Source organism: Vagococcus fluvialis (genome assembly GCF_048815235.1).
GTDB lineage: Bacteria > Bacillota > Bacilli > Lactobacillales > Vagococcaceae > Vagococcus.
The window spans coordinates 1-57,671 of record NZ_JBMEAO010000012.1 but is presented as its reverse complement, the minus strand read 5'-3'; the positions used below and the strand labels follow the sequence as shown (position 1 = coordinate 57,671).

Sequence of the window (57,671 nt, the reverse complement as noted above, 5' to 3'; positions counted from 1 at the left end):
AATTTACGATCAGACCCTTAAAAAGATTCATAGTAGCGATAGTATGGAAGAGCTTAAAGACTGGTTACTTGAAATTTTAGATATGGTTTTTGGAAATCCTGATGTAGGTAAAAGATATTCAGAATTAGTGAAGGGAGCAATCGATGTCATTTCAGTTGACTATCAAAAAGATCTAACCTTAAAAAATGTTGCTGAAAAATTACATGTGAACCCTGTATATTTAGGGCAATTATTTAGAAAAGAGACAGAGAGAAGTTTTTCTCAATACCTCAATCAGTCACGGATAAAAAAAGCACAGTACGGTTTGTTAAATACAACTAAACCAATTAATGAAGTAGGGTATGAAGTAGGTTACAACAACCCGACTTACTTTTTCAAAATGTTTCGTAAGTTAAATGGTTTAACTCCAAAAGAATTTAGAGAAAAATACATGACTAATTATCATGAAATAGAAGAATAATAAAAACTCTCTATCTCGTTCAAATGAAATGAACGAGATAGAGAGTTTTTATTTTCTGTATGCAGAAGGTGTAATCCCAAATTGTTTTTTAAAAGCTTTGGAGAACGTAAAATAATCTCTGTAGCCTATCATAAGTGAGATTTTATTTAAGGAATGATTACTGTAGATGAGTAATTGTTTTGCTTTTTCCATTCTGATTAAAAAAATATACTCATTAGGACTGATTTTACCGTATTTTTTAAATAAAGCATACAAGTATCCACGGGAAATATTTAAGTAATCAGAAACATCTGTAACGTTGATACCTTCTTGATAATTCTCTTTAATGTATGATAAAGCTTCATTGAATAAATTTTTGGATAAAGAGTTATTTTCTTCTTTTGTTTTTGGAAATTCTTGAGAAAGATAGTAGAACATTTGATACATGATTGATTCAATTAATAAGTCTTGATTTTTTTCGATGCTATCTAATAAGTTAAAAAGAGTTTTTAGAGAATTAGTAAATGGACTTGCTTTTGTAAGAGATAAAAAACCAGCCTCTTCAAGGAGAGAACGTGAAAAAGCTTCACTAGAGTTAATACCAGAGAAACCTATCCAAAAGTAAGTCCATGGATTAAGAGAGTCTGCTTGATAAAAACAAGGTACACCTTTAGGAATTAAAAAAACATCACCTTTTTTCAGTTCTACACTTTCTTTACCTGCCAAATGAAAAGTGCCACATCCTTCTGTTATAAAATGAATAATATTATGTTCTCTAATATTGTTTCCTTTAAAAGAGTAGTTAGGTAGACATTTTTCTTTACCGTAGAAATGAATGTCAGTATTTATTTGTTGGTAAATCAATGAATTGGTCATTTTATCTCCTTTTTATGTCAATATGTATTGTAGACATATTAACATAAATTACAGTCATATATCTATGGTTTAGAGAATAGATTTCATATAAGATAGCGATATCTAGAAATTGGAGGGGCTAAAATGAAATCACTGATATATTTTGATGAAAAACAAAAGTATTTCCATCTATCTAACAGTCAATTATCCTATATTATGGAAATTGAAGAAGGAGCTATTTTATCCCATATTTATTTTGGTAAAAAAATAAATATGTATCATGGAAATAAAAAATATCCACGTTTACCAAGAGGTTTTTATGGGAGTCAACCAAATTCAATGGATAGAGGCTATTCCAAAGACTCTTTGTTACAGGAATTTAGTTCACTAGGGACAAATGATTATAGAGTGTTTGCAAGTGAATTCATATATGAGAATGGTTCGAATATTAGTGATTTTGTGTATAAATCACATCGAGTGATGGATGGTAAATTAAAATTAAAGGGATTGCCAAGTTCATATGTTCATCATAAATCAGAATCAGAAACATTGATTGTTACACTAGAGGATAAAATAAGTTTAGTAGAAGTGGATTTGATTTACACAATTTATAGGGATGAGGCTGTTATTACACGATCAACTTTAGTTAAAAATAAAAGTAGGTCTGTCATTAAGGTAAACAAAATATCTTCTATGCAGCTTGACTTTTTTAACGAAGAATTTGATGTACTTTCTTTACCTGGGGGACACGTAAGAGAGAGACAAGTTCAAAGAGAACAACTAAGGAAAGGGATAAAAATTTTTGAAAGTAGAAGAGGAACATCTAGTCATCAAATGAATCCGTTCATTGCATTAATGTCTAATACAACAACTGAATTCTCTGGTAATGTTTATGGCTTTCATTTTGTTTATTCAGGTAATCATAGTTTTGAAGTAGAAAAAGATCAATTGAATCAAACTAGATTAGTTGTAGGTATAAATCAGACCAATTTTTCTTGGGAACTTAATCCTGAAGAGGAATTTCAGACACCAGAAGTAATTATCACTTTTTCTGACCAAGGTTTGAATGGCTTAAGTCAAATAAACCATCAATTTTTACGAGAACGAGTAGCTAGAGGAAAGGATTATCTTAAGGAGAGACCGATTGTTATTAATAATTGGGAAGCCACTTATTTTGAATTTAATGAAAGTAGCTTAAAAACTATTGTCAATGAAGCAAAAGAATTAGGAATTGAAATGTTTGTTCTTGATGATGGTTGGTTTGGTAAAAGAAACAATGATTCTACCTCTTTAGGAGATTGGTATGTAAATCAAACTAAGCTACCAAATGGTTTAAGAAAATTTTCGGATTATGTTCATAGCCAAGGGATGCAGTTTGGCCTTTGGTTTGAACCAGAAATGATTTCAATGGAATCGGATTTATATGTTAACCATCCTGATTATTTATTAAGGGATCCAGATAAAGAACCGCATCCTTCTAGAGATCAATTTGTACTGGATATGGGAAGAAGTGAGGTAAGAGAAACCATTTACAATCAAATCAAACAACTTCTTGATCAAGTTGAAATTGACTATATTAAATGGGATATGAATCGCCACTTGTCAGATGTTTTCTCTAGATCTTTACCAGCAAATAGACAAGGAGAAGCCAGTCACAGATACATGTTAGGTGTGTATGAACTTTTAGAAAGATTAATCACTGAATAATATCCTAATGTGTTATGGGAAGGGTGTTCAGGTGGTGGTGGAAGGTTTGATGTTGGATTTCTACACTATATGCCGCAGTCTTGGACCAGTGATAATACAGATGCAATGGAGAGATTGAAAATTCAATATGGAACTTCTATTGCTTATCCTATATCGAGCATGACAGCTCATGTCTCTCAAATACCAAATCATCAGACAGGGAGAACTACTTCATTGAATACGAGAGGTAATGTTGCGATGAGTGGTGTTTTAGGGTACGAATTAAATTTAACTGAGCTATCTCAAGAAGAAAAAGAAAAAATAAAAGAGCAAATAGTAACCTATAAGGAAATTAGGCATATTATTCAATATGGAAAATTTTATCGCTTGAAAAGCCCTTTCGAAGGCAATCAAACAGCATGGATGTTCTTATCACGTAAGAAAGATGAAATAATCGTTTTTGCTTTTTCTAATCTAGCAGAAGGTCATCCTTTATTTCATGACTTAAAATTATGTGATTTAGAGGATAATTCCTTATATTCTAATCTGGAGACTAATCAAATTTTTGGAGCTGATGAATTAATGACTCTTGGGTTTCATCTAAAATTTGTAAATCGGGATTTTGAGTCTTTAATGTATCGTTTTAAGAAAATTAATTGAAAAAATACCATTTAGAAATGACTAGTATCCATTTCTAGATGGTATTTCTCCTTTCTTTTTTGTATTTTTCAATTCGTTGTTGTTTTTTTATAAACTGGTGTAAACGAATTTCGCTTTGTGGAGATTCTAGTATCATAACTTTTGAGTGTTGGTTGTACAAATTACCTTTTATTTTAGGTAATCTTTTTCTGAACATAGTATTCCACTTAAAGAGTTTAAACATTCGTTTAATTGTTTTTTGTTTTTGTTTAAAATTACGTTTTGGGTCTAAGACTTGTTTACAGGTTCTTTTAAAAACTCGATACTGAGTTACGTAGATAGGATAGTCTAAAACTACGATAAGGTCAGCGTCATGGAAACTTTTAGTAGTCCAAGGACTAACTTGAACACCTTCTACAATCCATGAATCTAATTGATTTAGCCGGTTATTTAATGAAGTCATGCGTTGGTTTTTATCCTTTAATTTAAGAAAATCATCAAGAGAAATCCCTTGAAGTTGATAGGTTTCTTGTAATTTAATAGTTAATGAAGTTTTACCACTTCCAGCATAACCAATGATTCTAATTTTCATTTGTTATCGATCTCCAGTCATTCGTGTACTTATAACATTACAATAAATAGACGATAAATTCAATAACCGAACGCATTTTTTGATAGTGCCTAATAGTATTTTAATATTGTTAAATATGATACTCTCGGTTGCTTTTGTTTTTATTTAAGACATGCGTCAAGAGAAGTGTGTGTAAGAAGTAAAAAGGCTGTTTTTTACTGAATTAGAGTTAATTAAATCCATATACTAACTAACGCTTTAATATAGGAAGAAAAAATATAATAAACTTAAAAATATTAATGTGAAATCTGATTTTAAGGGTGTTGACTTATTTGATTAGAACAGGTATCCTATTATTTGTTAAGCCGCCTTAGCTCAGTAGGTAGAGCGTTTGCATGGTAAGCAAAAGGTCACCAGTTCAATCCTGGTAGGTGGCTCTAAGAGTAATACAAAACAACAGAGGTAGACTAATTGTCAACCTCTGTTGTTTTGTATTACGGGTATTAAAGTTTTTTTACAAACTCTGATTTTAGTTTCATTGGGCCAAAACCATCAATTTTACAATCGATATTATGATCGCTATCAACTAATCGAATATTTTTAACTTTAGTACCTTGTTTAACAGGATTACTAGCGCCTTTTACTTTTAAGTCCTTAATGACAGTTACACTATCACCATCTTGTAAAATGTTCCCATTAGAATCTTTTACAATAAATGCGTCAGTTTCATTCGCATCACTGTTTTCTGACCATTCGTGAGCACATTCTGGGCAAACAAAAAGACCTCTATCTTCGTAAGTATAAACTGATTCACAGTTAGGGCAGCTTGGTAATGAAGTCATATACATTCTCCTTTTGAAATATTTTTCAATGTAAGTGTACCTTATTTGTTATAAAAAAGGAAGTTTATTCAAGAAGATTGTTATTAGTAGTGGTAGTAGAAGTTCTATAAACAATTTAATAAAGATTAAAAGAATAGCAAAACTTATTTGGAATTTCTAAAGAATCATGTATAATGATAGAAGCAAATTTAAAAAAAGATGTTAAGGAGGGCACCCTTTTTGAGTAATCACGATGACGAATTCAACCAAAAAGATGAAAGTCCCAAATCAGGTAAGGATTTTAAAGAATATGTTTTAAACTCACTTCATGAAGAACCACAGAATGAAGCCGAGCTAGATAACAATGTAGACGAGAGTGTTGACATTGAAGAGCCTATTTCTCGAAATAGAAGACGAGAGAACACACCAAAATATAATACTCGAAAAAAAGAGAATAACATGGTGAAAAAAATAGTTATTATTATTTCAGTCGCTTTAGTACTAACTATTACAATTGCAGGTTTTTCATTTTATAGTTTCTTTAAATCTAGTTTGAAACCTTTAAACCCTAAAGATGACAAGTTAGTTCAAGTTAACATCCCAATCGGTAGTTCAAGTAAACAAATTGGTCAAGTATTAGAGAAAGAAAAAATTATTAAAAGTGGTTTAGTATTCTCTTATTATGTCAAAATGAATAACTTAACAGATTTTCAAGCAGGTTATTACCAAATGGCACCTAATATGACACTAGACGAGATTAGTAAAAATCTTCAAGCAGGTGGAACAGCTGAACCAGAAGCCTTGGCAGATGGTAAGATAACGATTGTTGAAGGTTATTCAATTGATCAAGTTGCTGATTTATTTGAAAAAAATGCAGGGGTTAAGAAAGATGATTTTCTAGCATTGATGAATGATGAAGAATTCTTTAATCAAATGGTAGAAAAATATCCGAAACTGTTATCAAGTGCTAAAGAAGCAAAAGATGTTAGATATAAATTAGAAGGTTACTTGTATCCTGCAACTTATAATTATTATGAAGACAAAGGCTTAAAAGATGTTGTTGAGCAGATGATTAGTAAGATGGATGAAGTAATGACTCCTTATTATGATGCGATTGAAGAGAAAAAACTGACAGTTCAACAAGTATTAAGCTTAGCTTCATTGGTTGAAAAAGAAGGTGTATCTGAAGAAGATCGACGTCAGATTGCACAGGTGTTTTTCAATCGATTAGAGATTGATATGCCAATCCAATCAGATATTTCTATTCTTTATGCAATGGATGAGCATAAAGTTCATCTTTCTAATAAGGATACTCAAGTAGATTCTCCGTATAACTTGTATATCAATAAAGGAACAGGTCCTGGACCGTTTAATAACCCAAGTCAAGAAGCTATTGATGCGGTTATGAATCCAACACCGAATGATTATATTTATTTCTTAGCAGATGTTTCAACAGGTAAAGTGTACTATGCTGCAACTTACGAAGAGCATTTAGAGCTAAAAAGAATATACATTGATGAGAAAAACTAACATAAATTAAAAAAACGTTGATTAAAAATAAATAATTTGTATTTACTTTTAATCTCTAACGTGGTAATCTGTTTGTTATATTGAAAGTGAAAGCTTTTCCAATACGTTTTGGAAAAGCTATTCATTTGTCAAATAACTTAGTATTGTTTTAAGGAGACGTGCGTCAATTATGGAAAAAGTATATCCAATGACTTTAGAAGGTAAAGAAAAATTAGAGCAAGAATTAGAAGAGTTAAAAACAGTTAAGCGTAAAGAAATCGTTGAACGTATAAAGATAGCTCGTAGTTTTGGAGATTTATCAGAGAACTCTGAGTATGAATCTGCAAAAGATGAGCAAGCATTTGTCGAAGGACGAATTACAACGTTAGAAAACATGATTCGTTTTGCTCAAATCATTGATAATAACAATGTGTCAAAAGATGAAGTATCAATCGGTCGTACAGTGACTTTTATCGAATTGCCTGATGGTGAAGAAGAAGAGTACACTATTGTAGGGAGTGCAGAAGCGGATCCATTTTCTGGTAAAATTTCTAACGACTCACCAATTGCAAAAGCGTTAATTGGTAATAAATTAAATGATACAGTTACTATTAGTACTCCAGGTGGAGATATGGAAGTTCGTATTACTAAAATTTCATAAAACAGAAAAGTTATGCTTGAGATAGCATAACTTTTTCTTTTCAAACTAGGACTAAAGTCTGAGTTGATTTTCGTTCTTTTGTGCTTTTATTAATTCATTAGTTATAGGTATACTATAGTTAATATTGTAATAGAAAAGGAGCAATTTTTATGGAAAGCTCATGGAGATTTTTTATTGTTACAGAAACACTTTTATTAGTATGGGCAGCTTATCTGTTATTGGGTAATGTGCCTGTCTTGTTATTTATGGTATTTGCTATTATCAATTTTGTTTATTCAATGAAGAAAGTTCATAAAACATCATTTAATCACTTTCAAAAGTTTGCTAGTTTGTTTGTAATTGCCTTATGTTTACTTAGCACACCAGTTGTTTGGATCATGATTGTTTTAGCAGTCCTTTTTATTGGTTTAAAAGGAGTAGAGGTTTCGGGGATTGAATTGTTCGATAATGCTCCCTGGAGAAAAAAACAAATGAAAATGGTTAAAACTATTGCAAGTGAGCCTAAGTCTGGACGCCGTTTTAAACGTTCTTGGATTGGCAATCAACGTTTTGGAAATGATACATATGAATGGAACGATATTAATATGGCTATTATTTCAGGAGACACTATTATCGATTTAGGAAATACATTATTACCAAAAGAAGATAATGTTGTAATTGTTCGCAAAGGATTTGGCAAAACACGTATTATCGTACCAACAGGAATTGGCATTATGCTGGAACATTCAGCAATGATTGGTGAAGCGAGTTTTGAACAAGAACATTTTCAATTAAAAAATGAATCAATCAAATTATATAGTAAGGATTACGATGAAGCTGCTAGAAAGTTAAAAATTGTAACGAATACGCTATTGGGAGACCTTGAGGTGATTCGTGTATGATGTCTAAAATTGGTCGACCACTCACGTTTTTTTACACTTTCTTAATGACTTTTATGGTTTTAACCCTAACCTTATATACTTATTTTTATGCAAAAAATCAGCATAAATGGATGTTAGAATTAATTAATACTAGAATGTTTAGAGTCCCTTTTTTAGTTTACATCATAGTTATTTCTTTTGGTGTTAGTGGCATTGTGATGGGCTTACTTTATTTTTATAATAGAAGAACGTATTCTAAAATAGAAGAAAAGATGCAATTACTTGCCATAGGTAATTATGAGCACGAGGCATTAAAAAGAACTTTAGATGTCAATATGGATGAAAGTCTGTTAACGGATTTAGATGGTGATATTAATACGGTTCGTGATAAAATGATTAATATGTCTAAAGAATTACAGGCTTTAAATAGTGCGCCTAAAATGGTGGATGGTGAATCCAAGGAAGAGTTAATAAAAGAAGAAAGACAACGTTTAGCAAGAGAGCTACACGACTCTGTCAGCCAACAATTGTTTGCTGCAACGATGATGCTCTCAGCTTTAAATGAAGGCGTATCAGAGTTAGATGTTCCTGAGGTAGTTGAAAAGCAAGTTCAAATGATAACTAATATTATCAATACCTCTCAATCTGAAATGAGAGCCTTATTATTGCATTTACGTCCTATTAACTTAGAGTCTAAATCATTGAAACAAGGTATAGAGATGTTGTTGAATGAGTTACAAACCAAAATAAACATTGAGTTGATTTGGGATGTTGAAGATGTCAAACTCGCAAGTTCAATAGAGGATAATTTATTTAGAATTGTTCAAGAATTATTATCAAATACTTTGAGACATGCAAAAGCTAATTCACTAGAAGTTTATTTAAAACAAATTGACAAGTCTGTTTTACTTAGAGTTGTAGATGATGGTAAAGGCTTCGATATGAGTGAAAAAAAAGTTGGAAGTTATGGACTTAATAACATGAAGGAACGAGCAGCTAGTATGGGTGGTACGTGCCGAATTGTTAGTTTTATTGGTCAAGGAACTAGTATAGAGATAAAAGTACCTGTAATTGAGGAGAGTGAAGCGAATGATTAAAACGTTGTTAGTAGATGATCATGAAATGGTCAGAATGGGAGTTTCGTCATATTTAATGATTCAACCAGATATTGAAGTAGTTGGTGAAGCAGAAAATGGTTTAGAAGGATACGAAAAGGCATTAGATTTAAGACCAGATGTTATCTTAATGGATTTAGTAATGGATACAATGGATGGCATTGAATCTACGAAAAAAATCTTATCAGAGTGGCCAGAAGCACGTATCATCATTGTGACAAGTTTTATTGACGATGAAAAAGTTTATCCGGCTATTGAAGCTGGTGCAGCTGGGTATTTATTAAAGACGTCATCAGCAAAAGATATTGCAAATGCCATTCGCTCTGCTCATCAAGGTGAAAAGGTATTAGAACCTGAAGTGACTAGCAAAATGATGGAAAAATTATCCAAAGCTAAGGAACATGTGTTACATGAAGATTTAACAAATCGAGAAAAAGAAATTTTGTTACTTATTTCTGAAGGGAAAAGTAATCAAGAAATTGCTGATGAACTGTTTATTACTTTAAAAACAGTTAAAACCCACGTTTCAAATATTTTATCTAAATTAGACGTAGATGATCGAACACAAGCAGCGATTTATGCGTTTAAACATGGTATAGTTAAATAAGAAGTGAATCAAACTTTATTAAGAATAGATAAGAGGAGAATTTAACATGCGGAAATCATTCGCTATTATTGGGTTAGGTAGATTCGGTGGAAGTGTCTGCCAAGAACTAATTAAATCAGATCAAGAGGTTTTAGCTATAGATAATTGTGAGGACCGAGTTAACGAGTATATGAACATTGCGACTCATGCAGTTGTAGCGAATGCTCAAGATGAGGCCACATTAAGATCTTTAGGTCTTAGAAATTTTGATCATGTAATTGTTGCGATCGGAGAAGATATTCAAGCAAGTATCTTAGTAACGTTAATGGCGAAAGAAATGGGCGTTCCTAAAATAACAGCGAAGGCTCAAAATGAATATCATGCTCGTGTGTTAGATAAAGTAGGAGCCGACATAGTTGTCCACCCAGAGAGAGATATGGGAATTAGATTAGGTCATAAATTGACATCAAACAATATGTTAGATTTCATCGAACTATCTGAAAATTACTCTCTAGCTGAAGTAATGGTAACGAATAAAAAATTCTACAACAAAACAATTGAAGAAATTAATTTTAGAAAACATTTCAATTTAACTATCGTAGCTATTCGACGTGGGAAAAGTGAACTGATTGTTTCACCCCCTGCGAATCAACTCATTTTAGAAAATGATGTCCTACTTGTCGTTGGACAAAATGATGATGTTGATTACTTAGATGAAAAGCTAAATAAATAAAAAGCAATGAGCAAAATGCTCATTGCTTTTTTTTACATGTGTTAGAATAAAGTGTATTAAAGAGTGGGGGAGACATAATGGAATTAACTATCACACCCCAAGCAATTGCTTGGTATAAAGAAGAATTACATTTAAAAGAAGGAGATAGCCTAAAAATTTCTGGGAAATACGGCGGAGCAACAAACGTTCACGTTGGTTTTTCGACAGGGATTGAAAAGACTACGCCACATCAAGTGAATTATGAAACAGTCCTTGAAGGAATCACTTTTTTTACTGAACAAGGCGATGACTGGTTTTTTGCAGATTATAATTTAAGTATCACGCTAGATGATAAGTTAAATGAACCAGTTTATACATACAATTAAAAAAACGACTCCACAAAGGAGTCGTTTTTTATTTTTTAGTTGGCTTTTTTGGTTTTGGGAAAATATTGAAGTAAATGATTAAGGTTAAAGCTAAACTAATTGAGCCGATTGCTAACGTTGGCCAGACAAATTGTAATAATACAGTTAAAAGTGTTGGGAATGTTGAGCAATAAACTAATATTTTAAAGACTTCGCCAAAACGTAACTGAACCATTTTCATTTTAGTAAATAGATTAGCAAAGAATGTCATAATAATTAGGTCAAATAGGAAACTTGCAAAAATAATTATGACAGATGTTATTAAGACAATCAAAAATAAAATTGTTGTTTGGGTTCTCTGTGTTAATAAATCACTAACAAATGCTTTATTAATGTTACTTAACTGAGGTGTAGAGTATGGTAATGATAAGACGTTACTATCGATTACATCAGCTGTAGAACCCACAGTTGGTAAAACTAGAACTACTTCATCTTTTAATAATGCTAAGGTAAGAACACCTTTTGAAGCATCTGATTGCACATCTTGTTTGTTTCTCTTACCATCAGGATCAAAGGTAAAAATCATTGAATCTGTTTGATAAATAAATCCTGAATCCTTTTCAGTTGTTTTTAGTTTATTATCTTCAATGGAAAAATCAGGCATTTCTGCAACGATTTTTTCACCATCTTGTTGTAATGAACTTAGCAGCCCCATACTTTGAAAAGCAACTGGCAAACTTAATAATAAAGAAAGAAAAATCATATAAAAGAAAACATGAAAACCTTTCTTGTTTCTAGCTTCAATTAAAAGAGCTGGTTGTTTAAATGTTGATTTGATTAATTTATATGTACTCATAGGATCTCCTTTAAATCTTCAATATGCTTAATTGTAACGTTTTTAAAGACCTTAGACAAGTTTTTGTATTGAGGGTTCAATATTTTGTTTTTAATGTGGGATAATGGTATGATTAAGGTGTTAGAGATAACAATGATCATTAGGAGGATTTAATAATGACTTATACATTACCTGAATTACCATATGCAAAAAATGCATTAGAACCACATATTGATGAATTAACTATGACACTTCATCATGATAAACATCACAATACTTATGTGACAAACTTAAACGCAGCGATTGAAAAATATCCTGAATTAGGTTCAAAATCAATTGAAGAATTAGTTTCAAACTTAAATGATGTTCCTGAAGACATCCGTATGGCTGTGCGTAACAATGGTGGCGGACATGCTAACCATGCTTTCTTCTGGGAAATTATGGGACCAAATGGTGGCGGTGAGCCAACAGGTGCTATTAAAGAAGGAATTGAATCTACTTTTGGTAGTTATGACGCGTTTAAAGAGCAATTTACAGCAGCTGCTGTAGGTCGTTTCGGTTCAGGTTGGGCATGGTTAGTTGATAACAATGGTAAACTTGAAATTATGTCAACTCCTAACCAAGATTCACCTTTAACTGAAGGAAAAACTCCTTTATTAGGATTAGATGTTTGGGAACATGCTTATTACAAAAAATATAGCAACGTGCGTCCAGATTACATTAAAGCTTTCTTTAACGTAATTAACTGGGAAGAAGTTAACAAACGTTTGGCTGCAATTTAATAATAAAGTTTGGTAGGGTAAAAGAATTTTCTTTTACCCTATTTTTATTGTCTGTTTTCTTTACAAGCATAGTCAAAATAGACTATTATAGATAGAAGATATAAAATTATAATGGCTATTTTTGTGAGGAAAAAAAAGATCCTCATTTACTTATATAAAGAAGTCGTTAAGGAGGACTATCATGGTTTTGGAGATAGTGAAAAAAGAGGCAATAGAAGCGTTGAATCAAGAAGCCTCAAAAATCAGACAATTAATTACTAATCAAAGAAATTATCAATGCATTACGCAATGTAAAGCATTTGAAGAAGTTGTAGATACACAAATGTTTGGATTTTCTAAACAAGTTGAATATGCTCAAAAAATTGGCATTTTATCCAGAAAAGAAGGAAGCCAATTGGTAAATGAGTTAGAACAAGAATTGAATGAAGTTTATAGTTCAGTTTATGATGAGCAAAAAAAGAAAGATTCAGTTAAGGAGTAAAGCATATGCCAAAACATGTCAAAAAACGTTTGTACTTAGACTATGGCATATTAATTCCATATCTAATTTTATCTGTTCTAGGGATAATCATGGTCTACAGTGCCAGTTCTGCTAAATTAGCAGCTGCAGGGAAAAACCCTGGACAAGACGCTATTAAGCAAGCAGTCTTTTTTATTGCTTGTTTAATAGCCATTACTTTTATTTATCAAATGAAAACTAAGGTATTTCAAAATAAACGGTTTATTATGTTTGCAATAGTTGCAATTAGCTCCATGCTTGTATTGACTAAGTTTTCAAATTTAGGGCAATCTGGTGGTGGAGCTGATGGTTGGTTAAATATTTTTGGATTTACTATTCAACCAGCCGAATTTTTAAAAATAGTCATCATCTGGTATTTAGCGTACATTTTATCTCGTAGGCAAAATATGATAAATGCTAGTTTTAAGGAAGCTGCTCTCAAACCATTAGTTTTAATAGGCGGCTTAATCTTTCTAGTTGTTATCCAACCAGATAATGGTGGGGCTGTTATACTAGCTATGATTGCTTCTATTATGGTTTTTGCTAGTGGGATTAATTATTGGTATACAGTCTTAGCAATGGGCGGTGGTGTACTAGGATCTTACTTAGCTATTAATTTAATCACTTTAACAGGTGGAGCACTTTTCCCAGACCGATTTAAATATGTTTATAATCGTTTTAGAACTTTTGATAACCCGTTTGTTGATCCTTTAGGTGATGGTCATCAAATGGTTAACTCTTATTATGCAATGAGTAACGGAGGATGGTTTGGTTTAGGTATTGGAAACAGTATTCAAAAGAAAGGTTTCTTACCAGAAGCTCAAACTGACTTTATGTTTTCTATTGTTATTGAAGAGTTAGGTTTAATAGTAGCCTTACTTATTTTAGGTATTTTGTTATTCTTAATTTTAAGAATTTTAATGATAGGAATAAAATCTAAAAATACATTTAATTCTATGATGTGTATTGGTATTGGGAGTATGATTCTCATTCAAACCTTTATTAATATAGGTGGTATTACAGGGATTATTCCGTTAACGGGGGTAACCTTCCCATTCTTAAGTCAAGGTGGATCAAGTTTATTAACCTTATCTATAGGAATTGGATTTGCTTTAAATATTAGTGCAGATGAAAAGAAAAGAACATTTGATGAACATAATAAAAGAATCGCTTTAGAATACCATGATTCAAGTATGTTAGATTATCAAAGATAAGATGAGTATTGGGGGAATAGATATGAAAAAAGTATTAGTCGCAAATAGAGGAGAAATCGCCATTCGCGTATTTCGTGCCTGTACCGAAATAGGGATTCAAACAGTTGGAATTTATGCAGCTGAGGATGAAAAATCTATTCACCGTTTTAAAGCTGATGAAGCTTACTTAGTTGGAAAAGGAAAAAAACCAATTGATGCTTACTTAGATATTGAAGATATTATTCGTATCGCAAAAGAAAGTCATGTTGATGCGATTCATCCAGGATACGGTTTCTTATCAGAAAACTTAGAATTTGCTAAACGATGTGAAGAAGAAGGTATCACTTTTATTGGACCTACTGTTAAACATTTAGATATGTTTGGAGATAAAATCAAAGCGAAAGAAGCAGCGATTTCAGCGGGCGTTCAATCGATCCCAGGTACAGATGGACCCGTTGCTTCAGTTGAAGAAGCTTTAGCTTTTGGAGATGAGTTTGGTTATCCTGTGATGATTAAAGCTGCCCTTGGTGGTGGTGGTCGCGGAATGCGTGTAGCTCACAATGAATCAGAAGCAAGAGATGGTTTCTACCGTGCTAAAAGCGAAGCGAAAGCCTCATTTGGAAATGATGATGTTTATGTTGAAAAATACATTTCAAATCCTAAACATATTGAAGTTCAAATATTAGGAGACACTCATGGAAATGTGATTCATTTGTTTGAAAGAGATTGTTCTGTTCAACGACGTCATCAAAAGGTAGTTGAAGTTGCTCCATGTGTATCAATGTCAGAAAATCAGCGACAAGAAATTTGTCAAGCGGCTGTTAAATTAATGAAACATGTTGATTATGTTAATGCGGGAACTGTTGAATTTTTAGTGGAGGGAGATAACTATTACTTTATTGAAGTTAACCCTCGTGTCCAAGTAGAGCATACAATTACAGAGATGATTACAGACGTTGATATTGTCATGGCTCAGTTGGAAATTGCAATGGGAAAAGATTTGCATGAAGAAATTGGCATTCCGAAACAGGATGAGTTAAGAATTCATGGCTTTGCTATTCAATGTCGCATTACGACAGAAGATCCGTTGAATAATTTTATGCCAGATACAGGGAAAATAGATACTTATCGTTCTCCAGGTGGTTACGGCATTCGTCTTGATTTAGGTAATGCATTTGCTGGAGCAGTTGTGACTCCTTTCTTTGATTCACTATTGGTTAAAGCTTGTACTCATGGTATTACGTTTGAACAAACTATATCTAAAATGCAAAGAGCTTTAAAAGAATTTAGAGTTCGTGGTGTTAAAACGAATATTCCATTTTTAAGTAATGTTATTTCTCACCCTACTTTTAAGTCTGGTCTGGCTATTACAACTTTTATTGATGAATCGCCAGAATTATTTGAGTTTCCAAGAGTGAGAGACCGCGGGAACAAAACAATGAAATACATTAGTGAAGTAACAGTTAATGGTTTCCCAGGTATTGAAAAAAGCCCTAAAATCTATTATACAGAACCGCGTATACCTAAAATAATTGAGACTAAACCTAAAATAGTAACAGCAAAAAACATATTAACAGAATCAGGTGCTGAGGGTGTTGTTGAGTGGATTAAATCAACAGATGAACTACTCTTAACAGATACAACTTTTAGAGATGCTCATCAAAGCTTATTAGCAACTCGAGTGAGAACAACTGATTTAAACCATATTGCGAAAGAAACAGAACAAGCTATTCCGCAACTATTCTCTAGTGAAATGTGGGGAGGAGCTACATTTGATGTAGCTTACCGCTTCTTAAATGAGGACCCTTGGAAAAGGCTTAAAAAGTTACGTAAATTAATGCCAAATACGTTATTCCAAATGTTATTTAGAGGTTCAAATGCTGTTGGCTATCAAAATTATCCAGATAATGTCTTAAAAGAATTTATTGATGTCGCTGCAGCTGAAGGAATCGATGTGTTCCGTATTTTCGATAGTCTAAATTGGTTACCACAAATGGAAAAAAGTATTCAATATGTTCGTGATGCTGGCAAAATTGCAGAGGGAACAATTTGTTATACGGGTGACGTCATGGATAAGAGACGAGCTAAATACGATATTGCTTATTACGTTGAAATGGCTAAAGAGCTTGAAAAAATGGGAGCTCATATTATTGCGATTAAAGATATGGCTGGTTTACTAAAACCACAAGCAGCTTATCATTTAATTTCCGAATTAAAAGCAACAGTTGAAGTGCCAATTCATTTACATACACATGATACAGCTGGAAATGGAATTATTACTTATTCTGCAGCAACAAAAGCGGGCGTTGACATTGTTGATGTTGCTACAAGCGCTATGAGTAGTGCAACAAGCCAACCAAGTATGAGTAGTTTATATTATGCTCTAGTTGATGGTCCTAGAACGCCGAAATTAGACATAGATAATGTCCAACAAATTAACCATTATTGGGAAGATGTACGTAAATATTATAGTCCATTTGAAAATGGCATTAGTGCCCCACAAACTGAAGTTTACGCTCATGAAATGCCAGGAGGTCAGTATTCTAATTTACAACAACAAGCAAAAGCTGTGGGATTAGAAGAAAATTGGGAAGAAATTAAAGAACGTTATGCTGAAGTTAACCTGTTATTTGGTGATATTGTTAAGGTGACGCCATCATCTAAAGTGGTAGGTGATATGGCACTCTTTATGGTTCAAAACAAACTGAGTAGCGATGATATCTATCAAAAAGGTAAAGAGTTGAATTTCCCAGAATCAGTGATTAGTTTCTTTAAAGGCGATTTAGGTCAACCCACAGGAGGATTCCCTAAAGAGCTTAAAGAAGTGATACTAAATGGTCGTGAATCAATTGAGGTTCGACCTGGTTCTTTAGCTGAGTCAGTGGACTTTGCCTCAGTTAAAAAGGAATTAAAAGAATTGGTAGGATTTGAACCAAGTCAAAAAGATGTGATTAGTTATATTATGTATCCACAAGTCTTTTTAGATTATTGTAAGATGAATGATAGTTTTGGTGATGTTGAACTACTGGATACAGCAACGTTCTTCCAAGGAATGAGAATAGGTGAAACCATTGAAGTTCGCATTGAAAAAGGAAAAACATTAATTATTACATTAGACCAAATTGGAGACCCTGATTTAGAGGGAAATAGAGTGCTATTCTTCAATTTAAATGGTCAAAGACGTGAGATAGTTGTGAAAGACAGTAATGTAAAATCAACGGTTATGATGAAAGAAAAAGCTGAACCAACTAACAAAGCTCATGTAGGAGCGACGATGTCAGGGTCTGTATTAGATGTTTTAGTACAACCTGGTGACACTGTTGAAAAAGGTCAAGCGTTACTTATTACAGAAGCAATGAAGATGGAAACAACGATTCATTCTAAACGCAGTGGTGTTGTTAAACGCGTTCTAGTAGCTAGTGGTGAAGCGATTCAATCTGGAGACTTATTAATTGATTTAAGTATATAGGAAAGAGAAGTGAAGGAATGAAACGTTTTTTTGAATTTACTGTTTGCTTAATTATAGTATTTAGTATAGTTTACATGAAGCCTGTCATTTCTTCTCGAAATCAACCTAAGCCAAAAAATGATTTGTTGGTTGAAGAAGTTAAAGTGTCTCATAAATCAGTTCCTTATTATGAGCTTAATACAACAGGTATGGCTAACCATATTGGAAAAACTGAAAAAGAATTTTTAAAAGAATTTCCTAATCCTAAAAAAACATGGGACTCATATAATGGATCCAAGTGGTTGGTCTACGGAGAAACTGTGGAGGATACGTATCAAGTTGAAATCAGAAATCATGTGGTAACAAGTATTTTTGTTTTAGGGGAAAAGGTTGACTCTAGTCCGTTTTCAATGGGAATGAATTTAGTTGATTTAGCTGAGATAACAACTATTTTTTCTAATTTTAATTTTGAATATGGTGATGAAAAGTACGAAGTTGAACTAACAGAAGATGATATGAACTATCGCCCACTGGTTGCTTTTAACAACGGGACTTTTGCTATGCTTCATATTAATCAAGGGAATGGTCAATTAATGGCAGTTCGTTATCTTGATAAAAATAGTTTGTTAGCATTAATGCCGTATCAGATGAACCAAGAAAATAAGGTGAAGCAAGGGTTGCAAACACCTCCTGAAACTTGGGGAAAAGTTAATCAAGATAATAGAGAGCAATTAATAGCGATATTAAACCTTCTACGAGAAAAAGAAGAGAAAGAAAAATATGTTTTAGACTCTAAACTTCAAGTAGGAGCAACAGAATCTTTACAAACACTAATTGAAAAACCTGAAGATATATTAGAAGATGAAGCACGTCTTAAATCATGGCAAGAGATGGTGGATAAAGAAGATATTTCTTCAACTTTTTTACTTAATGAAAAGGAACTAAAAAAATTAGCAACTAAAGTTGATTTAAAGGAAAAAGAAACTCATGGTATTTTTTATTATCCAGTAACTGATGTCCCTTTTATGGTGACAAACTGGTATGGTAGTCGCTTTTATCATGAGGAGCTAGCTCATAAGACTGACCGTTTAATAGGAATTTCTTTTAATGAGGAAATGGTGATGACCTTTCTTGGACCTGAAAATGAAGCAAGCCAAACAACAGAAAGTAGTGATAACAATTGATTTATAATGACGAAGTGTTAGCTATTGAAAATTCAGTAAGCGACTTATCAAAAAAAATTAATCAAAGTCACTTGGTTGACGCTTACTTAACTAGTTTTGAAGCAATGGCAATTGATTCAGAAGTTACTAAAATCAGAGATGACTTTTTATCAGCAAAAGAAAAGTTTGAACGTGTAGAGCCTTATGGGAAATATGCACCAGATTTTAAAGAAACAAGAAGAGCTGTTAGAAAAGCAAAGCGTCAATTAGATACAAATGAATTAGTCAGTGAATTTAAATATAATGAGACTTCTCTACAAAATATGTTAGATTACCTAACGTTTGATATCGCGAAATCTATTTCAGATGATATTAAAATAGACGCAGGAAATCCATTTTTTGAATTTGCTAAACGAGGATGTGGAGGAAACTGTCATGTTGGATAAGGAAGTTTATGACACAAATTCTTTAGATGTTGTACCAAGACGTGGATTGATTGTATGGGTGTATAGTCTAAAACAATTAAAAAATTTACGTCGTTTTGGGTATGTTCATCATGTGTCAAGAAAACAAAAATATGTTGTTCTTTATGTAGATGACATTGATGTCGATGAAACAATCAGTCGAATTGAAAAACAATTTTTTGTAAGAAGTGTTGATAAATCAATGCGACCAGATATTAATATGAATTTTGACAATCGTCTTGGAAATAAAGATGTACCAAATGATAAAGAAGAACCTGTTGAATTTGAAGAACAAAATACTGAAATTGTTTTAGCTGATTTTGTACAGTAAGAGAAAAAGATTAGTCCATAACGGGCTAATCTTTTTGTTTTATCTATACCAATTAGTGGTAAAAACGAAAAAAACAACATAAATCATTGACTGGTGTTGATAAAAGAAGTATTATACTCTTGCTTCTGTAAAATAAAGGTATTTTTTATCTATACCATTTTAAAGCGCCAGACCTTAATAGGTGACGAGGAAAGAATTTATCGAATATTTCGGCGGATAATTCTAGGAACTGTATTCTATAGGAATCTTACAAAACTAAGTAGTAATACTTTTGACAAAAGAGATTCCAAGCAGGACAGAAGTAATAACAATGGAAAGTTGGCAGAATTAATGTGTGGAATTGTAGGAGTCGTAGGTAGTCAAAATGCAAAGGAAATTATTTTAACAGGTTTACATAAATTAGAATATCGAGGATATGATTCAGCTGGTTTAATGCTTAGTGAAAATTCAGAATTAAATATAAAAAAAACACCTGGCAGAGTAGCTGAATTGGAAGAGTCTACCCAAAATATGACAAGTAGCGGAACAGGTATTGGACACACTAGATGGGCAACTCACGGGGAACCTAAAGAGGAAAATGCTCATCCTCATTTATCTAAATCACTACGTTTTGGTTTAGTCCATAATGGCGTTATTGAAAACTATGAAGAATTAAAAGAAAAATATTTACAAGATATTACTCTTTCTGGAGACACAGACAGCGAAGTACTAGTAGAAGTTGTAGATTATTTTTCACGTATTGGTCTAAGTACGTTTGATGCTTTTTCTAGTATGTTAAAAGAAGCTAAAGGTTCTTATGCACTAGCTTTAATTGATACTAAAGAAGATGACACGCTGTATTTAGCAAAACATAAAAGCCCATTATTGATCGGATTAGCAGATGGATACAATCTTGTTGGTAGTGATGCTATGGCGATGATTAATGAAACAAATCAATTTGTTGAAATTATGGATCAGGAACGTATTATCTTAACACCAACTAAAATGACGATTACAGACGTTGAAGGTAATGAAGTATTAAGAGCTCCATTTACGGCTGAAATTGACGCTAGTGATACAGAAAAAGGCTTATACCCTCATTACATGTTAAAAGAAATTGATGAGCAGCCAGCTGTTATGAGAACATTAATTCAAGAATACCTAAATCAAGATGGTTCAACAAAAATTTCTAAAGTTATTTTAGAAGAACTAAAAGAAGCTGATAGAATCTATATCGTTGGTTGTGGAACTAGTTGGCACGCAGGATTAGTTGGTAAAAAAATGTTAGAAGAGTTAACGCAAATTCCAGTTGAAGTTCACCTGGCTAGTGAAATGGGCTATGAAATGCCAATAATCTCTAAAAATCCATACTTCATCTTTTTAACTCAAAGTGGAGAAACAGCAGATAGTCGCCAAGTATTAGTGAAAGTGAATGAATTAAACTACCCATCTTTAACTATTACAAACGTTAAAGGTTCAACACTTTCAAGAGAAGCAACTCATACTTTATTACTTCATGCAGGCCCTGAGATTGCTGTAGCTTCAACAAAAGCATATACGTCTCAAATTGCTGTTATGTTACTCTTAGCAAAAGCTTTAGGTGAAGTGAAAAACAACGAGTCTGCCAAAAAATTAAATGCCATTCATGAATTAGGAATAGTGGCTAGTGCTATGGAAACTTTAGTTGACCAAAAAGAAATGTATGCGTCATTAAGTGAATCTTTCTTAGGAACTGCAAGAAATGCCTTTTATATTGGAAGAGGATTAGATTTTGCCGTGTCATTAGAAGGGGCGCTTAAGTTAAAAGAGATTTCATACATTCAAGCTGAAGGTTTTGCAGCTGGTGAATTAAAACATGGAACGATTGCTTTAATTGAAGAAGGAACACCTGTTATCGGATTGATTTCAAATACGTTAACTAGTTCTCATACAAGAGGTAATATCAAGGAAGTTGAGTCCCGTGGAGCTAATACCTTAGTGATTGCTTTAGAAGGTCTTGAAAAAGAGGGTGACAGCATTGTGTTACCAAAAGTGCATGAATTAGTGACACCTTTAGTAATGGCTATTCCATTACAATTTATTGCTTATTATGCCAGTTTACACCGTGATTTAGATGTTGATAAACCAAGAAACTTAGCTAAAAGTGTGACAGTTGAGTAAATGATAACAACTGTGTTATAATATTAGAAAATAGGAAAGAGGTGAATACTAAATGGTCCGCACTGATAATAAAAATAACAAAACTGAATTAAAGTTCTTGTACCTTTGTCGTGCAATTATTTCCGTGTTTTCAATTAATTGGATTAGTCTGTCTAAAATTAATGAAAATAATGTGAAAACGACCATTTAGTAAAGAACTTCTTTACAAGTAGAATAACAAGGTCGTAGTCTAACTACGGCCTTTTTCTTTACCCTCTGAATGGTTGTTTAAGAAAGAGGATAAATATGTTACAAATAAATCAATTAACTAAAACGATGTTTGGCGAAGTTTTAATCAAAGAAGCAAGTATTCAAATAAATGATGGTCAAAAAGTTGCCTTAGTAGGAAATAATGGAACTGGTAAGTCAACTTTATTAAAATTAATTGCAGGTTTAGAATTACCTGATAAAGGGAGTATTTCTTTATCAAAAAATCAAAAGATTAGTTACTTGGAGCAACATAGTATTGTTGATTCAAATGAAGAAGTATTCGATTATATTTATAATGGTCAAAAAGATATTAAGAATCTTGCAAAGAGATTAGCTGAATTAGAGTCTGATTTGTCGAGGTCTGAGAGTACAGGTAATATGGAGAGTCTGTTAGAACGTTATGGGCATCTCCAAGAAGAGTTCATGGAAAAAGACGGTTACGTTATTGAGGAAAAAATTAAGAGTATTGCAACAGGATTAAAGGTAACAGAATTACTTGGACAACCAGTAAACACTCTTAGTGGTGGTCAACAAACATTAGTGAAATTAGCAAGATGTTTATTGGAAAATAACGAAGTATTGTTATTAGATGAACCGACAAATCATCTTGATACAACCGGTCTTTCTTGGTTAGAAAATTATTTAAAACATAGCGACCAAACCGTTATTGTTGTATCTCATGACCGGTATTTTTTAGATCAAGTAGTTGAAAGAGTTGTTTTGATCGAGTCGTTAAATTTATGTTCTTATCAAGGAAATTATACGAAATTTAAAGAGCTAAAAGAAATAGAACAACTAGCTTTAGAAAAAAACTATCATGAACAACAAAAGGAAATCAAACAAACGGAAGATGCTATCCGTAGATTTAGACATTGGGGAGCAATAAGTGATAACGAAAAGCATTTCAAAAAAGCGAAACGATTAGAAAATCAACTAGAAAAAATGGATAAGATTCAACTTGATAACGAAGTAAATAAGGCAATAAAAAAAGGATTTAGTGAAAGTCAAAAATCAGGTAAAGAGGTTGTGCTAGTTAAAGATTTGTGGAAAATATTTGACGAACAAATTATTTTCAGTGATTTAAATGAATCTATTTACCGAGGTGAAAGAGTTGCTATAACTGGCGGTAATGGTGTTGGGAAAACAACTCTTTTAAAAATAATACTTGGAGAAGAATCTTTTGATGAAGGTGAAGTTAGAGTTGGGGAAAGTGTTGAAATTGGTTATTTATCACAAGTAATTGATTTTACTCGCCCCAATGAAAGTCTGCTAGATTATTTTAGGAGTAGAGTCACTGTTTTAGAGCAGGATGCTAGACGGATTTTATCTTACTTTAAGTTTTATAAGGATGACGTGTTCAAAAAAGTTGGTCACCTAAGTGGTGGTGAAAAAGTAAGGTTGGAGCTAGCGTGTTTAATGAATGGACCTATTAACTGCCTAATTTTAGATGAACCAACCAATCATCTGGATATCAATACTAGAGAGTGGTTAGAGAACCAACTTGAAACCTTTAACGGAACCCTTATTATGGTGAGTCATGACAGATATTTTGTTGAAAAATTAGCTACAAGAAAAATACTGTTAACAAAAGTGTCTGAAGAAAAAAAGTAACTCTTGTTTTTTGATTGAATAAATTATATAATTGGACTATACCAAAACGATAAGGGGCATGACAAATGGAAATTATTAAAGTAAAAGATCAATTTGAAGGTGGTAAAGTAGCTTTTGAGCTTATCCAAAAAGAAATGGCAAAAGGAAATGTAAAAACTTTAGGATTAGCAACAGGAAGTACACCGGAGACTTTATACCAGGAAATCGTTGCCAGTGATTTAGATTTTAGTGAAATGAATTCAGTGAACTTAGATGAATATGTAGGATTAGATTCAAGTAATGATCAAAGCTATGATTATTTTATGAGAAAACATCTTTTTGATGCTAAACCTTTTAAACATAATTATTTACCTGATGGCATGGCTCAAGATGGCGTAGCAGAATGTGCTAGATACGATCAAATCATTGCTGATAATCCAATTGATATCCAAATTTTAGGAATTGGTGAAAATGCTCATATTGGTTTTAACGAACCAGGTTCTTCCTTTGAAGGAACGACTGCTGAGGTGGAATTAACTGAATCAACGATTGAAGCTAATAGCCGAAATTTTGCTAAAAAAGAAGATGTTCCAACAAAAGCTTATTCAATGGGAATTAAATCAATTTTACAAGCTAAAAAAATCATCTTATTAGCATACGGACCTAAAAAAGCGCAAGCGATTTTAGATACTGTGGAAGGTCAAATAACTGAAGATGTGCCGGCTAGTGCCTTACAAGATCACTCAGATGTTATTCTTATTATTGATGAAGCAGCAGGTTCATTACTAAAAGATTAATAGATTAGTTATCATAAAAAATATATAAGAAACGAGAATGTTTTGATGTCATTCTCGTTTTTTTGTCATATTGATTTTTATTATCCTCTAATATCATTATAGTTATTATTTACTATTTAGTGTAAAATAGTGGGAGTATCGTTATTTTTTGTACGAGGAGGAACATATTTATGTCAATTGCTGTATTAGGTGGCGCAGGTTATATCGGTTCACATGCAGTACAAGCGCTGATTGAAAAAGGAGAGCATGTGGTTGTTATTGATAATTTAATGACAGGACACAAAGAGGCTGTTCATGAAAAGGCTTTGTTTTATCAAGGAGATATTCGAGACAAAGAGTTCCTATTATCTGTTTTTAAAAAGGAAAATATTACAGGAGTACTTCATTTTGCAGCAAGTTCTTTAGTAGGAGAGTCTGTATCTAATCCTTTAAAATACTTTAATAACAATGTTTATGGAACACAAATAACATTAGAAGTCATGAATGAATTAGGCATTAATCATATTGTTTTCTCATCTACAGCAGCCACTTACGGTGAACCTGAGGAGATACCTATTTTAGAAACGACCCCAACAAACCCTAAAAATCCATATGGTGAGAGTAAGCTAATGATGGAGAAAATGATGAAATGGTGTGATGAAGCCTATGGTATAAAATTTGTTGCACTACGTTATTTTAATGTAGCTGGAGCTAGTTTAGATACTTCTATTGGAGAAGATCATACGCCAGAAACTCATTTAGTACCTATTATTTTAGAAGTAGTCTTAGGAAAAAGAGAGCATTTATCTATTTTTGGAAATGACTATCCAACAGATGACGGGACTTGTATTCGGGATTATGTACATGTGGTTGATTTAAGCGCTGCCCATGTGTTAGCACTTGACTATTTACAAAAAGGAAATGATAGTTCGGTATTTAATTTAGGTAGCTCTCAAGGTTTTTCTGTTAAAGAAATGGTCGAAGCTGCTAGAGTGGTAACAGGAAAAGAAATTCCGACTTTAATGTCAAAAAGAAGAGCTGGGGATCCAGCAATTTTAGTGGCATCACCAGAAAAAGCTAAAAACATACTAGGGTGGCAACCAATCCATACGAATGTTGAAACCATTCTAGAAACAGCATGGAAGTGGCATCAAAAACACCCGAATGGTTATTAATGCGAAGGAGTAGAGTCAAATGAGAGAAGATTATATCAATTGTTTTATTGAGACAGCTATTCAATCTGGAGGTTGGATGTTATTAGATAAAGTTTATTTGAGAAATCGATTAGTTTCATTAATAGGTGAATGGGATAATAAAGGCGAGACTTTAGAGGAATGTGTACAAGAACAAGTGACAACTGATGACTTATTAAATGAGATGATTCTGATTGCAAGTGAAAATGGAAAGATATCAGCAGATTCCCTTGATTCAGTTGAGCATTTAAAATCTGAACTATTAGATTTGTTAACGCCTCCCACATCTGTTGTTAATGCGTTATTTTCTAAACACTATGATTCTTCACCAAAAGAGGCAACTGATTATTTTTATTTATTAAATACAGTAAATGGGTATATTGAGGACAATTTAAAGCAAGATGGTATCATGGTTAAAAATGATTCAACTTGGCGAATTAGACAAACTAAACCAGCCGTTTTTCATGACAACGAATGCCAACAATGTTTTTCTAGTGAAGGATTTGGTCAGAAAAAGAATCGAACAAAACGTATCATTCGAATGAATTTAAAAGGAGAAAGTTGGGGATTTTATTATCATCCAGAACCTTTAATCAAGGAACATGCCATATTCAGTACAGAAGAACATATTCCCTTTGTTAATTCAAGACAAAGTCATGAGTCAATGTTACGTTTAGTAGATATCTTTCCTCATTATTTTATTTCATTTGATCCAATAAAAAATGAGAAAAAAGATCATGGTTTTTATTTTGGAGGAGAAGCAACTTTACCACTGATTCAAGCAGAAGATGAGTATTCATTTGACATCCCCGGATTTGTGACTGTGAAGGCGTCTGTCGTAAAATGGCCGTTATCTGTTATTCGTTTGCGAACAACATCTAAAAAGAATCTTTTAAACAGCATTGATTACTTAAATCTAAGATGGCAACAATACTCATACCCATCTCTTGATATTATCGCAAGTGACGGTAAAGGAAATACACAACATGGAATGACTCCTATTTTTTACAAAGATGGGGAAGATTATGTCGTTGATTTAATTTTAAGAGATACATCTGACGCTTTTAGTCGAACTGTGGCATATAAGCAATTGTTAGTGGATCCTTTTACAATGATTGATTTAATAGGTGTTGTAAACGTAAAAGATGATTTGTTACTCAATGATCGTTTGTATGATCAAATTGATGAAAACATTGATAAACAAACGATTTTTATGAAAGACAGTGAAGGTGAAAAAGCGTTTATTCGTTTTGTTGATACGCTTTAAAACTGATTTAGACAAAATTAGAGGAAGGTAACTAATTAGTTATCTTCTTTTTCTGTTTTTAGAAATATTTAGTTTAAAAAGTATCTTTTTTCTTCTTATTGTTCTAATATAGTAAGAAGAATAGATACATTATGAGGTGTTTTATGATAGGAATCAAATTATTATTAATTGCTGTAATGATTTATATTACAGCCCTTTTTGTTGCAGCAGAATTTGCTTTAGTGAAGGTAAGATCTTCACGATTAGAACAATTAGCGGCAAATGGAGAAAAAAAGGCTGAATTAGGTTTACATTTAGTGCATCATTTAGATGATTATTTAAGTGCTTGTCAGCTAGGGATTACGTTAACAACATTAATTATTGGGGGCGTTGGAGAGGAAACTGTAAGAGGGTTGATTGAGCCTTTATTTAGTAACTTAGCTATTAGTAAAAGTTTAGCTTTAACAATTTCCATGATATTATCTTATTTTTTAGTAACTTTTGTAGAAGTCGTGGTGGGTGAGTTATTACCTAAATCTTATAGTATTGCGAATGCTGAAAAAGTAACGATGGCAATCGCTAAGCCGTTACACTACTTTTATAAAGCGACCTTTTTATTTATTAAACTATTAAACCATTCAGCTAATTTAATTGGGCGATTATTTGGTATTCATATGGTAGGTGAAGCAGAAGAAACTCTTTCTGAGGAAGAGATTCTTTTAGTTGCTGCTGATAGTCTAGATAAAGGTGAAATCAACCAAGAAGAGTTTAATTACCTATCTAATATTTTTGAATTTGATGAGCGTCAGGTTAAAGAAATTATGACTAACCGATTAGATATGAAAGTATTTGATTATGATATGACTGTTGAAGATGCAATTCCAGTTATGCTAGAGATTGGTTATACAAGATATCCAGTTATAAAAGAGTCAAAGGATGATATCTTAGGTTATGTGACTTTGCAAAAACTTGTTAGAGCTTCTTATATTGATAAAAATAGATTGCTAGCAGAAGAGATTGCTAAACCAATCTTTGTTATGGAAACGATGATTGTTAAAGATGTTTTAAGGAAAATGCAAGAAGAGCATAAACATATAGCAATGGTAGTTGATGAGTACGGTGGTACAGTGGGTATTGTAACGATTGAGGATATCATTGAAGAGATTGTTGGTGATATTCAAGATGAACAAGATACCGAGCAAAAAATGATTCAATCTATAGGAAAAAAAGAATATTTAGTAGCAGGAAAAATTGAATTAGATGAAATCAGACACTTTTTTGATTTAGATGATTTAGAAGACCCTAATGGTAATGTAACTTTAGGGGGATATATGACGAGTGTCTACGGTAATGAAGTGGAAAAAGGTTTTTCATTTGAAGTAGAAGGAGTCATTTTCACAGCCTTATTAGTTAGACAAACTGTTGTTGAACGGATTAAAATTAAGGACACGAGAGTAGAAAATACTGAGGAGTGATTTTAGTTGGTGGAAACATGGGATGTTTATTCAGTGGATAGACAAAAGCTGAATAAAACAGTGACATCTGGATTAGATTTATTAGAGGGTGAGTACCGAATTGTGATTGGTGCTTGTATCTTTAATTCGAAAAATCAATTACTTGTCCAAAAAAGACAAACGGATAAAAAAACATGGCCTAATTATTGGGACATTTCAGTTAGTGGTAGTGTAATCAGTGGTGAAACAAGTTCTCAAGGTGTTAAACGTGAAATTCAAGAAGAATTAGGATTAAGCTTTGATATTGAAGGTATGTTACCTCAATTATCTATTAATTATAATCGAGGCTTTGAAGACTATTATGTTATTGAAGCGGATGTAGATTTAGCCGATGTAGTGATTCAAGAAGAAGAGGTACAAGATGTTGCTTGGATGTCTTTAGATGAAATTAATGAATTAATTGAAAAAGATATTTTTATTCCTTACCATAGTCACTTGATAGGTTTATTGTTCGAGATGAAAACATATTACGGTTCTTATAAAAGGGAAGGCTGAGAAAAACTCAGCCTTTTTTTGACCAATAAAATAATAAAAAAGGAAGAATTATGCTACAATGTAACAGAATACTTTGAAAAAGGGTCGATGATAATGACAGTTTTAGGAATAGATACATCTAATCAAAGCATGTTGCTTTGCTTAGCAGAAAATAACCAACTAACAGCAAGCTATGTTACAACGAATCAAAAAAATCACAGTACAACATTGATGCCTGGGATTGATTTTTTAATGTCTTCAAATGGCAAAAAACCAAAAGATTTATCAAAAATCATAGTCGCTCAAGGACCTGGTTCTTATACTGGACTGCGAATTGGCGTGACCACTGCTAAAACCTTAGCGTGGACTTTAAAGATTGATTTATATAGTGTGTCTACTTTAGCTTTAATTGCTGCAGGACAAGATAAATGGGACGGGCTAATCGTTCCATTAATTAACGCACGTAGGGAGAATGTCTATTCAGCTGCTTATAAGTGGGTTGATGAGGAACTAATAACGGTAATACCTGAAAAACATATATCTTTTAAAGAGTGGGCAGAAGAGTTAAAAGTGACAACAGAAAGAGTTCTTTTTGTTGGATTAGACGTTCCAGTATTTCATGAGTTAATAAATTCTTATGAATGTGACGCGTTTTATTACCACAAAAATGAGACAGATAATGTCCCACATGGGGAAGCTTTCTTAAGATTAGGGAATCAAGCTAAGTTAGTGGATGATATTGAAGGATTTAATCCAAATTATTTGAAAAAAGTTGAAGCAGAAGAAAAATGGTTAGAGACGCATCAGGCACTAGAGGACTCTCACTATGTTAAACGAGTCTAATCATATTACTTTTGAGGTAGCGAATCTAACAGATATTTATTTATTACAAGAGACGCTGAAACGTGTTTATGGGAAATCTCCTTGGAGTTACACTATTTTTTGGTCTGAATTAATTAGAAAAAATACAAGTCGTTATCTAAAGGTTTTTAATAATTATCACTACGTTGGTTTTATTGGGATTCGAACAGATGAAACCGAGGCGCATATTACTAACATAGCAGTCCTTCCTAGTCACCAAAATCAAGGATTTGGTTATTTATTACTAAAGGAAGGCGAATCTTTTGCAAGGGCTAAGGGCTGTTTAACAATCAGTTTGGAAGTTAAAAAATCAAATATAGTAGCCATTGAGCTTTATAAAAAATATGGTTATTTTGTGACTGGTATCAAACAAAAATACTATAAAGAAAATAATGAAGATGCTCTAGAGATGACTTATGTGTTGGAAGGATAATAAATGGTTAACGAAATAGATACAAATACGTTGGGCGAAGCTTTTTATCAAATAAGTGCTACTTCTTTTGAACAAGGATCTCCTTGGTCGAAAGAACAGTTTATCTCTTTTTTTAATCAAGAACATCATATACACGTCATTGTAGAAAGAGATAATGAAATAGCAGGTTTTTTATTGCTTTCTTTTTGCTATGAAGATAGTGAGATAGAATTAATTGCTACATCAAGTGAGTATCAAAGAAGTGGCGTTGGTCAAGAACTGATGTTAAAAGGTTTAGAGCTTTTAAAAGAAAATGAAGTAAAACGTCTTTTATTAGAAGTGAGAGAAAGTAATGAAAAGGCTCAATTATTTTATAAGAAAATCGGCTTTAAAGAATTAGGTAGAAGAAAAAAATACTACCACAAACCACAAGAAGATGCGCTAATATGGCATCTAGATTTATAGGAAGTGAATGATTTGAGTATATTTAAAGGAAAAGAAAGACAACTTATTTTAGCGATTGAAAGTAGTTGTGATGAGACAAGTGTTGCTGTTATCGAGAACGGTAATATTATTTTATCAAATATTGTTGCTTCGCAAATTAATAGTCATAAACGATTTGGTGGAGTTGTGCCTGAAGTAGCAAGTCGACATCACGTGGAACAAATCATAGGCTGTATGGAAGAAGCATTAGACGAGGCTAATGTGACAGTCAGTGATTTAGGTGCTGTTGCAGTTACTTATGGACCTGGTCTTGTAGGAGCACTTTTAATTGGTATTCAAGCAGCTAAAAGCTTTGCTTGGGCAAATGACTTACCTCTTATTCCTGTTAATCATATGGCAGGTCATATTTACGCAGCCAGATTTGTTTCAGAAATGACTTTTCCAGCTTTAGCTCTACTTGTTAGTGGAGGACATACGGAATTAGTTCTTATGAAAGAGCATGGAGATTTTGAGATTATTGGTGAAACGCGAGATGATGCTTGTGGTGAAGCCTATGATAAGGTTGGACGTGTTCTTGGATTAAGTTATCCTAGTGGCAAAGAAATTGATGAATTGGCTCATTTAGGAGAAGACACATACAAGTTTCCTAGAGCAATGATGAAAGAGGATAATTATGACTTTAGTTTTAGTGGACTAAAAAGTTCTTTTATTAATTTAGTTCATAATGCGGAACAACGTAACGAAGAACTAATCAAAGAAAACTTAGCAGCTAGTTTTCAAGCTAGTGTGATTGATGTTTTAGTTCATAAAACGATTCGGGCAGCAAAAGAATTTGATGTGAAGCAAGTTATTTTAGCTGGTGGTGTGGCCGCTAATAAAGGGTTAAGAACAACTTTAGAAGAAGAACTATCAAAAGAGCTACCAACTGTTGATTTTATCATACCGCCGTTTAAGTTGTGTGGAGATAACGCAGCAATGATTGGGGCAGCTGCTTTTATTGAAGCTGAAAAAGGTCATTTTGCTGATGGTTCTTTAAATGCTAAACCAAGCGTTACTTTATAAAAGATTAAAAAAAGATACTAAACAAGAGGATTATGTTAGTTAGCCTCTTGGTTAGTATCATTTTTATCTAGTTGAAAAGTCTTTAGAAAAGTAAACATGATTAATAAAACAGTTATGAAAAATAAGCTAATATTGGATAAAGAAAAGTTAGACATAATAATAAAGTGGGCAATAATACTTGGAAACAAAGAATGACTAAACCAACAAATTAAATAAAGAAAACTGCCGATTAAAAAGGCTGATAAGATAGTGTTTTTATCAAATGGCAGTAGACTAATAGAGAAAAGGCCAGTGGATATAAGGAATTTAGCTAAGTTATTTTTAAATAAATTAGGGATGATACCTCGAAAGAGAAATTCCATAAAAACAGCGCTAAGTAATAAAAAGAGCCAATTATTATTTCCTAATTGATGAGTGATTAATAGCTTACCATCCGTTTTCCAATGAACAGCTAGACTAATAACAAATGACAAACCAAAACAAATACTAAGAATAAGTGATGTAAAATTTAGTGTCTTAGGCTTATTATTTTCGGCTATACTTAATAAGGCTTGTTTTTTATGTATGAAATAAAACATAAACAGAACTAAAATAATTGCAAAAGTATCTGAAATTATCTTTCCGTAAGTCAATGTGTTTAGAAACGAGTTTATTTTTGGAATGGCTTGAGAAAAAACAAGCCAAATAAGATAAATAATAATAGTTTTAATGACTGAGTAGATTCTTTGTGATGTCACACAAACACCTCTTTTTATCCTTAGTATGACGGAATTAATGCTGATTTTAAAGGGATAAAACTTACAGCAACCTTACGAAAATGTAAGTTGTTATCTTTTTAATCAAATAGCCATAAAAAACTTGAATTAAATACGTTTTAAAGAGAAAATAGAAGAATGAACAAAAGGGAGTGAATCATGTGAGTAACAACCGACCAATTGGTTTTTTAGATTCAGGCGTAGGTGGATTGACTGTAGTAAAAGAAGCTATAAAGCAATTACCTAATGAAACTGTTTATTACTTAGGTGACACCTTACGATGTCCTTATGGTCCAAGACCTGTTGAAGAGATAAAACAATTCACATGGGAAATGACACGCTTTTTATTAAGTAAAGATATAAAAATGTTAGTAATTGCTTGTAACACAGCAACAGCTGTTGCACTTGAGGAGATTAAAGCGGAGTTAGATATTCCTGTTGTAGGAGTTATCATCCCAGGAGCAAGAGCGGCATTGAAATTAACGAATACTCATAGAGTAGGCGTAATAGGTACAGTTGGAACAATTAATAGCGGTGAATATACCAAAGCAATTCAAAGAAAAGCGCCAAAAACAGAAGTCATTGGGTTAGCCTGTCCTAAGTTTGTTCCTATTGTCGAAAGTAAACAATACGAATCAGCTATTGCAAAGAAAGTTGTCGATGAGACCTTAGAGGCTTTTAATGATAAAAATGTTGATACACTAGTAATGGGATGTACTCACTATCCATTATTAAAGCCCTTAATAAAAGAAAAGATGGGACCAACTGTTAAATTAATTGATTCAGGTGCTGAAACAGTCACAGAAGTCAGTATGTTATTAGATTATTACGATATTTCAGCTGACGCTAGCAATAAAAATGAAGAACATCAATTTTTTATGACAGGATCAAAAAAATTGTTTGAAGATATTACTCACGATTGGCTTAATTTAGATAAAATTTCAGTTAATCGAATTACGTTACCATAAAGGATGAAAATAATGAGACACGATAATAGAAAATTAAATCAAATCAGACAAGTAGAAATTGAAACGGATTACTTAATTCATCCAGAAGGCTCAGTTTTAGTGAGTTTTGGACAGACAAAAGTAATTGTGAGTGCCACAATAGAAGACAATGTGCCTCCTTTTTTAAGAGGTAGCGAAACAGGTTGGGTAACCGCTGAGTACAGTATGTTACCAAGAGCTACCAATACACGTAACAGACGTGAAAGTAGTAAAGGGAAACTGACAGGAAGAACTATGGAAATCCAACGTTTAATTGGTCGTTCTTTAAGAGCTGTAGTGGATTTAGAGAAATTAGGGGAGCGTTCAATAGTTGTTGACTGTGATGTGATTCAAGCTGACGGTGGAACTAGAACAGCTAGTATTACAGGAGCTTTTGTTGCACTTCAATTAGCAATAAATACATTATTGGAGTCAAAAGAGCTAACTGAAAATCCTATTAAGGAACACTTAGCTGCTATTAGTGTGGGAATTTTACCCTCTGGTGAGTGTGTGACTGATTTAGATTACGTTGAAGATTCTTCAGCATTAGTAGACATGAACTTAGTTATGACAGAATCTGGTAGAATGGTCGAAATTCAGGGGACAGGGGAAGAGGCAACTTTCTCTAAAGAAGAATTAAATACATTATTATCACTTGGAGAAGAAAGTATTAAAGAATTAATTACAAAACAAAAAGCAAGTTTACAAAAAGTTGAGACACAGTTGCCGACGAACCTAAATAAAAAGGAAATTTTAATTGCAACTAGAAACCAAGGCAAAGCCAAAGAGTTTGAAGAGATGTTTCAAGCAGAAGGGTATTCAATAAAAACGTTATTAGATTATCCTGAAATAGAGGACGTTGAAGAAACAGGGACAACTTTTGAAGAAAATGCTCGTTTGAAAGCTGAAACAATTTCAAAATTGGTTAATAGTATCGTATTGGCTGATGATTCAGGACTGAAGGTTGATGCCCTTGGTGGTAGACCAGGCGTCTATTCAGCAAGATATGCAGGTGAGAACAAAAGTGATGCCGCTAATAACGCTAAATTGTTACATGAACTATATGACGTTCCAAAAGAAAAAAGAACAGCTCAGTTTCATTGTACACTTGTTTTAGCAGCTCCTAATAAAGAAAGTTTAGTGGTGACGGGAGAGTTAGCTGGTGAAATTGGTACGATTCCAAGAGGAGAAAACGGATTTGGTTACGATCCTTTATTTTATGTGCCAAAATTTGATAAAACTGTAGCTGAGTTGACATCAGAAGAAAAAAATAAAATTAGCCACCGCGGAGAAGCAATTAAATTGTTGGTAAATGACTTCAAACAATGGATGGAGGAGTAAAATGAAATATTTAGTTGTAAGTGATAATCATGGAGATAGAGATGTATTAGTAGATATTGTTTCAACATGGGAAAAAAAGGTAGATGGCATGTTTCATTGTGGTGATTCTGAATTAAAAGATTCAGATGTTTTATGGAATAAGTTAGTCGTTGTAGCAGGGAATTGTGACTATCAACCAAACTTTAAAAAGGATGTTAGTTTATCTATTCAATCAGACCGTGTCTATATGACTCATGGACATTTGTTTAACGTTAATATGGGATTAACTCAGTTATCATTTGCAGCTAAGGAGCAAGAGGCAACTCTTTGTTTTTACGGTCACACCCATAAGCTAAAAGCTGAAATGGTAGATGGTATTCTTTATTTAAACCCAGGGAGCATCTCGCAGCCTCGTGGTATGTACAGTCATTTAAAAACTTATGCTATTGTTGAATCGACTGATGATGCTATACGTGTTGACTTTTATACAAGAGACCATCAAATAGTTTCAGAATTAACAGCAATCTTCCCGAAATCCTAAATAACATTAAATTAGTTATGAAAAAATTGTGAAGATGCTTTATCTATTTCTATTTTCGGGTAAAATATAGAGTATCGAGAAGAAATGGAGGGTTTTCTAAATGATAGGAAACGCTATAAAAAGTATATTTTTGGAGAATGAAGAAAATTACTTAATACCGAGTGATAATGTTGCTACACTAACAGATACAAACAATTTAGAACATGCTTTACTGGTTTTAACAAACATTGGTTATAGTAAAATACCTGTATTAAATAAAGAGGAAGAATTAGTTGGTTTAGTCTCTTTATCAAACGTTGTATCAGAGATGTTTGATACAGAAAGTTTTAATCCTGATAGGTTAGCTACTATTCAAGTTAAAGATGTGATGGAGGAAGATTTTAAATGTATCCAAGAACCATTTAACATTGAAAAAATATTAAATTATTTAGTAGATGGTAACTTCTTACCAGTAGTTGATGAAAATAATGTTTTTGAAGGTATTATTACAAGAAAAGAAATTTTGAAATCAGTGAATCAGTTAGCTCATGAATTAGAAGTTAGATATGAAGTTAATAAGAGAGAATTTGCTGAAAAAAATGATTAAAGGTTAGGGATATATAGGAGGTAAGTTTATGGTACTTTCGGAGTTAGAGTTAGTTGGGATAAGACGTGATTTACATAAAATACCAGAAATTGGTTTAAAAGAATTTAAAACCCATGATTATTTAATGTCTGTTTTAAACTCGTTTCCACAAGAGAGAATAGAGATTAAAACAAATGAAACAGCGATTGTAGTTAGAGTAAAGGGAAACTCAAGTAAACAAGCAATTGGCTGGCGAACAGACATTGATGCTTTACCTATTAAAGAATTGACTAACCTGCCTTTTGAGTCGACTCATGAGGGCTTTATGCATGCTTGTGGGCATGATTTTCATATGACAATCACTTTAGGGATTATCGACAGATTAGTATCAGCGTCTCATGAATCAGACTATGTATTTTTCTTTCAACCAGCAGAAGAAAATGAATCTGGTGCGAAAATCTATTTTGATAATGGATTTTTTAAAGAAGAAACAGTCGATGAAATCTACGCTTTGCATGTTGCTCCACAACTACCAAGTAATGTGATTGGAACTTTAAATGGAACATTATTTGCTGGAGCTTGTCGTTTTGTGGTTACTTTTACAGGGAAAGACGGCCATGCCGCTTTTCCTCATGAAGGAAATGACACGATTGTTGCTGCATCTTCATTTGTTCAACAAACTCAAACAATCATTAGTCGAAATGTTAACCCTACTGAAAGTGCGGTTATTACATTTGGTGAGTTTAACGGAGGAACAGCAGATAACATTATTGCTGGAAAGAGTGTGTTGACAGGTACTATAAGAAGCTTAACTCATGACGTTAATGAATTGACTCAACAACGCATGAGAGATATTGCTAAAGGAATTGCAACGTCTTTTGGTTGTGAAGTTCAGATTGAATTAGATCAAAAAGGATATGTTCCTGTTGTGAATCATCCAGATTTAACTGCTGAGTTTATGACTTATATGAAACAACAAGAGTCTGTTATTTTCCAGGAAGTCCCTGAAATGATGACAGCAGAAGATTTTGGTTATTTCTTACAACATATTCCTGGAACTATGTTTTGGTATGGTGTAGGAAGTGAGTATGGCTTGCATCATGGGCAGTTTAATCCAGACGAATCAGTTTTAATAAAAGCAGTAGATGATATTTCTGAGTTTTTACTTTTTAAAGATAGTAAATAAATAAAAAAGTATCTAGAATTCTTACGAATCTAGATACTTTTTTTGTTAAATACTTAAACCAATCGGTGTTGTAGGAATATTAATGCCTGCTTTTGTTAAAGATTCAACATAAGCTGTAGTCATTTTACTTTTAACCGATAATTGAGAACCAGAAATAGCATATAATGAGCAACGAACAACAAAGGTACCATTTGGTAGGTTAATCAAGCCTATGATATTTGGCTCAGATGTAATTTCCGAAATAGTTGGAACAATTGTTTCATTAACAGTTGCCATGATTTGTTTCACTGTTTCAATATCTTCATCAGGGGTGACTCGGATATCAATGATGACTTGTTGATTTCCACGAGACAGGTTACTTACAATTAATATTTGGCGGTTAGGAATATAGTTCATTGTTCCGTTAAAACTTTTGACTTGTGTTGTTCTTAAGCCGACTTGCTCAACTATCCCTTCAACCGAATCTAGAATCACATGATCTCCCACGTCTAATTGTCGTTCATAGATAATGAAAAAACCTGTAATAACATCGTTAATAAACCCTTGCGCTCCTAAACCAATGGCAACCCCTGCGATACCGGCTCCAGCAATTAAAGAGCCAACTGGAACCCCGATAATTGTCAATATGGAATAGACCATAACAAAAAATAAAAAGTATTGTGAGAAGTTTTTAGTTAACGTCTCAAGAGTGTTTAAGCGACTTGAGCTATAGCTTTCTTTTTTGCGGTAATTAGTAAAGGAAGTATGAATCACATTAATTAGTATTTTTCGAACAATAAAAAGAATGATTAAGACAACTAAAATAAGTAGCCCTTTATAGATAACAGTTGAAAATATTTTCTCCCAATCTAAATTCTCCCAAAAATTTTGAAACACACGAAGTCCTTTTTCTGTTTGTTTTGTTAATTCTAGTTGATTACTAGTAGTTGTTTCTTGCATTAAGTTGTTCCTCCATTGTTAAATAACGACTTTATTTACTTATTTTACCATTTAATTTGATGTTGAGAAAATATTTAGTTAGTGGTATTCTAAAATTAGTATTTTATATGAAAGGTAGGAGATAGTAAAGATGTCAGGTATTGAAATTGCTGCTATTATTGCGGCTATCGCCTTCGTTATACTAGTCATTGTTATTGTATTTTTCTTACTACAATTAAATAAAACGATTAATAGATCTGTTGAGAAAGTGAATAAGGTTTTGGACAGAACTAATAAATCTGTTGCCGTTCTAACGAAAGATGTGGATTTACTGTTACGTCAAAGTGAAGACTTATTAGTAACGGGAAATGAACTTTTGGATGATGTGACTCAAAAAGTAAGCACTATTGATCCATTATTCCAAGCTGTAGCAGATTTAAGCGAAAGTGTATCAGAGTTAAATGCTTCAAGTAAAAATTTATTAGTTAAAGTTGGAGATGCTGGGAAAACAGCAGCAACAGCTACAATCGTAGGGAAAGCTGCACAAACAGCAGCAAATCTTTTTAAAAAGTAATTAAAATGGAGGCAATTTAGGATGACAAAAAAATCAAATGGCTTTTTATTAGGGGCAGTTATTGGAGGAGCGGCAGCAGCAGCAGCAGCCTTACTCTTAGCACCAAAAAGTGGAAAAGAATTACGTGAAGATATTATTGATCAATTAGATGAAGTATCTGAAGGTCGCGCTAGTGAATTAGCAGGTATTGCTCAATTAAAGAGTAATGAAATTAGCGATTTTGCAAAACAAAAAAGAGATGAATATGGCTGGTTAGAAGAAAAAGTATCGGATCATGTTAGTTCAGTTAAATCAGTATCAGAAGATTTATTAGGTAACTTATCTGAGAAAACAGCAGATTTACAAGAAGAGTTCAAACGTACATCAAGTGACGTGAAAAATCGTGTTTCTGATATTATGGAAGACGATATTATTTTAAAAGAAGAAGAAATTGCAGAAGATTTATATGCAGCTTTAGATACAGACGAAGAATTATAAAATTTTAATAACTGTAGGGGATAGAATTCAAAGATTCTATCCCTTTTTTGTAATTTTTCATTAATTTTCATGAAAACAGCGATAAAACGCTTGCAATAATAAGTGTTATCTGATAATCTGTGAGTATTAACAAAGGAAGATAAGATTTTAAAGGAGAATAGAAGGATGGAAAAACAAACAATCACAATTTATGACGTTGCAAGAGAAGCAGCTGTATCAATGGCAACTGTTTCCCGAGTTGTAAATGGAAATCCTAATGTAAAACCAGCAACAAGAAAAAAAGTTTTAGAAGTTATTGATCGTTTGGATTATCGTCCAAATGCTGTAGCTCGTGGATTAGCAAGTAAAAAAACAACGACAGTGGGTGTTATTATTCCTGATGTGAGTAATGCGTATTTTGCTTCACTTGCTCGAGGAATTGATGACGTTGCTACAATGTACAAATACAATATTATTTTAGCTAACTCTGATGGTGATGATAAAAAAGAAATCAGTGTATTAAATACATTACTAGCTAAACAAGTGGATGGTGTTATTTTTATGGGACATCATTTAACAGAAGAAATCCGTGGAGAGTTCTCTCGTTCTAAAACACCAGTTGTTTTAGCTGGCTCAATTGATCCAGATCAACAAGTTGGTTCAGTTAATATTGATTACCAAGAAGCGACAAAAGATGCAACAACTCATTTAATTCAATCGGGAAATAAAAAAGTGGCTTTTGTATCAGGTGCTTTAGTAGATCCAATCAATGGTATTTTAAGACTTAACGGTTATAAAGAAGCATTGAAAGAAAATGGAATTGATTTTAACGAAGGTTTAGTATTTGAATCTGAATACAGTTATAAATCAGGATTAAATTTATATGACCGTATTTCTAATAGTGGTGCAACAGCAGCTGTAGTTGCTGATGATGAATTGGCAGTAGGACTACTGAATAGCTTAACTGATAACGGAGTGAGCGTTCCGGAACAATTTGAGATTATTACAAGTAATAACTCATTGTTTACAGACATGGCTCGTCCAAGTGTGACAAGTATTTCTCAACCATTATATGATATTGGTGCTGTAGCAATGCGTTTATTAACAAAATTAATGAACAAAGAAGATATTGAAGAAAAATCAGTTGTATTGCCTTATGGATTAATTCAAAAAGGATCAACAAAATAATAAAGAAAAGAAGCTCTCTCCATAATGGAGAAAGCTTCTTTTTTATCTTTGTTTTTTTGTTTCTTTTTTAGGTTCTTTTTTTGTTTCAGTTTTTGGTTTAATATAAGAGTTCCATTCACTACGGTAGTCTTCATCAGTGCCACCAATACCAAATCTAAATTTAGAATCAGGAGCGCCGTTGCCTTCTGAATATAAACTTGTTTTAGTTTTTTCATGAGTCAGAGTCATGTTATATCCATCCGTATTAAATGAAGCTGGTTTTTCACCGGTAAAGTCAACAACTTGTTGTTGATTGACTGTTGGATCTAATGTAAATCGTTCGCCAACTCCAAAAATATCTGGATTCTTTTGATAAACATAGTTTGTCATATAAGCCCAATAATACATATTTTGCTTATTCCATGATTCCGGCATAGACGAATTGTCATCATGACCTATCCAGCTACTCATAGTAATACTAGGGGTTGAGGCTGTGAACCAGTAATCTACTAGTTTGTCAGATGTTCCCGTTTTTCCAACCCAATCAGCATTAGCTAAACCTGAACCCATCCCATATAGAGTATCTTTTGCAGGTTGCCCCGTACCTTTATCAATAACATCACGCATCATATCATTCATAATAGATGCTGTAGAAGGTTTATAGACTTGAACAGGATTTAGTTTATGTTCGTAAATGACATTACCGTTATTGTCAGTAATCTTATCAATTGTATAGGCTTCGTTATAGATACCCTCATTAGCTAAAGTAGCATAAGCAACTGTTTGTTCATAGATTTTTAAAGGTGGTCCTCCAAGTGGAGTTGACTGTAGGGCAAACTCTTCTGGTTTAATACTAGTGATATTCATTTTGTCAAAATAGACTTTAGGATTTGCCATTTCAAGCAATTCATCATACATATTAACAACAGGAATATTAAGGGACCACGTTAAGGCTTCACGAGCAGTTTTAAACGTACTACTTCCTTTATCAGAATAGTTATTGATTTCAATGCCACCACGATATTTCTTAGGATAGTCAGATAAGCGTGTTTCAGATCCAATCAGACCTACATCTATGGCTGGAGCATAGGCAAGAATAGGTTTAATGGTTGAACCTGGAGATCTATTCATTGTGAAAGCATGGTTATATTGTGTTTGATCGTAATCACGTCCACCAATAAATCCATAAACACGTCCTGTTTGGTTATCCATTAAGACGCTACCAGTTTCAACGGGGTTTCCACTGTAGTCAAGCATTGGTCCATATTCAGCAACCGCTTCTTGCATGGCTTGATGAATATTTTTATCAATACTTGTTTGAACCGTATAACCGTTTTGACGTAGTTCTCGTTTTGTAATTTCATCATACTTATCTCGTAATTCTTTTGATTCATCAAATTCTTCTTTAGTTACACCATCTTTTTCATAATAAGTTGGCGCTAGTACACGAGCTGCTTCGTCATACAAATAGTTATACAAGAAACCACTTTGATTATTGACAGGAGCTTCAGGTTTTCTAAAGTCTTGACTTAAATCATAAGCTTTTGCTTCTTCATATTCTTTTTTGTTGATTTTTTTCTCGCGATACATATTAAAGAGAACATCATCTTTTCTTTTTAATCCTAAATCAAAGTTTTCTTTGAACTCACCCGTATTGGTATACGGTGTGTACTCAATGGGACTTTGAGGTAGACCAGCTAAAAAGGCTGCTTGTGGTAAGGTTACATCTTTAGCATGAACATCAAAGACACCTAGAGCTGCTTCTTCAATTCCTGCAATATTTTCACCACGGTTATTTCGTCCAAATGGAGAAACATTTAGATAGGCATTAAGAAGTTCCTCTTTTGAAAAGAATTTTTCTGCTCGTAAAGCAAGCAAGATTTCAGAAGATTTTCTTTTGTAAGAAGTTTCACTAGTTAGAACTTGTTGTTTAATGATTTGCTGAGTGATCGTAGACCCACCTGAGCTACCACCTAAACCGGTAACATCAGAAATAGTTGCTCTAACTAAAGCTTTTGGGACAATCCCTGGATGCTCATAGAAGTTTTCATCCTCTGTGGCAACTAAAGCTTGCTTAATTAGTGGCGAAATATTATCTGCATTAACTGAAGTTCTGATTAAATCAGATTTAATGACTGAGACAAGTTCACCGTCAGCATAAACAATTTTTGATTGTTGTTCAACATCATTAATTTTTTGAGCTAACTCTTCTTTTGTTGGTACTTTAACGTCTGAAACAAGAGACGCAAAATAGCCTAAACCAACTCCTAGACCTAAAAAGCCTAGACCTGCTATTAAAAGAACACCAATTAAGAACATCGAGCGCATCACTTGATAAATCACACTAAAAGAAAAAGAGACTTTTTTGATTGCTTTCTGTTCCGTTTCTTTTTTTTCAGCCCTAGTTACTAGAGTTGAAGGTGGATTTTCAATTGGTGATGGTTCTTCATTGATATCATTCGGTTGTGTCAAATTATCACCTCAAAACTTATAATGATAAAATTATATCATTTTAGGAAAGCTATTCCTAGTTTTCATTTAAAATCCCTTCAAAGATAGGAAAATTTTAAGAAATAAAGGGCAGTAAACTTGTTTGTCTATATATTAAACAGTACAATAATAGAGATAAACTTATAGGGAGAGATTTACATGTTAATAGGTTCTCACGTTAGTATGAATGGGAAAAAAATGTTATTAGGTTCTGCAGAATTAGCAAAAGAATACAACGCAACTACTTTTATGATATATACAGGTGCTCCGCAAAATACAAGAAGAAAACCAATTGAAGAGTTAAACATTGAAGCAGGTATTCAGTTTATGTCTGAAAATAATCTTGATATTAAAGATATTGTGGTTCATGCGCCTTATATTATTAATTTAGGTAACACAATCAAACCACAAAATTTTGGTTTTGCCATTGATTTCTTAAGACAAGAAATTGAACGAGTTGAGGCAATTGGAGCAACTCAAATCACGATGCACCCTGGAGCCCATGTAGGTGAAGGTGTTGATAAAGGAATCAATCAAATCATTAAAGGATTAAATGAAGTTTTACGTGCGGATCAAACGCCTCAAATAGCCTTAGAAACAATGGCTGGAAAAGGAACTGAAATTGGTCGTACGTTTGAAGAAATAGCGCGAATTATTGATGGTGTTACTCATAATGATAAACTATCTGTTACATTAGATACTTGTCATATTAATGATGCAGGTTATAATGTTCGCGAAGATTTTGATGGCGTTTTAGAAGAATTTGATAAAATAATTGGTTTAGATCGATTAAAAGTTATCCATGTCAATGATTCTAAAAATCCTCAAGGCTCTCATAAAGACCGTCATGCTAATATTGGTTTTGGAACAATTGGTTTTGATGCGTTAAGTTATGTGGTTCATCACCCACAATTAGAAGCATTACCTAAAATTTTAGAAACGCCATTTGTTGGAGAAGATAAAAAAACAGCAAAGGCTCCTTATCTACATGAAATTGCTATGTTGAAAGAGAAAAAATTCAATCCAGACTTGTTAGAATTAATTATGAATAGTTAAAAAAGACTAGAAAAGACCTTTCTTTTTAAGGCGTTATCTAGTAAAATATCATAATGTGAGATTAAGCAATCGGAGGAAGGAGTGTCAACATAATGAACACAGGATTAGTTATTTTATTAATTGTTATTGCTTTAGCAGTAGGTGCTGTAGGTGGATTCTTTTTAGCTAAGAAAACATTTGAAAACCAATTAGAGAAAAATCCTCCCGTTAATGAGGATATGTTACGTATGATGATGGCTCAAATGGGACAAAAACCATCTGAGAAAAAAATTCGTCAAATGATGCAAAATATGAAATCTCAAAACACTAACAAGAAAAAATAGTTTTTGATAGGTTGTATTTTACTAAAAACAATCATAAAACGGGTGCCTTTTTGCACCTGTTTTTTTGTTTTATAAAAAGGAGTGAAAAACGTGGGTATTTTTAAGAAACTAGCTTGGTTTTTTAAAGAAGAGAAAAAAAATTATTTTATAGGTGTATCAACACTTGTATTAGTTGCTATTATTCAGTTAATACCACCACGCATTATCGGGATGGTCGTGGATAGTATTACCAATCAAACATTAACTTCAGAAAAATTAATTCTGTGGCTTGCTGTATTAGTTGTTTCGGCCATTTCAGTGTACGGTTTACGTTATTTATGGCGAAAGCATATCTGGGGTGGAGCAGCTAGACTAGAAAAGCTAATGAGAAAAAGACTGTTTCATCAATTTACAAAAATGGATCAAGTTTTTTATCAAAAATACCGAACAGGAGATTTAATGGCCCATGCAACGAATGACTTAAATGCCATTCAAAATGTAGCTGGAGCAGGAATTTTAACCTTTGCTGACGCCTTTATCTCAGGTGTGTTAACAGTTATTGCTATGATGTTTTTTGTGGATCCTAGATTAACTCTTATTGCATTGATTCCTTTTCCTTTATTAGCTCTATTATCAAGTAAACTCGGTAATAAAATGCATGAAGCGTTTAAGGATTCTCAGGCAGCTTTTTCAAAATTAAATGATAAAACACAAGAGAGTATTACAGGGATTAAAGTCATAAAAACGTTTGGTCAAGAACAAGAGGATATTGAAGATTTTGAAGAAAAAATAAAACACTCGATTGAAAAGAATACGAAAGTAAATAATTTGGATGCTTTGTTTGATCCACTAATTACTTTAATTATCGGACTATCTTATATCATCTCTATCATATTAGGTGGTTATTACGTTAGTACAGGTGTTATTTCAATTGGGCAGTTAATATCATTCTTTAACTACATTGGCATGCTAGTATGGCCGATGTTTGCGATTGGGCGCTTCTTTAACGTCATTCAAAGAGGGAACGCCAGTTATGACCGTGTGTCAGAGTTACTTAATGAAAAATCTCATATTGTTGAAATGACTACAGGAATTAAAGAACCAGCAACAGGAGATATTTCGTTTAATGTCGATGAGTTTATTTATTCAGGAGATGAGGAAGCGACTCTTAAAGACATTCATTTTGACCTTAAAGAAGGACAAACCCTTGGAATTGTTGGGAAAACAGGTGCTGGAAAAACGACTATTCTGAAATTAATTATGAGGGAGTATGACAACTATCAAGGTTCAGTTGCTATTAATAATCATGATTTACAAGAATATACATTAGATGCATTACTTCACTCGATTGGTTATGTTCCTCAAGACCATTTCTTATTTTCAATGACTGTTAGAGATAATATCAGATTTGGAGCGCCTAAAGCGACTCAAGAGGAAGTTGAAAAAATAGCGGAGGAAGCTAGTGTTCATGAAGATATCCTAGGATTTTCTGAAAAATATGACACAATGGTTGGTGAACGCGGTGTTTCTCTATCTGGTGGGCAAAAACAACGTATTTCCATTGCTCGAGCGTTATTAGTTCAGCCAGAATTATTAATTCTTGATGATGCTTTGTCAGCAGTAGACGCAAAAACAGAAGAAAAAATCTTAACCAATCTAAAAGAATCACGAGCTAACAAAACAACTATTATAAGCACACACCGATTAAGTAGTGTGAAACATGCCAATGAAATTATTGTTATTGATGAAGGGAAAATTATTGAGCGTGGGACCCATGATGAGTTAATTGCAATGAACGGTTGGTATCAAAAAATGTTTGATTACCAACAATTAGAAAATAAAATTGAAGGAGGGCGTAGCTAATGGAAGAATCTAAATCAGCATGGTCAAAATCTTTTACCATGAAAGAGCAAAAAGAAATAATTAAACGTTTGCTCACATTTGCAAAACCTTTTAAAAAAGATTTTATTTTGTCATTGATGTTTGCTATTTCTTTAGCTGTTATCAATATCCTTTTACCTAAAATTTTACAACTATTTATGGATGACCATTTAACGACAACTAATACAACGATGAACGTCATCCTTTATTTTGCTGGTTTGTATGCCTTAGGGATTTTGTTTAAAGCAGCAGTTTGGTACGGACAATGGGTATTATATTTTAGAGGGTCATTAAAAACCTCTCAGTCTATTCGTTTAGAGCTCTTCAAAAAATTACAAGGATTAGGTATGAGATATTTCGACCAAACACCAGCTGGCTCAATTGTCTCACGTGTGACAAATGATACAGAAACGTTATTTGAGTTTTGGTTGGTCTTTATTATGGTATTATCAGCAGCGTTTGGGGTAGTTGCTTCATTTACCGCAATGGCTTTTATAAACTTGCCATTAACATTGATTTGTCTCCTTTTCTTTCCGATTTTAGGTGTCATTATATGGTATTACCAAAAATTTAGTTCAAAAATTTATCGTGGTATGCGAGAAAAATTAAGTAATTTAAACACTAAATTAAATGAATCTATTTCAGGAATGGCGATTATTCAATATTTCAGACAAGAGAAACGATTGGAACAAGAGTTTGAATCAAGTAACGATGACTACTTACAGTCAAAATACGCTATGATTAAAACGAACTCGTTGTTACTTGCGCCAATCATCAACCTCTTGTTTGCTTTAGCCACAGCTTTAGTTTTAGGGTTCTTTGGATTTGATGCGTTAAGTTCACCAGTTGATGTAGGGTTGATTTATGCTTTTATTTCATACGTTCAGCAATTCTTTAATCCAATGACCAACATGATGGATTTTTTAAGTATTTTCCAAGATGGAGTCGTTGCGGGAAGTCGTATTATTCATATTTTAGATCATGAAGAACAAACACCACAACAAAATCCAGAAGCTAATGCAACTATTTCAGAGGCTAAAATAGAATTTAGAAATGTTAGCTTTTCTTATGATGGCAAGCATAATGTCCTGAATAATATTAGTTTTGTAGCAAATCCTGGAGAAACAGTTGCACTTGTGGGGCATACAGGAAGCGGTAAAAGCTCTATTATTAATGTTTTAATGCGTTTTTATGAGTTTTATGAAGGCCAAATTTTAATTGATGATAAAGACATCAAAGATTATCCAATGGAAGAATTAAGAGAGAAAATGGGCTTAGTTCTACAAGATGCGTTTATGTTTTATGGAGATATCGCAAGTAATATTAGGCTTTTGAATCAGGACATCACAGATGAGCAAATTATGGCAGCTGCTAAATTTGTTCAAGCGGATAAATTTATTAATACGTTACCTGATAAGTATCATGCAAAAGTGTTAGAAGGCGGTTCAAGTTTTTCTAGTGGCCAACGTCAGTTAATTTCTTTTGCTAGAACCATTGTGACTGATCCTAAAATATTAGTGTTGGACGAGGCAACAGCAAATATCGATACAGAAACAGAAACTCTTATTCAAGAAGGATTAACAAAGATGAGAAGTGGTCGAACAACTATCGCTATAGCTCATCGACTTTCAACTATTAAAGATGCTAATTTAATTCTTGTTCTTGAAAAAGGTAATATAGTAGAACGTGGTAATCATGATGAACTGATTAATGAAGAAGGTTTATATTACGATATGTACCGCTTACAAAATAGTCAGATATAATAAAAATGATGATTTTCTAATTTTAGAGAATCATCATTTTATTTTGTGGTAAAATTTTTAAAAATGGAGGGATTTTTAAATGGTTAGGAAAACAAAAAAGACAAATTTTATGTTATTTGCAATTGTATTATTATTTGCTATTTTTTTTGGGTGGGTAAGTGGCGGATTATTTGCTAGTTCAGATGTTGGTAGAGAACGATTATTAATCGATATGTGGGTTTATAGTTTCTTATCACTTGTTTTACATGTTACGTTATCACTTTTGGGAAGTGCCTTTTTAGGATTGTCTCAAGGGATGAGCTTTGTTAGTATCAATCTTTTCGGATTTGAGCTGGTTAAGGAAAATGACAGATACAAATTTGTCAAAAATAAAACGCCTGGTTTTATAGGAACTTGTTGGCTTAAACCAAGAGACAGAGATGAAAGATTTCAATACGAAGGATTTTACCTAGGCGGTATTGCTGTCACAATTGTTTCTTTGTTTATCTGTCTTCTTATTGGTAGTCAATCGATTTTTAGTTATAGTTTTATTATTGTCGGAATCATAATGCTTATAAGTAGTATTTCACCTTTTACTAATAACGGAGTCAACATGGTAAAAACCGCAAAAAAATCTGCTAAAGAAGAGGAACTTTTATATAGTAATTTAATGGCACATAGCCAACTTGTTTCAGGAAAGACTTTTCTTGAACTAGATGATACTTGTTTTTTTTCATTATCAAATGAAAAGAACTTTTTATTGGATTATCAGATATTATTAAAAATTGGCAGAGCTTATGAAGAAGAAGATTTTTACATGGTTAGAAATCTTTTAAATGATTGTTGGTATCGAAAAGATAGCTTGGTGAAACCAATTGAGATAAAAGTGAAAAAAGAGTTGCTATTCTATTTATTAATTTTTGAACCTAAAGATGACAGAATTTCAATGTTAATATCAGATTCAAAGGTACAAAAAAGTTTAAAGCATTCTAATGTAACAAATAATCGAATAAAAGCAGCGATTGCTTATTATGAAGAAGGTGCTTCGGAGAAAGTGTTAAGTTTGTTAGATGAAGGAATTGATTGGAACAAAGAAGTTCCAAATTTAGGTGTCTTTCAATTAGAACAAAAAGGAATAAAAAAAATGCGTAGTGCTTGGTTTTAATCATAAAAAAATTAAGGAAGATAGCTTAAGGGTTATCTTCTTTTTTTGTTAGGTGAAAAAAGATGAAACTATGCTAATATGGATATCATGAAGGGAGTTAGCTATGAAATTATCGAATATTAAGGCAGTTGTTTTACAATTTATCATAGGTGGATTTATAGGAATCACTTTTGTTTTATTATTTATTTTTGCTGAAAATCAAGGAGTGTCTATTTTCAGTACGTTTGTATTTCTTGTTGTTGCTTGTATCGTACAAATTGCCATTCATGAGTTAGGACACTTGATAGGTGGTTTATTATCTGGTTATCAGTTTTTAAGTTATCGTTTATTTTCATTTGTAGTTGTATTAGAAGATAAAAAGTTAAGAGTTACCAAACAAAAAGTTCCTGGAACACTAGGTCAATGTTTAATGATACCATCTTCCAAAGAGAAAGATTTTTCTTTTAAGTTATATATTTCTGGTGGCGTGCTAATGAATATCCTCATGAGTTTACTCGCTTTTATTTGGTTTCCGGTTTATCCGGTTTATGTATTAGAATTTGCTTTAGTAGGTTTCTTGTTTGCTTTAATGAATGGTGTTCCGAATAGTTTTAATGATGGAAGTACTTATAAGCTAGCTTCTTCATCAACTAAATATAAACATCTTTTGTATAATCAACTTGACATCAATGCAAGACTTCACAAAGGAGAAACCTTTGTTGATTTACCTAATCATTATTTCGGAGTAGAGACAAACTCGAATTCAGAAACAAATTATTTTGATGATTTTCAATCTTTTTTAGAGTTAGGCTATTATTTAGAGAAAAGAGACTTTGATAAATTGAAAATTGCATTGGAAAAGCAGTGGTTACGTTTAGATCAGCTGATTCTACCTTATCAATTGGAACTAAAAAAAGAGATGTTATTCTTTCTATTAACAAACAGTGAAGATGATAGTCGAATAGAAGAATTAGTGGCCGATAAACAATTAACTCGTTACTTAAAAAATCCACTTATTAGTAATTTCAGAGTTAGGGCAGCTAAAGCGTCTTTCTATGACCAAAATCGAGAGGAATCAGTTGTATTAATTAATAAAGGAATTGCATTGGAAAATAAAACTAGTAGTCGAGGAGAATATCTTATTGAGCGAGATTTGCTGTTATGGTTAAAAGAATCTACAAAAGAAACGCTTACATTAAATAATGACTAGCTTATTTTTTTGATTATCGTATAATAACAGTAATTAATTTAAATTAGGAGGGGTTCTGATGACCACCTTATCTGATGTTGCTAAAAAAGCTAACGTCTCTAAAATGACTGTTTCTAGAGTGATTAATCACCCAGAAAAAGTGACAGATGAATTAAAAGAATTAGTTTTTCAAGCAATGAAAGACTTGGATTATAAACCAAATGTTGCAGCAAAAGCATTGGCTAATAATAGAACGCAAGTGATTAAGTTTTTTATATTAGAAGAAATTGATACAACAGAACCTTACTATATGAATCTTTTGATGGGGATTTCAAAAGAACTAGACAAACATCAATATTCTCTTCAGCTAGTAACAGAAAATAGTTTTGATGTGGGACAAAGTGATGGCTATATCATAACAGGTATGCGTGAAGAGCATAATGATTGGGTAGAACGTTTAGAAAAACCTTTTGTTTTATTTGGAGAAAACCGCTATGGCTATGATTTTGTCGATACGGATAACACGAAAGGGACTGAGATGGCAACTGAGCACGCTATTAATCAGGGCTATGAAAAAATAGTTTATGTGGGAATTGATGTGAAAGAATCTTTCGAGTTTTCTCGTGAAGCTGGTTATATTAATACCATGCAACGCTATAAAAGAGTTCCAGAAATTGTTAGATTTGAAAATCGTTCTCGATATTCTAATCACTATATTGCTGAAGAATTTTCAAAGTATCCTAAAAATACAGCTTTTGTCTGTAGTAGTGATCGTTTGGCAATCGGGGTAGAACGTGGTTTACAAAAAAATAAAGCAAAAATACCTGAAGATTATGGTGTTGTTGGGTTTGATGGAGTCTTTTTAGACCAAATTGCTTACCCTAGACTAACTACTATTAAACAGCCCGTTGTTGAAATGGGTGCAGCATGTGCTACTATGTTGCTTAATAAAATAAAGCAAAAAGGTGCGCCACAAGGCAATCAATTATTTGAAGCAAAGTTAATTGTCAGAGGTAGTACAACATTAAAAGATAAATAAAAAACAAAGCAAAGAAAATGCTTTGTTTTTTTTGTTATCGTTAACATCGTTTTTCTTGTTGAGTTATGGGGTAACATTTCATAGACTATGAATGAACAAATAGAAAAAGGAGGAGAACACATGAATAAAGCGTGGTGGGAAAAAACAATTGTTTATCAAGTTTATCCTAAGAGTTTTAAAGATTCAAATCATGATGGTATTGGTGACTTACAAGGGATAATTGACTCTTTGGATTATATAAAAGAATTAGGTGTTGAAACAATTTGGTTAAATCCTATTTTTATTTCACCTCAAATTGATAACGGTTACGATATCTCGAACTATTATGCAATTGATGAGATATTTGGTGATGTATCGGATTTGGAGAGATTGATTGAGGAAGCTCATAAGAGAGAATTGAAAATCATGTTGGATTTAGTTTTAAACCACACATCAAGTAGACATCCTTGGTTCCAAGAAGCGCTTAAAGGTGAAAACAACTTATACCGTGACTATTACTTATGGGAAAATCCGAAAGATGATGGCAGTACGCCGAATAATTGGGAATCCTTTTTTGGTGGTTCTGTTTGGGAAAAAGACCTTGTGAGTAATCAGTATTATTTCCATTTGTTTGATAAAGAAATGCCTGATCTAAATTGGAAAAATCCAGAAGTTATGCATGCTATGGTGGATATCGCTAAGTTTTGGTTAGGTAAAGGCATAGATGGATTTAGGTTAGACGCTTTTATTCATATGATAAAAGATGATTTTGATAAAAATGTTGCAGGTATTCCTGTCGGTGAAATAGCTATTGCTGAAGAGTATTATGCTAATTTACCTGAAGTTAAATTATATTTATCCGAGTTCATTTCAAGAATCAAAGAAGTTAAACCAGATTGTTTTATTTTAGGAGAAGCAGCATCAGCAACGCCTGAGTTAGCTGATAGCTATATTAGAGAAGATTTATGTGAAACAGTTATTTCTTTTGATCATTTTGAAGAAAAAATCATTGAACACAATGAAAAAATTCCTAAAGGATTAGAGAAAAAAACAATTGATACGAAGAAAATGAAACAGAAACTTGAAAATTGGCAAAATGGTTTATCAGAAGGTAAGTATCCAAGTCTTTATTGGAATAATCATGATATGCCAAGAGTTGTTTCCCGTTTTGGTAATGTTGAAACATACCGAAATGAGAGTGCCAAAGCTTTAGCGACAGCTATGTATTTATTAAGAGGAGTTCCAGTTATCCTTTACGGAGAAGAAATTGGAATGAGAAATCTTGATATTAAAGATGTGGACACTTTCCAAAGTCCACAAGCTAAAGGGCAATTTACCGAGCTTTTAGGTAATGGATTTACTGAACAAGAGGCACTCAATATCATTGCGGCTTCTAACAAAGAAGCAAGTAGGGGTGTGATGCAGTGGTCTAATGAGGATTACGCTGGATTTTCAACAGTTAAGAGTTGGATTGGAGAAAACCAAGAAAAAATTTATAATGTTGAAGCAGAAACGAAAGATTCAGAAAGTATTTTAAATTATTACCGAGAGTTACTTAATTTAAAGAAAACAGATTTATTTTCTTATGGAGAAGTGGAATTTCTTGAAAGTGATGACGAGGTAATAGCCTTCAAACGTCAATATTTGAAAGAAGAAGCTATAGTTATTGTCAATTTAACCGATAAAGAAGTAGAGACACCGAATTGGTTAAACGAATACGCTAGTTGGTCAATACTATTAAAGTCTAAGGAAACAATCAATAAAACACTTAAGCCATACGCTTATAAAATATTAAAAAAGGATGATTAATAGATGGAAAGAGCTGCCTTATTACATAGACCTGAAAGTGAATACGCTTATCTTTATGAGAAGGATATCATGCATGTTCGTTTGAGAACTAAAAAAGATGACGTAAAAGAAGTTAAAGTTATTAAAGGAGATCCTTACTTAATTCATGAAGAAAAGTGGTTTAACCAATCAGAATCTATGAAAAAAGTAGCCTCAACTGAGGATTATGACTACTGGCAAATTGCTTTTGGTTCAAAATTTAAAAGAGAACAATATGCTTTTCATGTGATTGGAATGGACAAAGAAGAGGTGTTCTATGGTGACCGAGGCATATTTGAAATGAATGACTCTGTTAAAGAAAAAGCAGAGAATTATTTTAGAATGCCTTTCTTCCAAGAAATTGACCGTTTTAAAGCACCAGAATGGGTGAAAGAAACAGTTTGGTATCAAATTTTCCCAGAACGGTTTGCTAATGGAGATAAAACAAACGATCCAGAAGGGACATTACCTTGGGGTAGTCAATTACCAGGAAGAGAAGATTACTTTGGTGGAGACTTACAAGGAGTTATTGATAACTTAGATTATTTAGTTGATTTAGGAATTAATGGTTTATACTTCTGTCCAATTTTTAAAGCTTCTTCTAATCATAAATACGATACAATAGATTATTTTGACATTGATCCAGATTTTGGTGACAAAGAAACCTTTAAAAAATTAGTTGATGAAGCTCATAGCCGAGGGATCAAAGTGATGTTAGATGCTGTATTCAATCACATGGGCTATTATTCAGAACAGTTTCAAGATGTGGTGAAAAATGGGGAACAATCTATTTACAAAGATTGGTTCCATATTAATAGTTTCCCAGTTGAAATTGGTAAAAATGGTAACTTTGAAGGAGCGCAAACTTTGTCTTTTGATACATTTGCCTTTACACCAATGATGCCTAAATTAAATACAGCAAATAAAGAAGTTCAGGATTATTTATTAGATATTGCCACGTATTGGATTAAAGAATTCAATATTGATGCTTGGCGTTTAGACGTAGCTAACGAAGTCGATCATCATTTTTGGAAAAAATTCTATGAAGCTACAACAGCACTTGATGAAGATTTTTATATTTTAGGTGAAATATGGCATTCATCACAAAGTTGGTTACAAGGAGATGAATTTCACGCTGTTATGAACTATGCTTTTACTGAAACAGTTGCTAACTTCTTTGTTAAAGATGCTATTTTACCAACTAAAATGGCAAGTGGTTTATATGAGCAATTAATGCTTTACCGTGATCAAACGAATCAAGTAATGTTTAACTGTTTAGATTCACATGATACGCCAAGATTACTTCATCAAGCAGGTGAAAATAAAGATATTGCTAAGATGGCTTTAGCCTTCACTTTTATGCAACACGGTTCACCATGTATCTATTACGGAACTGAAGTTGGAATGACAGGAGCTGGTGACCCAGATTGCCGTCGTTGTATGGTTTGGGAGGAAGAAAAACAAGATAAAGAATTCTATTCTTTCGTTAAGCAACTGGTTGCGCTAAGAAAAGAAAATCAAGCAATTTTATCTTTAGGAGATTTGAACTTTACAGAATTAAATAATGAATCAAAAATTGTGTCATTTAATCGTCAATTAGAAAATGGTAAAGTTAGCGGATTCTTTAATAAAGGTATTGAAAACCAAATTATTAAAGGAGAACTAGAAGTTCTATTAAGTAACAATGTAGAAAAAACTGAAAATGGTTATGTTATAGCTGAAAATGGTTTCATTATTTATTAATAGTTAAAAGGTGTTAACGGTAACATGATAAAAACGGTTGCAATGAAAGCGATATCGTACTAATCTAAGAGTGTAAGCAAATACATAGGAGGGTTTTTCGATGAATAAAGGATGGAAACGCATAGGTCTAGGATTGTTAGCAGCAACAGCACTATTCTCATTAGCAGCATGTGGCGGTAGTGGAGATAAGAAGGAATCTGCAGGTAAATCGGATGATGTCACAATTGATGTTTTCCAATTTAAAGTAGAATTCAACGAACAATTTAAAGCAGCAGCGAAGATGTATGAAGAAGAAAATCCAGGTGTTAAGATTAATATCTCAACAGTTGGTGGTGGAGATGACTACGGAGCAGCATTAAAAACTAAGTTTGCTTCAGGGGAAGAACCAGATATCTTTAACATCGGCGGTCCAGAAGACTTAAAAACATGGGAAAAATCATTAGCGGATGTTTCTGATACAAAAGCTTTTGGTGAAGCTTTAGAAGGTACTCTTGATGGTGTAACTAAAGGTGATGAGGTATTAGGTTTACCTTATAACATGGAAGGTTATGGATTACTTTACAACAAAGAAGTATTTGAAAAAGCTGGAATTGATCCAACTAGTATTAAAACACAAGCAGATTTAAGAAAAGCGGTTGAAACTTTAGATAAAGACAAAGAAAAATTAGGTTTAGATGCTGTTTTTGCATTCCCTGCTAAAGAAACTTGGATTACAGGTTTACATGGGGCAAACCTTTTCTTAGCGCCAGAATTTGATAATGATGTTAACAAAGCATATGAAGCAAAAGAATTAGAATTTAAGTACAATAAAGAATTTAAAGAGTACATTGATTTACAACAAAAATATTCAGTCCAACCAACAACAAGTTTAGATTACTCTAAACAAATGGAAGAATTATTCTCAAACGGTAAAGTTGCTTTAACACAACAAGGTAACTGGGTATATGGAACAATTGATGAGATTGATCCAGAGTTTGCTGAAACTAACGTAGGAATTTTACCAGTTCCAATTGATGGCGTATCAGAACAAAAATTACCAGTTGGCGTACCTAACTACTGGGCATTCAATAAAAACTCTTCAGATAAAGAACAAGAAGAAGCTAAGAAATTTATTGACTGGTTATACACATCAGAACAAGGTAAGAAAACTGTAATTGAAGACTTCAAATTTATTCCAGCATACAATGGTTATGATGCAGATAAAATTGCTGATCCATTATCTAAAGAAGTATATGACTACTCAAGTAAAGGAAACACAACAGGATGGGTATTTATGGGATATCCAACTGATTGGGGTATGAACGTTTTAGGCGCAGGTATCCAAAAATATGTAAGTGATGAAGCTACTTGGGATGAGTTAATGAAAGAAGTTAAAACTTCTTGGGATGACTCAAGAAAATAACAGTCAAAATGGATAGGGATGGTGGATGTATTATTCACTATCCTTATTTTTGAAAGAATAGGAGAATGTAAAATGACGAAAAACAAAACATGGTTCTATGTTTTCATAGCTCCAGTCATTATTGCTCTCTTTTGTGTGGTCATACTACCATTAGTATTTGGGATTTATTATTCATTTACTGATTGGGATGGGGTCACTGTAAGGGGATTTGTAGGGCTACAAAACTATTTTGATGTTTTTAAAGATGAAGGTTTTAGAAAAGCACTTTGGTTTACGATCAAATTTTCAGTTGTCTCTATTTTCTTAATTAATATTATTGGTTTATCTTTAGCACTTATTGTTACTCAGAAATTTAAAGGAAGTATGTTGCTTAGAACAATCTTTTTTATGCCTAACTTAATTGGTGGATTGATTTTAGGGTTTATCTGGCAATTTATCTTTATTAAAGCATTTGCAAGCATTGGTGAACTTATTGGAGTGGAGTCACTTCAAGTATGGTTATCTACAACAACAACAGGTTTTTGGGCTTTAGTAATTGTTATGTGTTGGCAAATGTCCGGTTACATTATGGTTATTTACATTTCTTACCTACAAGGTGTAGATGAATCATTATTAGAAGCGGCTAGTTTAGACGGGGCAACAGAATTTCAAAAGTTCTGGCAAATCAAGTTCCCAATGATTATGCCAGCTTTTACAGTTAGTTTATTTATGACTTTATCTAACTGTTTCAAATTATACGATCAAAACTTATCATTAACAGGTGGAGGACCATATAATTCAACTCAAATGGTTGCCATGAATATATTTAACACAGCTTTCTCTCAAAATAAAATGGGATATGCTCAAGCCAAAGGGATTATCTTCTTTATCATTGTTGCCGCAATCTCTTTAACTCAAGTTTATATCACTAAGAAAAAAGAGGTGGAAGTATAATGGAGAAAAAAAGAAGAAAATTTAAGTTATCTCCAATCATAGGAACTGTTTTAGCTATTGCATGGCTGTTTCCGTTTTATTTAATGATTGTCAACTCATTAAAAACAAAAAAAGAAATCTTTACAAATACATTAGGAGTGCCTCAAGATTTAACTTTTGAGAACTATCCAAATGCGTATGAAAGTTTAGATTTTGCAAAAACGTTCCTTAACTCTTTGATTATTACTGTATGTAGTGTGGTATTAATCGTTGTCTTATCATCATTAGCTGCCTATGCATTGCAACGAGTTAAAAGTAAAATCAGTGGTATTTTATTTATGCTCTTTGTAGCAGCAATGTTAATTCCTTTCCAATCAGTTATGATTCCATTAGTAACTATTTTTGGTAAAGTAGATCAACTGAATATGGGTGGATTAATATTTATGTATATTGGGTTTGGTTCTAGTATGTCGATATTCCTGTACCATGGCTCTATGAAATCTATACCAAAATCTTTAGATGAAGCAGCGATAATTGATGGGGCTTCAAGATTCCAAATTTTTAGATACGTTATTTTCCCAATGTTGAAACCAACAACGGTTACAGTAGCGTTGTTAAATACTATGTGGATTTGGAATGACTACTTATTACCATCATTAGTTGTTAATAAAGAAGGGTCTCAAACGATACCTCTGAAAATGTTTTTCTTCTTCGGAGAATATACGAAGCAATGGCATTTAGCGTTAGCTGGCTTAATGATTGCTATTATTCCAGTTATTATTTTCTATTTTATTATGCAAAAACAAATAATTGCTGGGGTATCAGATGGAGCTGTAAAATAATCTTAAAAAAAGAGGTGGACCAAAAAAATGGTTCTGTAGTGCACCCCTAAAGTTAGACCAAAAAATCTAACTTTAGGGGTGTATTTTTATGACAAAGTATAACTATAAATTTAAGCATAAAGTTGTCCGAGAATATCTAAATAGTGATGTTAGTTATTCCT

53 protein-coding genes, 1 tRNA gene and 1 pseudogene (1 of these 55 running past the window's edge) are annotated in these 57,671 nt (G+C 32.8%); 48 read left to right on the top strand and 7 right to left on the bottom strand.

What is annotated here, in order from left to right; translation table 11 throughout:
• A protein-coding gene (locus ACODH8_RS09020; RefSeq protein ID WP_332465865.1) for a response regulator transcription factor crosses the window boundary here: on the top strand, positions 1-460 show its 3' end. The gene continues 1,034 nt to the left of window position 1, outside the view; 460 of the gene's 1,494 nt are visible here — the last part of the coding sequence; its start codon lies off the left edge, out of view; it ends in the stop codon at positions 458-460.
• A gap of 48 nt (positions 461-508) precedes the next feature.
• On the opposite strand, the gene ACODH8_RS09015 is transcribed toward ACODH8_RS09020, so the two are convergent.
• On the bottom strand, positions 509-1,315 hold the full coding sequence (locus tag ACODH8_RS09015) for an AraC family transcriptional regulator (protein WP_332465864.1): 807 nt from the start codon (positions 1,313-1,315) through the stop codon (positions 509-511).
• 123 nt (positions 1,316-1,438) lie between these two features.
• On the opposite strand from ACODH8_RS09015, the pseudogene ACODH8_RS09010 reads away from it, so the two are divergent.
• Positions 1,439-3,640 (top strand): annotated as a pseudogene (locus tag ACODH8_RS09010) (alpha-galactosidase).
• Positions 3,641-3,674: 34 nt separating this feature from the next.
• On the opposite strand, the gene ACODH8_RS09005 reads toward ACODH8_RS09010, so the two are convergent.
• Positions 3,675-4,211, bottom strand: coding sequence for a hypothetical protein (locus ACODH8_RS09005; protein ID WP_332465862.1), 537 nt, complete (start codon positions 4,209-4,211; stop codon positions 3,675-3,677).
• Between the two features lie 343 nt (positions 4,212-4,554).
• Here ACODH8_RS09005 and ACODH8_RS09000 point away from each other — a divergent pair.
• Positions 4,555-4,627: transfer RNA gene (locus ACODH8_RS09000), tRNA-Thr, on the top strand.
• 66 nt (positions 4,628-4,693) lie between these two features.
• Here the strand turns inward: ACODH8_RS09000 and ACODH8_RS08995 are convergent.
• Positions 4,694-5,032, bottom strand: coding sequence for a zinc ribbon domain-containing protein YjdM (locus ACODH8_RS08995; protein WP_332465861.1), 339 nt, complete (start codon positions 5,030-5,032; stop codon positions 4,694-4,696).
• 363 nt (positions 5,033-5,395) lie between these two features.
• Between ACODH8_RS08995 and mltG the strand changes: the two genes are divergently transcribed.
• The 7 genes from mltG to ACODH8_RS08960 all read left to right on the top strand — a co-directional run bounded on the left by mltG (position 5,396) and on the right by ACODH8_RS08960 (position 10,840).
• Complete coding sequence (mltG, locus tag ACODH8_RS08990) at positions 5,396-6,541, top strand: endolytic transglycosylase MltG (RefSeq protein WP_420517682.1); 1,146 nt, start codon at positions 5,396-5,398, stop codon at positions 6,539-6,541.
• A 166-nt stretch (positions 6,542-6,707) separates the two neighbouring features.
• Positions 6,708-7,181: a transcription elongation factor GreA gene (gene greA, locus ACODH8_RS08985; protein ID WP_332465915.1), complete on the top strand. Its 474-nt coding sequence runs from the start codon at positions 6,708-6,710 to the stop codon at positions 7,179-7,181.
• A 149-nt stretch (positions 7,182-7,330) separates the two neighbouring features.
• A complete protein-coding gene (gene liaF, locus ACODH8_RS08980) occupies positions 7,331-8,062 on the top strand; it encodes a cell wall-active antibiotics response protein LiaF (protein ID WP_332465859.1) in 732 nt (243 codons plus the stop codon).
• Positions 8,059-9,138 (top strand): sensor histidine kinase, encoded by a 1,080-nt coding sequence (locus ACODH8_RS08975; RefSeq protein ID WP_332465858.1) that lies wholly within the window; start codon positions 8,059-8,061, stop codon positions 9,136-9,138. Before liaF ends, ACODH8_RS08975 begins: the two co-directional genes overlap by 4 nt.
• Positions 9,131-9,763, top strand: coding sequence for a response regulator transcription factor (locus ACODH8_RS08970; RefSeq protein WP_332465857.1), 633 nt, complete (start codon positions 9,131-9,133; stop codon positions 9,761-9,763). The genes ACODH8_RS08975 and ACODH8_RS08970 overlap by 8 nt, the downstream gene beginning before the upstream one ends.
• Before the next feature lie 46 nt (positions 9,764-9,809).
• On the top strand, positions 9,810-10,475 hold the full coding sequence (locus ACODH8_RS08965) for a TrkA family potassium uptake protein (protein WP_332465856.1): 666 nt from the start codon (positions 9,810-9,812) through the stop codon (positions 10,473-10,475).
• A gap of 77 nt (positions 10,476-10,552) precedes the next feature.
• Positions 10,553-10,840 carry an iron-sulfur cluster biosynthesis protein gene (locus tag ACODH8_RS08960; protein WP_332465855.1) on the top strand — a complete coding sequence of 96 codons (288 nt, stop codon included), beginning with the start codon at positions 10,553-10,555 and terminating at the stop codon, positions 10,838-10,840.
• 28 nt (positions 10,841-10,868) lie between these two features.
• Here the strand turns inward: ACODH8_RS08960 and ACODH8_RS08955 are convergent, their stop codons facing one another.
• Positions 10,869-11,675, bottom strand: coding sequence for a DUF1189 domain-containing protein (locus tag ACODH8_RS08955; protein ID WP_332465854.1), 807 nt, complete (start codon positions 11,673-11,675; stop codon positions 10,869-10,871).
• A gap of 155 nt (positions 11,676-11,830) precedes the next feature.
• Between ACODH8_RS08955 and ACODH8_RS08950 the strand changes: the two genes are divergently transcribed.
• From ACODH8_RS08950 to tsaD, 18 genes are all read left to right on the top strand, one after another.
• Positions 11,831-12,436: a superoxide dismutase gene (locus ACODH8_RS08950; protein ID WP_332465853.1), complete on the top strand. Its 606-nt coding sequence runs from the start codon at positions 11,831-11,833 to the stop codon at positions 12,434-12,436.
• A gap of 181 nt (positions 12,437-12,617) precedes the next feature.
• Positions 12,618-12,917: a DUF1507 family protein gene (locus ACODH8_RS08945; RefSeq protein ID WP_332465852.1), complete on the top strand. Its 300-nt coding sequence runs from the start codon at positions 12,618-12,620 to the stop codon at positions 12,915-12,917.
• A 5-nt stretch (positions 12,918-12,922) separates the two neighbouring features.
• Positions 12,923-14,149, top strand: a complete 1,227-nt coding sequence (locus tag ACODH8_RS08940) for an FtsW/RodA/SpoVE family cell cycle protein (protein WP_332465851.1) — start codon at positions 12,923-12,925, stop codon at positions 14,147-14,149.
• A 22-nt stretch (positions 14,150-14,171) separates the two neighbouring features.
• The gene (locus tag ACODH8_RS08935) at positions 14,172-17,597 is read left to right on the top strand and encodes a pyruvate carboxylase (protein ID WP_332465850.1); all 3,426 of its coding nucleotides are present in this window, start codon (positions 14,172-14,174) and stop codon (positions 17,595-17,597) included.
• A gap of 17 nt (positions 17,598-17,614) precedes the next feature.
• Positions 17,615-18,760 carry a CAP-associated domain-containing protein gene (locus tag ACODH8_RS08930; protein ID WP_332465849.1) on the top strand — a complete coding sequence of 382 codons (1,146 nt, stop codon included), beginning with the start codon at positions 17,615-17,617 and terminating at the stop codon, positions 18,758-18,760.
• Positions 18,757-19,185: a YlbF family regulator gene (locus tag ACODH8_RS08925; protein ID WP_332465848.1), complete on the top strand. Its 429-nt coding sequence runs from the start codon at positions 18,757-18,759 to the stop codon at positions 19,183-19,185. The genes ACODH8_RS08930 and ACODH8_RS08925 overlap by 4 nt, the downstream gene beginning before the upstream one ends.
• On the top strand, positions 19,175-19,534 hold the full coding sequence (locus ACODH8_RS08920; RefSeq protein WP_332465847.1) for a YlbG family protein: 360 nt from the start codon (positions 19,175-19,177) through the stop codon (positions 19,532-19,534). The genes ACODH8_RS08925 and ACODH8_RS08920 overlap by 11 nt, the downstream gene beginning before the upstream one ends.
• A 330-nt stretch (positions 19,535-19,864) precedes the next feature.
• The gene (glmS, locus tag ACODH8_RS08915; protein WP_420517680.1) at positions 19,865-21,673 is read left to right on the top strand and encodes a glutamine--fructose-6-phosphate transaminase (isomerizing); all 1,809 of its coding nucleotides are present in this window, start codon (positions 19,865-19,867) and stop codon (positions 21,671-21,673) included.
• 285 nt (positions 21,674-21,958) lie between these two features.
• Positions 21,959-23,533 carry a ribosomal protection-like ABC-F family protein gene (gene abc-f / locus ACODH8_RS08910; RefSeq protein ID WP_332465845.1) on the top strand — a complete coding sequence of 525 codons (1,575 nt, stop codon included), beginning with the start codon at positions 21,959-21,961 and terminating at the stop codon, positions 23,531-23,533.
• 65 nt (positions 23,534-23,598) lie between these two features.
• Positions 23,599-24,309, top strand: a complete 711-nt coding sequence (locus tag ACODH8_RS08905; protein WP_332465844.1) for a glucosamine-6-phosphate deaminase — start codon at positions 23,599-23,601, stop codon at positions 24,307-24,309.
• 170 nt (positions 24,310-24,479) lie between these two features.
• Positions 24,480-25,463: a UDP-glucose 4-epimerase GalE gene (gene galE, locus ACODH8_RS08900; RefSeq protein ID WP_332465843.1), complete on the top strand. Its 984-nt coding sequence runs from the start codon at positions 24,480-24,482 to the stop codon at positions 25,461-25,463.
• 19 nt (positions 25,464-25,482) lie between these two features.
• Positions 25,483-26,748 carry a hypothetical protein gene (locus ACODH8_RS08895; protein WP_332465842.1) on the top strand — a complete coding sequence of 422 codons (1,266 nt, stop codon included), beginning with the start codon at positions 25,483-25,485 and terminating at the stop codon, positions 26,746-26,748.
• A gap of 143 nt (positions 26,749-26,891) precedes the next feature.
• Positions 26,892-28,202 (top strand): hemolysin family protein, encoded by a 1,311-nt coding sequence (locus ACODH8_RS08890; RefSeq protein WP_332465841.1) that lies wholly within the window; start codon positions 26,892-26,894, stop codon positions 28,200-28,202.
• A gap of 9 nt (positions 28,203-28,211) precedes the next feature.
• Positions 28,212-28,736: an NUDIX hydrolase gene (locus tag ACODH8_RS08885; RefSeq protein WP_332465914.1), complete on the top strand. Its 525-nt coding sequence runs from the start codon at positions 28,212-28,214 to the stop codon at positions 28,734-28,736.
• Positions 28,737-28,829: 93 nt separating this feature from the next.
• Positions 28,830-29,558, top strand: coding sequence for a tRNA (adenosine(37)-N6)-threonylcarbamoyltransferase complex dimerization subunit type 1 TsaB (gene tsaB / locus ACODH8_RS08880; protein WP_332465840.1), 729 nt, complete (start codon positions 28,830-28,832; stop codon positions 29,556-29,558).
• Entirely contained in the window at positions 29,542-30,009 is a 468-nt protein-coding gene (gene rimI, locus ACODH8_RS08875; RefSeq protein ID WP_332465839.1) for a ribosomal protein S18-alanine N-acetyltransferase, read from the top strand. Before tsaB ends, rimI (ACODH8_RS08875) begins: the two co-directional genes overlap by 17 nt.
• 3 nt (positions 30,010-30,012) lie before the next feature.
• A complete protein-coding gene (gene rimI / locus ACODH8_RS08870; protein ID WP_332465838.1) occupies positions 30,013-30,453 on the top strand; it encodes a ribosomal protein S18-alanine N-acetyltransferase in 441 nt (146 codons plus the stop codon).
• Between the two features lie 12 nt (positions 30,454-30,465).
• Complete coding sequence (tsaD, locus tag ACODH8_RS08865) at positions 30,466-31,494, top strand: tRNA (adenosine(37)-N6)-threonylcarbamoyltransferase complex transferase subunit TsaD (RefSeq protein ID WP_332465837.1); 1,029 nt, start codon at positions 30,466-30,468, stop codon at positions 31,492-31,494.
• A 35-nt stretch (positions 31,495-31,529) separates the two neighbouring features.
• Here the strand turns inward: tsaD and ACODH8_RS08860 are convergent, their stop codons facing one another.
• Complete coding sequence (locus tag ACODH8_RS08860; RefSeq protein WP_332465836.1) at positions 31,530-32,231, bottom strand: CPBP family intramembrane glutamic endopeptidase; 702 nt, start codon at positions 32,229-32,231, stop codon at positions 31,530-31,532.
• Positions 32,232-32,410: 179 nt separating this feature from the next.
• Here ACODH8_RS08860 and racE point away from each other — a divergent pair, with 179 nt between their 5' ends.
• The 5 genes from racE (at position 32,411) to ACODH8_RS08835 (ending at position 36,847) form a co-directional block, all read left to right on the top strand.
• Positions 32,411-33,217 (top strand): glutamate racemase, encoded by an 807-nt coding sequence (gene racE / locus ACODH8_RS08855; RefSeq protein ID WP_332465835.1) that lies wholly within the window; start codon positions 32,411-32,413, stop codon positions 33,215-33,217.
• Positions 33,218-33,229: 12 nt separating this feature from the next.
• Positions 33,230-34,576, top strand: coding sequence for a ribonuclease PH (gene rph, locus ACODH8_RS08850; RefSeq protein WP_332465834.1), 1,347 nt, complete (start codon positions 33,230-33,232; stop codon positions 34,574-34,576).
• Position 34,577: 1 nt separating this feature from the next.
• The gene (locus ACODH8_RS08845) at positions 34,578-35,096 is read left to right on the top strand and encodes a metallophosphoesterase (RefSeq protein WP_332465833.1); all 519 of its coding nucleotides are present in this window, start codon (positions 34,578-34,580) and stop codon (positions 35,094-35,096) included.
• Between the two features lie 100 nt (positions 35,097-35,196).
• Complete coding sequence (cbpB, locus tag ACODH8_RS08840; protein WP_332465832.1) at positions 35,197-35,682, top strand: cyclic-di-AMP-binding protein CbpB; 486 nt, start codon at positions 35,197-35,199, stop codon at positions 35,680-35,682.
• Positions 35,683-35,710: 28 nt separating this feature from the next.
• Positions 35,711-36,847: an N-acetyldiaminopimelate deacetylase gene (locus ACODH8_RS08835; RefSeq protein ID WP_332465831.1), complete on the top strand. Its 1,137-nt coding sequence runs from the start codon at positions 35,711-35,713 to the stop codon at positions 36,845-36,847.
• Positions 36,848-36,892: 45 nt separating this feature from the next.
• On the opposite strand, the gene ACODH8_RS08830 is transcribed toward ACODH8_RS08835, so the two are convergent.
• Positions 36,893-37,786 carry a mechanosensitive ion channel family protein gene (locus ACODH8_RS08830; protein ID WP_332465830.1) on the bottom strand — a complete coding sequence of 298 codons (894 nt, stop codon included), beginning with the start codon at positions 37,784-37,786 and terminating at the stop codon, positions 36,893-36,895.
• A gap of 130 nt (positions 37,787-37,916) precedes the next feature.
• Between ACODH8_RS08830 and ACODH8_RS08825 the strand changes: the two genes are divergently transcribed.
• The 3 genes from ACODH8_RS08825 (at position 37,917) to ccpA (ending at position 39,983) form a co-directional block, all read left to right on the top strand.
• Positions 37,917-38,339 (top strand): DUF948 domain-containing protein, encoded by a 423-nt coding sequence (locus tag ACODH8_RS08825; RefSeq protein WP_332465829.1) that lies wholly within the window; start codon positions 37,917-37,919, stop codon positions 38,337-38,339.
• Positions 38,340-38,360: 21 nt separating this feature from the next.
• On the top strand, positions 38,361-38,816 hold the full coding sequence (locus tag ACODH8_RS08820) for a YtxH domain-containing protein (protein WP_332465828.1): 456 nt from the start codon (positions 38,361-38,363) through the stop codon (positions 38,814-38,816).
• A gap of 165 nt (positions 38,817-38,981) precedes the next feature.
• On the top strand, positions 38,982-39,983 hold the full coding sequence (gene ccpA / locus ACODH8_RS08815; protein WP_332465827.1) for a catabolite control protein A: 1,002 nt from the start codon (positions 38,982-38,984) through the stop codon (positions 39,981-39,983).
• A 42-nt stretch (positions 39,984-40,025) separates the two neighbouring features.
• Here ccpA and ACODH8_RS08810 read toward each other — a convergent pair whose 3' ends face one another.
• Positions 40,026-42,434, bottom strand: coding sequence for a transglycosylase domain-containing protein (locus tag ACODH8_RS08810; RefSeq protein WP_332465826.1), 2,409 nt, complete (start codon positions 42,432-42,434; stop codon positions 40,026-40,028).
• Between the two features lie 177 nt (positions 42,435-42,611).
• On the opposite strand from ACODH8_RS08810, the gene ACODH8_RS08805 reads away from it, so the two are divergent.
• From ACODH8_RS08805 to ACODH8_RS08750, 12 genes are all read left to right on the top strand, one after another.
• Positions 42,612-43,508, top strand: coding sequence for a deoxyribonuclease IV (locus ACODH8_RS08805; RefSeq protein ID WP_332465825.1), 897 nt, complete (start codon positions 42,612-42,614; stop codon positions 43,506-43,508).
• A gap of 89 nt (positions 43,509-43,597) precedes the next feature.
• Complete coding sequence (locus tag ACODH8_RS08800; protein ID WP_332465913.1) at positions 43,598-43,831, top strand: YneF family protein; 234 nt, start codon at positions 43,598-43,600, stop codon at positions 43,829-43,831.
• 90 nt (positions 43,832-43,921) lie between these two features.
• Complete coding sequence (locus ACODH8_RS08795) at positions 43,922-45,673, top strand: ABC transporter ATP-binding protein (RefSeq protein ID WP_332465824.1); 1,752 nt, start codon at positions 43,922-43,924, stop codon at positions 45,671-45,673.
• Complete coding sequence (locus ACODH8_RS08790; RefSeq protein WP_332465823.1) at positions 45,673-47,454, top strand: ABC transporter ATP-binding protein; 1,782 nt, start codon at positions 45,673-45,675, stop codon at positions 47,452-47,454. The genes ACODH8_RS08795 and ACODH8_RS08790 overlap by 1 nt, the downstream gene beginning before the upstream one ends.
• Positions 47,455-47,533: 79 nt before the next feature.
• Entirely contained in the window at positions 47,534-48,598 is a 1,065-nt protein-coding gene (locus ACODH8_RS08785; RefSeq protein WP_332465822.1) for a hypothetical protein, read from the top strand.
• 103 nt (positions 48,599-48,701) lie between these two features.
• Complete coding sequence (locus tag ACODH8_RS08780; protein WP_332465821.1) at positions 48,702-49,787, top strand: hypothetical protein; 1,086 nt, start codon at positions 48,702-48,704, stop codon at positions 49,785-49,787.
• A gap of 58 nt (positions 49,788-49,845) precedes the next feature.
• Complete coding sequence (locus tag ACODH8_RS08775; RefSeq protein ID WP_332465820.1) at positions 49,846-50,805, top strand: LacI family DNA-binding transcriptional regulator; 960 nt, start codon at positions 49,846-49,848, stop codon at positions 50,803-50,805.
• Positions 50,806-50,925: 120 nt separating this feature from the next.
• Positions 50,926-52,593: an alpha-glucosidase gene (locus ACODH8_RS08770; protein WP_332465819.1), complete on the top strand. Its 1,668-nt coding sequence runs from the start codon at positions 50,926-50,928 to the stop codon at positions 52,591-52,593.
• 3 nt (positions 52,594-52,596) lie between these two features.
• Positions 52,597-54,354 carry a glycoside hydrolase family 13 protein gene (locus tag ACODH8_RS08765; RefSeq protein WP_332465818.1) on the top strand — a complete coding sequence of 586 codons (1,758 nt, stop codon included), beginning with the start codon at positions 52,597-52,599 and terminating at the stop codon, positions 54,352-54,354.
• A gap of 100 nt (positions 54,355-54,454) precedes the next feature.
• Positions 54,455-55,756 carry an ABC transporter substrate-binding protein gene (locus ACODH8_RS08760; protein WP_332465817.1) on the top strand — a complete coding sequence of 434 codons (1,302 nt, stop codon included), beginning with the start codon at positions 54,455-54,457 and terminating at the stop codon, positions 55,754-55,756.
• Between the two features lie 72 nt (positions 55,757-55,828).
• Positions 55,829-56,689, top strand: a complete 861-nt coding sequence (locus ACODH8_RS08755) for a sugar ABC transporter permease (protein WP_332465816.1) — start codon at positions 55,829-55,831, stop codon at positions 56,687-56,689.
• Complete coding sequence (locus tag ACODH8_RS08750) at positions 56,689-57,510, top strand: carbohydrate ABC transporter permease (RefSeq protein WP_332465815.1); 822 nt, start codon at positions 56,689-56,691, stop codon at positions 57,508-57,510. The genes ACODH8_RS08755 and ACODH8_RS08750 overlap by 1 nt, the downstream gene beginning before the upstream one ends.
• The last annotated feature ends 161 nt before the right edge of the window (positions 57,511-57,671 follow it).

What these genes read in the sequence shown, in the direction of transcription:
- ACODH8_RS09015 (WP_332465864.1), bottom strand. Translation starts at nt 1,315, where the DNA reads ATGACCAATTCATTGATTTACCAACAAATAAATACTGACATTCATTTC.
- ACODH8_RS09005 (WP_332465862.1), bottom strand. Translation starts at nt 4,211, where the DNA reads ATGAAAATTAGAATCATTGGTTATGCTGGAAGTGGTAAAACTTCATTA.
- ACODH8_RS08995 (WP_332465861.1), bottom strand. Translation starts at nt 5,032, where the DNA reads ATGACTTCATTACCAAGCTGCCCTAACTGTGAATCAGTTTATACTTAC.
- liaF (WP_332465859.1), top strand. Translation starts at nt 7,331, where the DNA reads ATGGAAAGCTCATGGAGATTTTTTATTGTTACAGAAACACTTTTATTA.
- ACODH8_RS08975 (WP_332465858.1), top strand. Translation starts at nt 8,059, where the DNA reads ATGATGTCTAAAATTGGTCGACCACTCACGTTTTTTTACACTTTCTTA.
- ACODH8_RS08970 (WP_332465857.1), top strand. Translation starts at nt 9,131, where the DNA reads ATGATTAAAACGTTGTTAGTAGATGATCATGAAATGGTCAGAATGGGA.
- ACODH8_RS08965 (WP_332465856.1), top strand. Translation starts at nt 9,810, where the DNA reads ATGCGGAAATCATTCGCTATTATTGGGTTAGGTAGATTCGGTGGAAGT.
- ACODH8_RS08960 (WP_332465855.1), top strand. Translation starts at nt 10,553, where the DNA reads ATGGAATTAACTATCACACCCCAAGCAATTGCTTGGTATAAAGAAGAA.
- ACODH8_RS08955 (WP_332465854.1), bottom strand. Translation starts at nt 11,675, where the DNA reads ATGAGTACATATAAATTAATCAAATCAACATTTAAACAACCAGCTCTT.
- ACODH8_RS08950 (WP_332465853.1), top strand. Translation starts at nt 11,831, where the DNA reads ATGACTTATACATTACCTGAATTACCATATGCAAAAAATGCATTAGAA.
- ACODH8_RS08945 (WP_332465852.1), top strand. Translation starts at nt 12,618, where the DNA reads ATGGTTTTGGAGATAGTGAAAAAAGAGGCAATAGAAGCGTTGAATCAA.
- ACODH8_RS08940 (WP_332465851.1), top strand. Translation starts at nt 12,923, where the DNA reads ATGCCAAAACATGTCAAAAAACGTTTGTACTTAGACTATGGCATATTA.
- ACODH8_RS08935 (WP_332465850.1), top strand. Translation starts at nt 14,172, where the DNA reads ATGAAAAAAGTATTAGTCGCAAATAGAGGAGAAATCGCCATTCGCGTA.
- ACODH8_RS08930 (WP_332465849.1), top strand. Translation starts at nt 17,615, where the DNA reads ATGAAACGTTTTTTTGAATTTACTGTTTGCTTAATTATAGTATTTAGT.
- ACODH8_RS08920 (WP_332465847.1), top strand. Translation starts at nt 19,175, where the DNA reads ATGTTGGATAAGGAAGTTTATGACACAAATTCTTTAGATGTTGTACCA.
- glmS (WP_420517680.1), top strand. Translation starts at nt 19,865, where the DNA reads ATGTGTGGAATTGTAGGAGTCGTAGGTAGTCAAAATGCAAAGGAAATT.
- abc-f (WP_332465845.1), top strand. Translation starts at nt 21,959, where the DNA reads ATGTTACAAATAAATCAATTAACTAAAACGATGTTTGGCGAAGTTTTA.
- ACODH8_RS08905 (WP_332465844.1), top strand. Translation starts at nt 23,599, where the DNA reads ATGGAAATTATTAAAGTAAAAGATCAATTTGAAGGTGGTAAAGTAGCT.
- galE (WP_332465843.1), top strand. Translation starts at nt 24,480, where the DNA reads ATGTCAATTGCTGTATTAGGTGGCGCAGGTTATATCGGTTCACATGCA.
- ACODH8_RS08895 (WP_332465842.1), top strand. Translation starts at nt 25,483, where the DNA reads ATGAGAGAAGATTATATCAATTGTTTTATTGAGACAGCTATTCAATCT.
- ACODH8_RS08890 (WP_332465841.1), top strand. Translation starts at nt 26,892, where the DNA reads ATGATAGGAATCAAATTATTATTAATTGCTGTAATGATTTATATTACA.
- tsaB (WP_332465840.1), top strand. Translation starts at nt 28,830, where the DNA reads ATGACAGTTTTAGGAATAGATACATCTAATCAAAGCATGTTGCTTTGC.
- rimI (WP_332465839.1), top strand. Translation starts at nt 29,542, where the DNA reads ATGTTAAACGAGTCTAATCATATTACTTTTGAGGTAGCGAATCTAACA.
- rimI (WP_332465838.1), top strand. Translation starts at nt 30,013, where the DNA reads ATGGTTAACGAAATAGATACAAATACGTTGGGCGAAGCTTTTTATCAA.
- rph (WP_332465834.1), top strand. Translation starts at nt 33,230, where the DNA reads ATGAGACACGATAATAGAAAATTAAATCAAATCAGACAAGTAGAAATT.
- ACODH8_RS08845 (WP_332465833.1), top strand. Translation starts at nt 34,578, where the DNA reads ATGAAATATTTAGTTGTAAGTGATAATCATGGAGATAGAGATGTATTA.
- cbpB (WP_332465832.1), top strand. Translation starts at nt 35,197, where the DNA reads ATGATAGGAAACGCTATAAAAAGTATATTTTTGGAGAATGAAGAAAAT.
- ACODH8_RS08835 (WP_332465831.1), top strand. Translation starts at nt 35,711, where the DNA reads ATGGTACTTTCGGAGTTAGAGTTAGTTGGGATAAGACGTGATTTACAT.
- ACODH8_RS08830 (WP_332465830.1), bottom strand. Translation starts at nt 37,786, where the DNA reads ATGCAAGAAACAACTACTAGTAATCAACTAGAATTAACAAAACAAACA.
- ACODH8_RS08825 (WP_332465829.1), top strand. Translation starts at nt 37,917, where the DNA reads ATGTCAGGTATTGAAATTGCTGCTATTATTGCGGCTATCGCCTTCGTT.
- ACODH8_RS08820 (WP_332465828.1), top strand. Translation starts at nt 38,361, where the DNA reads ATGACAAAAAAATCAAATGGCTTTTTATTAGGGGCAGTTATTGGAGGA.
- ccpA (WP_332465827.1), top strand. Translation starts at nt 38,982, where the DNA reads ATGGAAAAACAAACAATCACAATTTATGACGTTGCAAGAGAAGCAGCT.
- ACODH8_RS08805 (WP_332465825.1), top strand. Translation starts at nt 42,612, where the DNA reads ATGTTAATAGGTTCTCACGTTAGTATGAATGGGAAAAAAATGTTATTA.
- ACODH8_RS08790 (WP_332465823.1), top strand. Translation starts at nt 45,673, where the DNA reads ATGGAAGAATCTAAATCAGCATGGTCAAAATCTTTTACCATGAAAGAG.
- ACODH8_RS08785 (WP_332465822.1), top strand. Translation starts at nt 47,534, where the DNA reads ATGGTTAGGAAAACAAAAAAGACAAATTTTATGTTATTTGCAATTGTA.
- ACODH8_RS08780 (WP_332465821.1), top strand. Translation starts at nt 48,702, where the DNA reads ATGAAATTATCGAATATTAAGGCAGTTGTTTTACAATTTATCATAGGT.
- ACODH8_RS08775 (WP_332465820.1), top strand. Translation starts at nt 49,846, where the DNA reads ATGACCACCTTATCTGATGTTGCTAAAAAAGCTAACGTCTCTAAAATG.
- ACODH8_RS08770 (WP_332465819.1), top strand. Translation starts at nt 50,926, where the DNA reads ATGAATAAAGCGTGGTGGGAAAAAACAATTGTTTATCAAGTTTATCCT.
- ACODH8_RS08765 (WP_332465818.1), top strand. Translation starts at nt 52,597, where the DNA reads ATGGAAAGAGCTGCCTTATTACATAGACCTGAAAGTGAATACGCTTAT.
- ACODH8_RS08760 (WP_332465817.1), top strand. Translation starts at nt 54,455, where the DNA reads ATGAATAAAGGATGGAAACGCATAGGTCTAGGATTGTTAGCAGCAACA.
- ACODH8_RS08755 (WP_332465816.1), top strand. Translation starts at nt 55,829, where the DNA reads ATGACGAAAAACAAAACATGGTTCTATGTTTTCATAGCTCCAGTCATT.
- ACODH8_RS08750 (WP_332465815.1), top strand. Translation starts at nt 56,689, where the DNA reads ATGGAGAAAAAAAGAAGAAAATTTAAGTTATCTCCAATCATAGGAACT.